Consider the following 55,098-nt stretch of genomic DNA (forward strand, 5'->3'; position numbering starts at 1 on the left):
CATCCCAGTCGTCCAGTGACAGCCAGGCATCGAGCAACTGGGTCCAGATGTTCAGCCGCTTGGTCAGGAAGTTGAACAGCGCGGTCGGAACCGCGGCGGCTTTTTTGGCCATGTCCCTCAGCTGCTCGACCTTGATCGACACGCCCATGTTCGGATTGGCCTTGATCCAGTTGGCCTCGTCGCGCCAGTCGTCGTCGGCATCCAGCGTGTAGATCACTCCGCCGAACGAGTCGTCGGTCTCGGTGCCTTCGAGCACCCGGATCAGGTAGCCGCGCTGCTCGAGGCAGATCGAGCCTTCGATGTTCTCGCCGGCGGTGGTGATCGCGTACAGCAGCGGGCTGCGCCGGGCGCCGGTGGCGGTCTCGATCACGTCCCACAATGCCCGTGACGGGTGGGCGTGCAGCTCGTCGATGATCGCGCCGTGCACGTTCAGGCCGTCCTGCGTCTTGGCATCGGCGCCGAGCGGCACGAACAGGTTGGCGGTGCCGGCGATGAACATCCGGTTGTTGTGCACCGAGATCAGCTGCCGCAGCCCGGGGGACTGCTGCACCATCATCTCGGCTTCCTTGTGGGTGATCTTGGCCTGGTCGAGCTTGGTCGCCGCGGTGAAGACCTGCGCGCCCTTCTCCTTGTCCATCGCGAACAGGTAGAGGCCGATCGCCGACAGCTTGGTGCTCTTGCCGTTCTTGCGCGCGACTTCCTCGTACCAGGTGCGGAAGCGGCGCGAACCGTCGATGCGGCGCCAGCCGAAGGTCACGGCCAGCCAGAACTGCTGCCACGGTTGCAGCACGATCGGTTGCCCGCCCCATTCGCCCGAGCTTTGCCGGCAGTGTTTGAAGAAGTCGATGACATGCCGGGCGTGGTCAATGCGGAACACCAGACCGCGTTCGCCGCCGTCGCGCAAATCCCTGAAGTGGCGTTCGATCGCCAGCCGGGTGTAGCGGCCGGCGACGATCCGGCCTTCGAGCACGTCGAGGCCGTACTGGTCCCATGGCTGCAGCGCGTAACCGGCCGGGATCAGTCTGCCCGCTGGTCCGCGAACATCAGGATCTCGGCCAGTTCCGCACTCAGTACCCGGCCCTTGCTGATGGCTTTGTGTTTGGCACATGCGTAGACGGTCAGTCCGTTGCGTTTGAGCAGTTCGCGGATCTGGCGCGCGATCTTGGCCCGGTTGTAGCTGGCGCTCACTTCGTAGGTCCGGCCGGTCTTGTAGCTGACCGCGAAGTGCTTGCCCTTGTGGTCGGCCAGCCATTGGCGGGCCTCGTACCAGTCGGCCATCGCCGCGCACAGCAGGCCGATCGCCAGACCGGCCGAGCTGAAGTCGAAGCCGCTCTGCTCGAGCAGCGGCTGCAGGTCCTGCCAGAGACGCTTCTCGGCGGACGTCATCGTCCAGGGCGGCAGCCGTGGGAGGCGCTCACCTTCGTGGGCCTGCTCGAGCAGGTCGAACGGGCTGAACAGCTCGCCCTGCGAGGCCAGCCGGTCGATCACCCGGATGCGCGCCGCCGTGGTGACGGTCAGTCCGGCCTGGTCGAGATCCTTGAGCACCTCGTTGCGGGCACGACGCTCGGCCATCGACTCGTCCGACTCCATCGAGCCGCCGTTGGAATCAACGTCATAGCGACCGCCTTCCTTGCGGATCGCGTCGACGTGGGAACGCCAGGCGTCGACCTTCTCGGCCAGCAGCGCCAAGCCGATCAGTGCCGACGCGTAGTCGAGCTGGGCTTCGGCCAATGACGACAGCAAGTACGACCAGATCCGCTTCGGTCGTGCGGATTTGAGGAAACGGGGTGGTCGGGGCAGCGCGACCAGCGCGCTCGCCGGGGTGGTTTGCTCGCTCATGCAGCGCCTATCAAGGATCGGGAGAGCGGAAGCGGCCAAACGCTGGAATGAATGCAGCAGCGGGCCGGTTCATACCCCCCCCTATGGATTTCGGGGGTTTGTGCGGAAACGGGGGACTACTCGGTCTAGGGCGAAGCACCCCAGCCTTTTGATAGCCCCCCCCTTGATCGAGGGGCGATGCAGACCGACTCAGGCCAGCCGCCGATTGCCGAGGCCGCCGTCTTCGCGCGCGGTCTTGGCGTCGTGGCAGGACTTGCACAACGGCTGCCAGTTGTTCGTATCCCAGAACAGCGTCTGGTCGCCGCGATGCGGCACGACATGATCGACCACGTTGGCCGGCACCAACCGGTGGCGCGCAGCGCATGCCACACAGAACGGATGCGATCGCAGATACGTCGCCCGCGCCTTCTGCCAGCGCGAACCATAGCCGCGCTGCGCCGACGTGCCGCGCAACTGGTCATAGCGCCGCGCAACCTTGGGCTGGTGCTGCTCGCAGTAGCCGCGCTCGACCAGTGTCCGGCAGCCGACCTGCCGGCACGGGCGCATCGGCGAAAAGGAAACCATCAAGCACTCCAACCGTTGTATTGACCACGGCGGAGCGTGAGCTGCTTCAGCCGCGCCAAGCCGCCTCGATCGCCGCGATGTCGATCTTGCACATGTTCATCATGGCTTCGAACGCGCGCTTGGCTGCCGCGCGATCCGGGTCGGCGATCGCCGTCATCAGGATGCGTGGCGTGATCTGCCACGACACGCCCCACTTGTCCTTGCACCAGCCGCAGGCACTTTCCTGACCGCCGTTGCCGACGATGGCATTCCACAGGCGATCTGTTTCAGCCTGGTCCTCGGTCGAGACCTGAAACGAGAAGGCCTCGTCATGCGTGAAGCCGGGCCCACCGTTCAGACCAAGACACGGCAGCCCCATCACCGTGAACTCGACCGTCAGCACGTCGCCCTCCTTGCCGGCCGGGTAGTCGCCGGGCGCGCGAAGGATGGCGCCGACTGCGCTATCCGGGAACGTCCTGGCATAAAACTCCGCTGCATCCAGCGCAGCGCCGTCGTACCACAGACAAATCGTGTTCTTGCTGGCCATACCGGTTCTCCTGACTGTTCCAACAGAGCGGCAGGTCACCCCTGCCCGTCGTCATCAGTATGAGGTGGATGCTTGCCTGCAAGATGCAGGTGCACGACCGGCGGTGCTGCCCGATGCTCGTGCCTCAGTCGAACCCGGCCAACAGATCGAGCGCAGCCAGCCGACTCTCGGCATCGCACTCGGCGAACACCTCGGCGCCGGCCGGCACGACGTTGTCGATCACTGTCCGGCCATCTGCCAGAAACAGCAGGTAATAGGTTTGCATGGGGTACTTCCGGAAACGACAAAGCCCGCACGATGGCGGGCTCGGGTTGGTCGGCGTGTCGACCCGGAAAAGCAAAAACCCCGCGCATTGCTGCGGCGGGGTCTGGTGATTCGTTTCTGCTAGGCGTGCGAAACCACCCTTTCCCGGGTAGACACGTGCCTTAGCGAAGGCGAATTGTTGAGCGAAAGATAGCGGATGGACTTGGTTGGCGTCGACAACAAATAATTCCATTTCATTCGGAACACTTCCTCGGCACGCGTGACGTACGCCCGGTAGTCCACGCATGGCAAACGCAGCTGTTCGCACACCCTCTTGGGATTGGCCTTGAACACGTAGTGTTTGCGCAGCAAGAGCCGCGTGCTTTCCGGCAGCGTGGCAATCACCGCCTCGGCCCGCATGACTTCGTCCTCGTTCACGCTGCTTGGCCGCGATGTCGCGCCCGCCTGAATGCGTTCTTCCGGCGTCATGTACCGACACGCGGCAAAGCCGTTGCCCGGCAACGGGCAGGACCAGCGGCCCCAGTCATCCAGCAGCCTGATCGCACCTTGAATATCCAACATCGTTCACTGCCTCCGTTAAATGCCCCGGAGACCACCTAGCCCGATCGTTGCCGGGCTTTGTTTTGTCCTGCTCAGGCCGCTTTTGCAGCCAGCATTTCCTTCAGCTGCGCCACCGAGGCGGCAGCCACCGTGGCATTGCCGCGCTTGTATTCGGGTGGCGGTACGTTCGCCGGCACCGCCGGGCAATTACTTGCCAGTCGCTTCGATAGCAGCCGCACCCAGTCGCCCTTGCTGCGGCCCCAGCGTGCCGCGGCGATCCGGTTCAGGCCAAAGTCGCGTGCTGCCCAATAGATCGCCGGCTGGCTCCACACGGCACCGCCGAGGATCACCAGCGGTGCCTGTAGCCGGGCTTCATCGAACGCCGCCGCGAAGTCGATCGCCGGCAACACCATGTCAGCCAGCTCGGCCAGCGACGGCGGCACCGAGTCGGCCCGGACCGAGACCAGCAGCTTGTCGAGCACCGGTTTGACCATCCGGTACTGGATGCCACGGGCGTAAAGCAGATCCGCCGCCGACTGGTGCCACACCTTCTGCGCATGCTCGTCCGGATGCTGAGCCCGCCACTTGGCGCCATAGATTACCGCCAGGCGTTCCCACAGCACCCGCACCGGGATGAGGCCGTCGGCGCCGGCCGGGCGCAACCACGGATTGCGGGCCATCAGCGCCCTCCTGCGTCGACGTGCGCGACACGCTGCGCCTGCCGGCCGACGCCGGCGGCCTGCAGCACGGCCTCGCGGAACAGCTGCGGCTGGGCGAAGTCCTTCTCGAACAGCCCGAACGCTTCACCCTTGGCCTGAATGCCGGACCAGGACTCGAACCACGGCTTGCCGGACGGGCTGGATGGGGTCGTCAGCGGCACGACGTTCGACGACCTCGCCGTCTGCAGCACCTTGGCCAGATAGGCCAACGGCAGTGCTTCCGGTGCCGGTTTGTATTTGCGCGCAGTCGCCACTGCAGACCGGAGTTCGTCGACCGAGACCGCCGCACTGGCCCAGTTGCGCAGCTGGGCATGACGGGGGGACACCGGAATGCCAAGTTCGCGCAGCATCGTCGCCAGTGCGGTCAGGGTTTCGTTCCCCTCCTCGACCGGCATCATCTCGTCGGCAACCGGCTTATCCCCAGCCATGGTCGATTCCACAGATGATGATGATTCGGAGAGTAAAAACCCGACCTCTGATGTGTGCCGTTCATGGCGGTTTGAGGGGTGCCCTTCACCTCTTGCAAAAGCAGCACTGGCGCGGCTTGCAGCCAGCCCTTCATCCCTACCCTTCATCTGCCCTTCGGATTTCGGACGCACGTCGGCCAGGGTCGCCAACGGGAGTGAAAAAACGAGATGTTTCGGGTCGTGTTTGCGCACCACCAAGCCCAGCCGTTCGAAGCGCTCGAGCGCGCAACGAAGTCGCTTCTCGGTCGGCTTGACCGCCTTGGCCCGGCTGCAAGCCTCCGGATGGCTCTCGACTGCTTCCGAGAGGCTCTGGTACGAAATGCCGCGGGCCCGACCGACGATGCCGGTCTGGTAGTCCATGTGCCAGCGCAGGCCCAGCACGTACAGCTTGAAGTCGAACGGATCGAGGTATTCGAGTGCGGTGCGCTCAGCGTCGGAGATCAGTACGCTCATGCGGCCCACCTCGTTCGCGGCAGTAGCACCACATCGAACACCCGCAGATCGCCACGACTCTCGATCACCCCGGCAGTGAGCAGCTCGGCCAGCATCGCTCTTAGCTCCTCATACTGCAGAGGCCTGTTCATCACCGGTACCGGCCCCACCAGTGACGCCAGTTGCGTCAGCACCGACTGGCGCGGTCCGGTGACGTTCGCATCGCGCAGATCCACCAGCCGCAACAAACCCGACACATACACCCGCTTCGCCAGATCCGAGCAGCGCTTCAGCGCCCGAGCCTCGACATGCGTTACCGCAATCATGTCCGCTCTCCCTCAGCCCACCTGCAGCAACATGCCGGCACCCACGGTCAGCAGACGACGCAGGTGCTGCTCGATCCGCTTGCGCTCGGCCGGGCTCAACTGCTCGCCCCACTCGCTGTCGGGCGCTTCGGCCCGGGCAATCTCGCCGCCGGTGTCGCCGCACTCCTTCGCCAGCAGGCAGAACTCGCGCGACAGCTCGCGCAGCGAACGATGACCTTCCGGCAGCGGCACCGTCACGTAACCGCACAGCGACGCCAGCGCATCGGCGATCACCGGACTCTGCATGCGGTCGGTGATTTCGGCGGCCTCGGTCAACGTCAGCTGGTTGGCGTCGTTATTGGGGTTGAGCTTGTTGGTCAGGATGGTCGCGTTCTTGTGCATCACCGCAGCCAGCCCCACGATCCCGTTGTGGTGGCTTTTGGCCAGCACCTGCCCGGCAACGACAACGTGGCGATAAGCCTGTTTCATAAGGCGCTCTCCTTGGAAAATGGTGTGAAGGCGCGCTGCGATGCCGACAATGGCAGTGCAGCAGGAAGAAAAAAGCCGGCAACACCGGCGAAAGCCACGGCGGGGCACGCCGAAGCGGTGGAACTTAAATCGGAACATTTCAAGACGAGGCCACAGCTCAGAAAGCAGTCGGTTACAAGCGGTTCGTCCTCAAACCCACGCTCGAAAATATACCTCACAGGTATATTTTTCCGCAACACAAATGTACCCAGCAGGTCATTTACGTGAGGCGTCAACGTTATGAAAATGGCTAGATGGATATCTACGCAATTCGCCTAGCCAATTTGCGCCTGCTCGCGCAAGAGGTGGGCGGGCGCCCACAGCTCGCAAAGCTGATGAACATCAGCTATGCACTGCTGAGTAACTACATTGGCAAAACACCGGTTAAAAACATCGGTGACAAGATCGCACGGGATGCAGAAACCGCCGCACAGAAACCTCACGGGTGGATGGACGCTCGCCATGACAGGCTTAATGTCGCCGATGGTGCGCACAGCACGGACCAAAGCAAACAAGCCCAAACGCTGCGCTTACCTAGCATCACGGAAGATCTATGGGTTCAAGTCCCTCCCAAAGCACTCCTCCTGATGGAGAAAATTGCGGTTGCAAGTGCTAGCGGGGCTCTCAGTGACCAGTCCTTGTCTCTCCTCGTCTCCACAGCCGACCATCTCGCGAACGAGAAGTAACTGCGCAGCAAGCACACTCCACAAGCCCAAAAAGCCGCCTTTTCAGGCGGCTTTTTCAATGCTCTAAAAAGATACCCCGCAGGTATTGATTTTATATATACCTTGTGGGTATATTTATTTCACGCCACCTAGCGCAGCAGGCCTCGGGGAGGCGTGCAAAGGACATGGCCCGCTGCGCACCAATCCGGTGAGAACACCGGAAAGGTATGCAACATGCAATCCATCCGAACTTACGGCCACGCCATTCAACAACTCCCTACACCCCGCAACGCCACTATCTACGCTTTGATGGTTGGCAACGGATTGGTAGTCGCACTGATGAATCCGATCTTCGCCGCTGGCTATCGAATTTACAGCAGCGTCGACACCCGCTTCTATGTCCTGAAGCACGTCGAGACATCGAGAGGGAGTGATGGCGACCCCATGAGGGCCGCAGCATGATTTTCGCCCTTCAAATCCTCGTCACAGCGGCCTGCCTCGCCCTAGCCTTGGCTATCAGCGCTGCATGCAGCAACCTGCCCCATCCACTCGACAAGATCACCGCAGCCATCACGATCTTCAGCCTGCTCGGCATCTGGACATTCGTCATGGATCTGATCAATACCGTCGAACCGGAGAATGCGCCATGAACGTCCAAGCAGACGCCGCACGGCTGGCCAACACGCCATGGCGCGCACGCCCCGGTAACCAACACATTCATCCTGAGCGTCGTGAGGAGTTGGCCGTATTGAATGCCAAGCGAGCTGAACTCGAAATCGTCCGCCACCGACGTAACGCCGAACAGATGCAGCGCGAAATGGCTACGGACTGCCAAGAGCCGTGGCAAGAATAGTGGCAATTTTCTGGTGTTGGCCGAACTGAAAAGAACGGCCTCCTTGCTCGCATGGCGAGCGCCACAACAAGCTGCATCACATCTACAGCCAAATTGATTTCATTGGAAAACGAGATGGACACACAACTTGCAGACTCGCAAAGCATGTTCTTGAGCCAATCTGAAATTCGCGAACTGACCAATTGCACTCAGCGCCGGACGCAGATAACCGCCTTGAATACCCTCGGCATAGAGCACCGTATCCGACCGGATGGAAGTGTGCTGATTTTGCGCAAGCACATCGAACGCTTGTTAGGCGGCACCATCGCAACCGAGCGCCGCGGCAAGGTGTACGAGATCGACCGGAGCACGATGTAGTGCCGCGGCAACGAAAACCTGAAAACAAAGGGTTGCCGGCTCGCTGGCAGCGCCATCACGGCGCGTATTACTACTTTGTGCCACCCGGGCTGGAGTCGTACTGGGATGGCAAACGGAAGTTCCGGCTTGGCACGAACCTGCCCGAGGCATATCGCGCTTGGGCAGATCGCCTTGGTACGCTCGACAAAGCGGGCAACATCGGTGAGCTGCTCGACCGATATGCACTCGAGGTCATTCCGGCCAAGGCGCCGACCACGCAATCGCAAAACCAGATCGCAGTGGCACGTTTGCGCAAAACGTTCGCCGCATGGCCGCTCACGGCTGTCGAGCCCCACCATATTTACACCTACGTCGACGCACGCACCAAGACAGTCAAGAGTGCGGACGGCCAACCCCTGAAAGTCAAAGCCAGGACCGCCGCGATGCGAGAGATTGAAGTCCTGTCGCACGCCTTCACCAAGGCCGTTGAATGGGGCTACCTGAAGCGTCACCCCTTTGCCCGCGAGGTGCGCCTCCCCGGCGAGAAACCCCGGGATCGTTATGTCGAGGACTGGGAAATCGAAGCCTGTCTGTCGATCGACAGCAAGCGGAAAAAAGGCAGCGTTCTGGCTGCACAAGCATATGTTCGCCTGAAGCTGCTGACCGGCATGGCGCGCGGTGACTTGCTACGTTTACCAGTGCCGGACTTCACTTCAGAGGGGATCGAGATCCAGCGGCACAAAACGGCCAAGAGCACCGCCAAGCGCACCATTTATCTTTGGACGGACGCCTTGCGCACCGCCGTACATGACGCCATCGCAGCGCGACCGAACTCCAGATCATCATGGTTGTTCTGCAATCGCCGCGGGGAGTGCTACATCAATGAAGAAACCGGTCGCGCAGGCGGATGGGCATCACTTTGGCGCGGCTTCATGGATCGCGTCATGGCCGAAACGGAAGTAAAGGTCCGATTCAACGAGCATGACATTCGGGCCAAGGTCGCCAGCGATGCAGAAACCGTCGAGCACGCTAGCGCCCTGCTTTCACACGCCAACATCAGCACGACTAAACGCATTTACCGCAGAAAAGCAGAGCGCGTTATACCCTTGGATCCCAAAGACTATAAGTAGACTCCGAGGGGATGATTTTCGGTCGAAGCACTCATTGGACGCACCGCAGCTCAAGCCCGCCTTACGCAGGACCATAACCAAAAATTCCGCGTACCTCACCCTACCAAACTGTAACGCTTGAGTTAACGGGCCGGCTTTATCTCATATAACGGGCAATGGGGAAATTCAACAATAAGCCGGTTGCCCCCCTCTAGGCAGGGCACCGCGATTTAATTTATTTGTAAAGTCGCAATGACCCAATAGATTTGCAGTCCTGAGTCTGTCGATGAGGGTACGCAATGGATTCGCACTTATCAGATGTTGTTATCTGCCCTTGGCATCCATAGTACCCCCAGTCTCCGTTACTGACGAAGCCGGGTGCAGTACCTTTGGGGCACTGATAAACTTGTATTGAGCTGGCTTCTGCCGTGCGACTAGACAGCACGGAAATTGCCTCTGAATTTGTCTTCATCTGACGCTGAAGATCGCTCGACCATTGGTATGGATAGACTGCATCAGCATCTACAGGGAGCATAAAAGCTCCTTTAGTCGTTCCGATACTAATATCAACCTTGGGATACACCGTTTCACGCTTCTGAGATTGAGGCTTTCTGATGCATGTTATAGGCCAGTAACTGTCTGTTAGTGCCTTTGTTGTATTTGCATCTGCATTAACACGCTTTTTACTCGTATCGCTATCCGGAACCGAACACGACAGTAAATTTGTATCGTATGTGATTCCTTGGACGCTCGCGGGTGATGCATTGGTTCTAGCAACTTCAATAACGATAAGTGTTTGCGCAATTCTGGGGCGAAAGAGCACGCCCTGCCCCGCAAGAGATTTGCAAGCGAGCCATGAATTTGTTGTTTCGTTCACCACACTTGAAACAGAACGATAGTACGACTCGCTCTTTTTGTAATCCGAATCGAATGTTTTGCAAAAATGCTTCGTTCTTTCTTCTGCACTACCAAAACCCAAATTGAATTTAACTGGAACCGATTTAATTACCGCCTCTAGGCCAGCATTAAAATTCACCCCACTTCTTGCCTGATCATTTTCGCAATACTGATCATATATTTTGAGCGCAACTCCAATATCAGCTGTTTCTACCGAATAATTCCTGGCACTGTAGGTTAATACGTCTCGACAGCCATCATCTATTTCTGCCCACGCGCCACTTGACAACACCACCAAAGATGCCGCCATGTATTTTCTAATATCCATTATTCCACTCTCCTTTGTAGAAGAAATTAGAACGGCTATACCGTAAAGCCAAACGTGGCGTATCCGCTACGGCGTATTAAAAAGCGACATTTTTTTGGATAACACCGCCGGCAGCCGGTATCTCGAGTGCTTTTTTGGTGCAATACCTGTTCTGCATCTTCCAGCAGATGCGCACTTTTCAGGGAGGTTGGACATATATTTGGACGTGTCGGATAACACTCGAAACGCACCACGAACCCGCTTGATTGCGCAATCGAGGGATTGCCTGTGCTACCGCACTACAGCCCGTCAACCGATAAAACTTACATTCACCGTATGAAATAACTTTATCACGCTAGAATACTTATGCAAGCAAAAAAGAAAATAGACGACAGAAGTTGGTCTGTTCTCTTCTTCATCTGGCCGTGAAGCGTGATGCGCCGACATCAACGCAAAACCAGGCGCTGTCGGCTTAGCTGCTCTTGTACATAACGGATCTGGAAGTGTATCTGCCTTGGCTGGACGGGTTGATCGAATCGACCAGCACACATAACAACGGCACGGGGTGTGGCCGAGGTCGGTCACTTGCTGGTCCAGAGGCAGGGCATGACAGCGTTGGCACTAAGCCTGCTCTCACGGAAAAACCAATACTGGAAACGGAGCACGGGCAACGACAGTTTTCCAGACCACACCTTCGATCGCATGGATCAACCCGCCGGTGTGTTGCTTGCCGATCACCAAGAGGTCGTAGCCACCCTGCTGAACTTGGGCCAACAGCTGCTCCGTTTCATCCCCCCAAGTGACCGCAAGTTCAAGCGGTACACCCAGCACTTCCGCCTGTCGCTTCAGAGGCTCGAACTGCGGTGCGATCTGCGCTTTGACCTTGGTGATGAAGTCGTCTTCGGACTTGCTCATGACGTTATCGAGCTGCGCCCGGATGACCAGCAAGGTCACCGATGCACCTGCCGCCTTCGCTAGTTCCAGCACCCTCCCAGCGGCCTGGTCCGAGAGATGCACGGCGTCGAAATCAACCAGAATACTGGTGAACATATCTGCTCTCCTTGAGGCTTCGGGCATACGCAACGCCCGGTGCTGCTTGCTCACGTGCTGGCCATGCTCGTCCACCACCTGCTCGTCGCTTGTTCGACACCGCGTTTGCGAATCAGTGCCTGCGTGTTGGGTCATGTACCGCAGCAGTGGTTGTGATTCGTCGCGACGTCGCTCATGAAGTGCTACTGCCGGCTTCGTTCATCGATCGGCACCGTGCTCGTACGAACCGGGTTATTGAAGAAAATTCACCCCATATAAATCAATAACTTAGAAAAATCTCTTTTCCTCTGAATCACCCACCATCAAACCAGCAGCGCTTTGATTACCAAGCATTTTTCTGACGGAAATGCCGAGGTTAATAGCCTATCGGGAGTTCGCCCCCCCTCTTTCAGCCAGAACACGAAAAAGCCCCTGATCGTTCAGGGGCTTTTTGTTGTTTGGCGCATCGAACGAAACTGCTGCAGAACGTGAAGTCGGCAAGTCATCCGGACGCCACCCGCGTTCGAACGCTGCTTGGCGCGCTCACTCGTTCAGCCAGCAGTTGCCGGATACAGCCCGCCCATGCGCCACTGTTGTTCCAGCACGCCGGGGCCGAATTCCTTGCCGCCGCCGAGCTGCTCGGCCAGCCCCTGGAAGTACGCCGCTTCTTCGAGAAGCAGAATATATTTCGACACGGCAAGGATGTCCGTTCCCCAGAACGTCGCGCCGCCGTTGGCTTCGAGGATGGCCGGCGTGTGCGGATTTTCGGCGATCCGGTCGAGGATGAAGCTGGCTTCGCTCGGCCGTCGGTCGATGTAGACCGGGATCTCGCGCGCCAGCGTCACGCGCTGGGCCGGCGCATAGCGGATCGGCAGCACGCGGTGGGCGCTGGCCCAGCCGCCCAAATACGGCGTATGCACGTGGATCACTGTGCCGATTTCGGGCCGCTGCGCGAACACCGCGCTGTAGCGCGCGCCGCCGGCACCCTGCCGGCCTTCGCCCGACAGCGGCGTACCGTCGAAACGGATTACCGCCGGCTCGGCCGCGTCGTCGTCCCACGGGCCCGACGCCGACTGCACCACGAGTGCGTTCTGACCGGGTACGCGGGTGATCGCCTGGAAGGTATTGGTGGCCGACAGCGTGCGCGTTTCGCGCAGCACCCGGCTGGCCTGCGTGAAGTCGCGTTGCGCCTGCGCGATGAAGTCCGCCAGTTCGATCTGCGGATTGCTGTGTTTGTCCGACATCATGTGCTCCTTGTTGATTCGTCAGCGCCCGTTCGGGCGGAAATGGGAAACGGCTGCGGCACTCAGGTCGACACCGCGTCGCGCCAGCGCAGCAGCCAGTGCGCCAGCCATTCGAACAAGCGGCTCAGCGTGTAGCCGAGCACGCCGATCACGGCCACACACACCAGCACCACATCCATGCGCGCACCGGTTTCGGCGGTGAACATCAGCGTGCCAAGGCCCAGCCCGGCGGCGAACAGCAGCTCGGTACCGACGGCCGCCATCCAGGCCACCGCCAGCGATTGCGATACCCCGGTCAGCACGTTCGGGCTCGCCGCCGGCAGCGACACCTGCACGAAGCCCTGCCACGGCGACAGCTTCGAGATCGCCGCCAGCTCGCGATAACGCCGGTCGACGCCACGCAGTCCTTCATACGTACCCAGCAGGGTCGGGAAAAAGGCCGCCATGGCGATGACGAAGAGCTTTGCCGGCTCGCCGTTACCGAGCCAAAGCCCCAGCAACGGCGCCCAGCCCAGCAACGGCACCTGCCGCACGGCGTTCAGGACCGGCGTCAGCGCACGGTCGAGCGGCCGCAGCGATGCGGTCGCCACGGCCAGCGCAAATCCCGAGCCGGCACCGATTGCGAGCCCCAGCGACATCCGCGACACGCTGGCCGCCAGCGCATGGCCAAGCTCTCCGCTGGAAAGCAGTTCGTCGATGCCGGCCAGCATCTGCCCAGCCGGCACGAAGACCATGGCGTAGGCCGGTCCCTGTCCGGACAGCCATTGCCACAGCACGAGCAGCAGCAGCGGCAGCACCAGCGGCTTGCCCTTGCGTAAACGTTCTGCGAAAAGACTCATCATCGTCTCCTCAGCGCCGCCAGCGCGTGGTCAGGGTTTCGAGCTGGCGCACGCTGCGGTCGAGCGCGAAGCCGATCACGCCGGTCAGGACGACGCCGAGCATGACGATGTCGATACGGAAGATCTGCCGCGCCATTTCCATCATCTGGCCGATGCCGTTCTCGGCGGCAATCTGTTCGGCAACGACGAGCAGCATCCACGAGCGGTCCAGCCCGATGCGCAGGCCGGTCAGGATCGACGGCAGCGTCGCCGGCAGCAGCAGGTGGCGAACCACAGCCGGCCGCGACAGCTTGTACAGCCGCGCGACCTCGAAATAGCCGCGCGGAATGTTCCGTACCGCATCGTGCGCGGCGATCGCCACCGGGAAGAACACGCCCTTGACGACGATGAGGATCTTGAACGTCTCGCCAACCCCGAAGGCAAGGATGAAAGGCGGAATCAGCGCAATCGTCGGAATGTGCCGGAACAGGTGAAACAGCCCGCCAGCGTAATCCTCGACATTGCGCGACACGGCCAGCGCCGCGCCGAATGCCAGCCCGCCCAGCGCGCCAATTCCGAAGCCGATCGCCAGCCGCGACAGGCTCACGCCCAGATGCCCTTGCAGCTCGCCGTCCTGCCACAACGCGATGCCCGCGTCGGCGACCGTCAGCGGCGACGGCAGCAGTTGCGGCGAAATCCAGCCGCTGGCCGACAGCGACGACCAGACCAGCAACAGCAGTGCCGGCACGGTCAGCGACGACCACGGCAGGAGCGAACGCCATGCCGGCCAGCGCACCGGCCACGGCAGGCTGACCGCTTGCGCGGCTACGAATCCGTTCGGTTTGTTCATCTCAGGCCCCCGACGCATTCAGCCGGACCCGCGCCGCATGGCGGCCGGCATGCAGGCGGCACGCCACCGCCGTCAGCAGCACCAGCGGAATCCAGGCAAGGAACACCTGCTGCATCGGCAACCAGCGGTTCAGTACGCTGCCGGCCATTGCACCGGCAAACGCCCCGGCCATCGACGCCAGATTGAACAGGCCCGAAATGCGGCTTTTGTCCATCCGGTGGCGGCTGAGCTGGCCCATGTTCAGCAGGTGGATCATCGCCGCACCCAGACTCATCAGCACCGCGCCGACCGCCAGCGGCACGAAGCCGCCCCCCAGCCCCAGCAAGGCCAGCCCGGCACTCGCCGAAACGATACTGGCCGGATACACCCGCCGTGCACCCAGCGTCCCGACCACGCGGCCCAGCCCCAGCAACCAGAGCACCGATGTCGCGCCCTGCACCATCACCAGCTGCAGTGCCTCGGCCTTGCTCATGTGCAGCGACTGGAGCGCCACGACGACGATGAAGGTGCCGTAAAGCGCATTGGTCGCCCCGGCCAGCACCTCGATCAGGCAGCTGTTACCGATCTCCGGGCTGCGGAGCATGTCGCGCAAACCGGCGATCATCCCTGCCGGTGCCTCCACCGACGGCCGTGCTTCCGGCAGGAAGGTATGGCCGTACACCGCCATGACGGCAAAGCTCGCGGCGACGACGGCGAAAATGCCGACATGACCGAGCCGCGCGCCGAGCAGATCGGCCGCCAGCGGCCCGCACAGGCCGATGCCTACGACCAGTGCCGCCCGGTACCAGCCGGCCCGGTTGCTGCCGGCGTACTTCAGGTGTTCGAGAAAGGCGCTGTTCATCGACACGATCCGGAACGGAATGCACAGGCCGATCAGCAGCTGCGTCAGCGCAATCGCGTACCAGACGCTGGTGAACGGAATCAGCAGGTTCAGCAGCAACGGCCCGAGGCTGGCGATGAAGTACACGCGCCGCGCGCCGAAGCGGGCAATCAGGAAGCCCGCCGGTACGGTCACCAGCACCATGCCCAGCGATTCCATCGCCGAGATCAGGCCGACCTGTGCTGCATCGGCGCCCAGATGCAGCGCATAGAACGTCGTCACCAGTTTGGCCGTGCCGATGGTCGCGCCGCTGAGCATCGCCAGCAGCACGAAGTGCAGCAGGAAGCCGCGCGGCGAAGTACCGGCATCGCGGGCGGCGTTCATTGGCGGGCCACCTTCGTATCGGACCAGAACTGCGTCAGCCCGAGCGACTTGAGCGCGGCGTTGACGAAGCGCGGCTCGAACGTCGCCGGCATGTCGACATCGCTGCCGGTCAGCTTCGCGCCCTTGGCGTAGCGCGCCACGTCGCGGTAGTGCGCAGCCAGTGCATCGGTGAACAGCGGCGACGCGCGCTGCTTCCAGGCGGCCGCGTCGCCATCGTAGTCACGCCGGAGCACGCTTTCGGGCAGGCCCGATGCCGCCTGCAGCCGGAGATAGGCATCGCGGTTCTGTTCCTGCGACGCCCAGTGCGCCGCCTTGACGTACGCATCGACGACAAGCTGGGTGATGGCAGGGTTGGCGGCAACGAAATCGCTGGCGCCCCACAGTTCGGCGCGCATCTGCCAGCTTTCCGGCGACTGCTTCGAATTCCAGATGATCTTGCCGACGCCCTTGTCGACCAGCAGCCACGCATCCGACAGCGTGAAGAACGCATCGACGCTACCCGAACTCAACGCCGCCGCGCCGGCCTGCGGGTTCAGGTTCACCAGCTTGAAGTCGTTCTGCCCGAGCCGGTTGGCCTGCGCCAGTTGCAGGAACGGGAACTCCCACGGCCGGCCACGGTGCAGCGCGATGCGCTTGCCCTTGAGGTCGGTGATCGACCTGGCGGACGAGTTGGCCGGCACGACCAGATACGTCGTCGACGTGCCGCCCGGCACCAGCAGCTTGGTCCTGATGCCCGAGGCGTTGGCGATCACCGAGGGCAAGTCACCGTAACCGGCGAAATCGATCCGGCGGTTGGCAAAGGCCTCGTTGATCTGCGGCCCGACTGCGGCGGTCGACACCGGCACCCACGTCAGCTTGACGCCACGCTTGGCCAGCGCCTTTTCCAGATCACCCTGCTGCGCGATCAGCCCGGACACGCCCGAGTAGCTGGTCTTTCCGCCGGTGGCGTAGGAAATCGTCGAAATGCGGACCTCGCGCACCGCATCGGCGGCGGACGCCAAGGCCGGCAGCAGGGCGAGCAGTGCCGACAGTGCGGCGGTCAACAGCGGTTTGCGTTTCATGTCTTGTCCGTCAGTTGGGTTCGGGCGGTCCGGTTCAGCACACGCTGCAGCGGCGCCGGATCGATCCACTGGTCGATGTCGAGGTCGCCCGGCAGGAAGCCGTGCGCCAGCAGGAAATCCTTGAACTGCCCCAGCGCAGCAATGGCCTCGGCCTGCAGGCCGGTACCGAAGCGCTGGTGCACTTCGTCGCCGTAAGCCAGCCGCAGCCACGGCTCGGTCGAGCCCGTTTCGCGCCCGAGTTCGTAATGCACCTGCTTGCGGTTCACCCTTGCCCAGCCGTCGACGTCGACCACGCGGGCCAGGAATCGGTCGACCAGATCCGGCCGCTCGGCCAGCAGCGCCGCGCTGACGGTGATCGGCCGTGGCGAGCCGTTGTTGATGCGGATGGCCGGGTCGGGATGGAAGCCGATGTCGGTGATCACCCGCGCACCGAGCAGCTGTGCGGTTTCAAGGCCGAGCGAGCCCTTGGCGTAGATCGCATCGACGTCGCCGCGCACCAGCGCCCTGCCCTCGGCCGCATACAGCGACCGGCTGGTGACGCTGCCCGGGTTGGCAAAGTGCGCGCGCAACGGCTCGGCGTCGGTCGGCGTGGTGCTCACCGGCACATCGACCAGTTCGACGTCGGCCAGCGTCAGCCCGGCAAGCGACAGCGCGCTGGCAAAGCCGCGCAGCGCCGCGGCACGGAAAATGTCGATGCGCTCGCCGGCGCGCAGCGGCAGGCCGATGCGCTTGCCCTTGAGGTCGGCGATGTCACGGATGCCGGCCTGCGACAGCGCCAGCAGCACCTGCGATTCGTCGATCCAGCTCAGCCCGATCACGCGGGTGTCGGCGCCGGCGGCGCGTGCCCAGATCGCCGGAATGCTGCCCCCCTGACGGAAGGCATTGGCCAGCGAGTGATCGACATGCGCATGCCGGACGGCATCGGCGCCGGCCTGCTGCATCGACCGGACGCGGACCGGCTCACCGGCGAAGGCGTCGTCGAGCCAGCCCAGATGGGCGGCGATACCGAGCGGCGTCGGCACCGGGCAGCGGGTGAACCAGAGCGCATCGGGAGAGGAAATCGTGGAGGTCGTCATGATGTGTCCGTCAGGAGATCAGCTGCCCGGCTGGGTCAGCACCGACAGCCGGGTAATGCCGGCTCGCTCGATGCTGGCCATGGCCTTGGCGACGTGGCGGTAGGCCACGCCCTCGTCGGCCTGCAGGTTCAGGCTGAGGTCGGCGCCACCGCGCTTGAGCGCAGCCAGCTCGGTTTCGAGTGATTCGGCCTTCACTTCGCGCTTGTCGATGAACACGCGCTGCTGTGCATCGATGCTGACGGTGACGGCCTTGTCCGGCGCCGGTGCGGCGGTGGCCGCGGTCTTGGGCAGGTTGATGTGGACCGCGTTGTTCAGCAGCGGCGCGGTGACGATGAAGGCGACGAGCAGCACCAGCATCACGTCGACCAGCGGCGTGATGTTCATTTCGCTGAGGACTTCGTCGCCCTGGCTGGAGGTCGAGATGGCCATCAGGCTGCGACCTCCTTGAACGCCACGCCACGCACCACCGTCGGTGCGTTCGCTGCCGGGCGGATGCGGAAGCCGTTCTGCTGCGCGAGGTTGACGAAGTCGGTCGCGAAATCGTCGAAATCGGCGCCGGCAAGCTTGAGACGGCGCAGGAAGAAGTTGTAGGCCAGCACCGCCGGCACGGCGACGGCGATACCGACACCGGTGGCGATCAGCGCCTCGCCAATCGGGCCGGCAACGACGTCGATGCTGGCCGACGCGGCGTGGCTGATCGCGCTCAGCGCATGAATGATGCCGAACACGGTGCCGAACAGGCCCACGAACGGCGCGGTGGAGCCGATCGACGCCAGTACCGCAAGTCCGCTTTCCAGCGAACGGCGTTCCTTGTGGATCTGCTGGCGCAGATGCCGTTCGAGCAGCTCCTGCCGGTCCCAGCTGTGTTCGAGATCGTGCACGGTGCCGTCGCTGCCGCGCAGCGCGGCAAAGCCGCTTGCCGCCAGCCGGGCCTGCGGGCCGGTTGCGTCGTCGAGTGCGGCAGCCTGCTCAAGGCAGGCGGCGGCCCAGAAGGCCTTGCCGTAACGGCGGTCCTGCTGCGCGATACGCCAGTGCTGCCAGCCCTTGATCAGGATCAGCGACCAGGTCAGCACCGAAAACACGCCCAGCGCCCACAGGGTGCCGTCGACGATCAGGGTGGTCAGGAATTCGGACATGATTTACCTCTAGTTGGCGAGTTTGAATTCGATGGGAACGATGGCCCAGCTGTCGACCGATGCGCTGCCGCGCTTGCCTGGCACGAAGGCCCAGCGTTTCACGGCCTTGATCGCGGCCTCGTCGAGCATCTTCCGGCCGCTCGACTGCTTGATCTCGATGCGGTCGGCGTTACCGTTGGCAAGCACGAAGACCCGCAGCAGCACCTTCCCTTCCCAGCCCTGGCTCATCGCCATCGGCGGGTAATCGGGTGCCGGGTTGTGCAGATAAGCGGTCGAGCCGTTGGCCTCGGTAACGGTCTCGGCGGCTGCAGCGGGCGCGGCAGCCGGTGCCGGCTCGCGGCTGACGGCAACCGTATCGGCTGCAGGCGCAGCGGCCGTCGTGTTCGGCACGGCAACCGGGCGGGCTTGCGGCGTGACCACCGCGGCTTTTGCCACCTGGGGTTGCGGCCGGGCCTGCGGCATGGGCGGACGCGGCACCGGCGGTTTGGCCGGCTGCGGGAGCGGCTTGACGGCCTGCGGCAGCGGTTTGGCCAGCTCGATCCGGATCGGCGGCACCTTGGCCGGCACGATGGCCGGCTGCGGTGCTTTCTGTCCGGACAGCAGCGCAGCGCCGCCCCAGTGCACGGCGGCGACCAGCAGCGCCAGCGCCAGCCAGATCCTGTACGGCGCAGCCGGTTCGTCGGGCAGCACGACCGTTGCCGGGGCCACCCGGTGAACCGCCGGTGCCGGCCGCAGTACGGCATTCCGCTGCGCTGCGCGACGCGAGGCACGGCCCCAGCCGGTCGCCAGTTCGGCGCTTGTCATGGCGTTCTCCCGATCATGCGGAAATCCGCCGCGCGTGTTCGGCCAGCGCGGCCAGCGGCGCCGGGTCGATCCAGGCATCGATGTCGACGTCGGCCGCGAGGAAGCCGTGCCGTAGCAGGAAATCCTTGAAGGTTTTCAGCCCGGCGATCGACGTCGCGGCCAGATCGGTCTGCAGCTGCGTGTGTACGCTGCGGCCGTAGGCATAGCGCACCCACTCGTCCGACGCGTCGGTTTCGCGGCCGATGTAGGCGACCGCGTCGTCCGGGTGCGCAGCAGCCCAGTGACCTGCGGCGACCACCTGGTCGAGGAAGCGTGCGACCAGATCCGGCCGGGCATCGATCAGCGCCTGGTCGACCGTCAGCGTGCGCGGTGTGCCGTTGCCGTTGCGCACCAGCGGGTCGGGGTGCCGGCCGAGGTCGGTGACGACGTGCGCGCCGAGCATGTGCACGGTCTGCAGGCCGAGCACGCCCTTGACGAAGACCGCGTCGACGTCGCCGCGCAGCAGCGCCTGTACCTCGTTCAGATAACCATGGCGGCGGCTGCCGCCAAAGGGGCTCGGATACACAGGCTGGTCGCCCGCTTCATTCGGTGGCGGATCGCGCAGGTCGACCAGTTCGACTTCATGCAGGCCGATCGCTTCGAGCGCCAGCGCACTCTCGTAACCCTTGAGCGCGGCGGCACGCGTGAAGTCGATGCTGATGTCGTGTTTCGGCAGCCCCAGCCGGCGGCCGCGCAGCCCGGCGATGTCCGTGATCCCGCTGCCCGGCAGCGTGACGATGCCCTGAAACTCGTCGGTCCACGACAGGCCGATCACCCGCGTGGTCGCACCGCGCGCACGGGCCCAGATCGCCGGAATGTTGCCGCCCTGGCGGAACGAGTGCGCCAGCGTGTGATCGAAATGCGATTCGCGCAGCGCGGGGTCGCCGGTTTCCTGCAGCGAGCGCACGGTGATGCCGTCAGGCCTGAAGGCCTGTTGCAGCCAGCCCTGCTGGAAGGCGATGCCCAGCGGTGTCGGCACCGGGCAGCGGGTGTACCAGAGTGTGTCGATGCTCATCGTCGCCCCCTAGGCCACTGCAGCCAGCGGTGTCGGCGCCACGCTGCGGCGGGCCGCCTGCGCGACCAGCGGCAGCACTTCCTCGCCGACGCGGTAAGCTTCTTCGAGGTGCGGATTGCTGGCGAGGATGAAGGAACTGACGCCGATGTCGACGTACTCGGCCAGCCGCTCTGCCACCTGCTCGTGGCTGCCGACCAGCACGCAACCGGGGCCACCGCGGATCTGCGACATGCCGGCCCAGATGTTGCGGCCGACAATCAGGTCGTCGAACTGCTGGCTGCCGCCGTGCAGCGCCTGCTGGCGCGCAGCGCCGACCGATTCGGACTTGCCGCGCTGGCCGCCGAAGCCGAAACCGCGTGTCGTATCGCTCACCGTGGCGTGCATCTGCCGCAGCTCGGCCCATGCCTGTTCCTCGGTTTCGCGCGCCAGCACGTCGATGCGCATGCCGAAGCGGATTTCGCGTTCGATGCCGAGCGCGTCGAGCGTGCGGCGGGTCTTGTCGATCACTTCCTGCTGCTTCGCCAGCGGCTCGCCCCAGGTCAGGTGGATGTCGCCGTGCTTGCCGGCCACGCGCATCGCCGCGTCGCTGGCGCCGGCCAGATAGATTTGCGGCACCGGCTGGGCGTCCAGCGGATGCAGCAGGCCGCCGCCTTCGACGCGATAGTGCTTGCCGTCGTAATCGAACGGCGCGCCGGCACTCACGCCGCGGACGACGTCGAGGAACTCCTCGGTGCGCGCATAGCGCTCGTCATGCGCGCTGAAATCGCCGTAACCGCGCTGGGCAACCGGATCGCCGCCGCTGATGACGTTCCACTCGACCCGGCCGCGCGAAATGCGCTGCAGGCTGGCCGACATCTGCGCCGCGTACGCGGGCTGGATGAAGTGCGGTTGCAGCGCGATCAGCAGACGCAAACGGCGGGTTTCACGCGCCAGTGCGGCGGCGACGACCCACGGCTCCTCGGTCATGCGGAAGATCGGGATCAGCGCGCCGTGGAAACCGTTGATCTCGGCAGCACGCGCCACCTGCGCCAGATAGTCGATGTAGCCGAAATCGTCGTTGTCGACTTTCGGCGCAACGCGCGAACCGGTCTGGCGGTTCCATTCGCCGCGGGTGTGCAGATCGTGGGCGCGGCGGCCGTCGCCGTGCTGCGGCAGGCGCCAGAGGAAATCGAGGGACATCATGAATCCTTGTGATGAGTGATCGCCCATGGGGCTTTGAACCAATAATTAGCAGCAACCGTGCCAGCGCATGAAAATCGCCACACACCGATGTTTTAAAAGGAAATTTTCAAATACGGACCGGATCAGCACCCCCAGCCAAGCGGGGTGCTGCTGCACACGCGACAACCAGCTGGTGACGGGGTGGTGATGCAGCACCACCTCACTCACCACCAGACCCGAGGGTGTCGAGCATCAGCCCGGCAAGCACGCGTACACCGACCCGCAGCGCCGCGTCGTCGACGACGAAATCCGGTGAATGGTTCGGCGCGGCGCGGTCGGCCGCGATGCCCGGCGGGGTGACCCCAAGCCCGACGAACAGCGCCGGCACGGCGCGGGAGAAATAGGCGAAGTCGTCGGCGGCATAGCTGCCCGCCCCCAACGTCACCCGGCCATCCGGTGCCAGCGTGCGCAGCACCGGCAGGTAGCGATCGACCAGCGCCGGGTCGTTGTGGCCGGACGGATAGCCTTCGGTGATCCGCGTTTCGGCCCGCCCGCCGGCACTGGCCGCAATGCTGCCGGCCGTCTGCTGCAACCGCGCCAGCACCGCCTCGCGCTGCGCCGGCGAGACCGTTCGCACGGTGCCTTCCAGCGTCACGGCGTCGGGAATGATGTTGTGCCGCACGCCGCCGTCGATCCGGCCGACGCTGATCACCGGCGCGGCCTGCGCCTGCAGGTCCGACTGCCGGCTCGGAATCGTCTGCCACGCCAGCACGACCTGTGCCGCCAGCGTCACCGGGTCGATCCCCGCCCACGGAAACGCCGCATGCGTCTGCCGGCCGATGATGCGGGTGACGAAGGTGTCCGAACCGGCGGTGACGCGGTCGCGGCTCAGCGACACGCTACCCGACGGCCCGGGGCCGACGTGCAGGCCAAAGAACACGTCCGGTTTCGGATCGGCCAGCACGCCCTGCTTGATCATCAGTGCCGCGCCGCCTTCCTCGCCGTCCGGCGGGCCTTCCTCGGCCGGCTGGAACACCAGCTTGACCGTCCCGTGCAGTTGCGTGCGCCGTTGCGCCAGCAAGGTCGCGACGCCGAGCGCCATCGCCACATGCGCGTCGTGGCCGCAGGCGTGCATCACGCCGACGTCGCGGCCGTTCCACGTGCTGCGCGCGGTCGAGGCAAACGGCAGGCCTGCCGGCTCGGTCACCGGCAGCGCATCGAGCTCGGCGCGCAGGGCCACGGTCGGCCCGGGGTGATCGCCACGCAGTACCGCAATCACACCCGTGCCGGCGACGCCAGTCCGCACCTCGTAGCCGAGCGGCCGCAGCGCATCGGCCACCAGCGCGGCGGTGCGGAACTCGCGGTTGCCCAGCTCCGGATGCCGGTGGATGTCGTGCCGCCAGGCGACGACTTGCGGATCGATCCGTTCGATATCGGCATCGAGCGCCGACCACGGGCCGGCATGCGCGGCACCGGCAAGCGCCAATGCCAACAGGAGGATTTTCATGGGGAGTTCCGTGCAGCGGCCGGTTGCCGGCCGCGGAGATCGGTCCGCGCCCGCCGGGCCATGACGGCCCGGCGACGACGCGGTTCAGAGCTTGCCGGTGAAGGTCAGGCCGAAGGTGCGTTCGTCACCCCACAGCGACTGGTAGGCGCCGTAGGACGGCACGAGGCCGAGCTTCTTGTACTGCTTGTCGGACAGGTTGTTGCCCCACAGCGTGACGCTGTACTTGTCGCCGAGCGCAAAGTAGGCCAAGCGCGCGTTGATCAGCGTATAGCCGTCCTGCCACAGGTTCGGATCGGTCTGGCGCGTGGCGCTGAAGTACTCCTTGGCGCGGTAGATCAGGTCGCCGCCCAGCGAGATGGCGCCATCACCCAGCGGCACGCGGTAGTCGCCACCGAAGCCGGCCGTGGCCTTCGGCGCACGGGCAAACGAGTTGCCGACCGCCCAGGGCACGTTGTCGAACTCGGTGTACTTGGTGCGCAGGAAGCCGAGGTTGGTGTACAGGCTCAGCGCACGGGTCGGCTGGCCCTTGAACTCGAGTTCGAGCCCGTCGGCCCGGCCCTTGCCGGCGTTCGACAGGGTAGCGACGCTGTCGCCGGTACCCAGTGCCGACGGCGCCAGCGCGAACACCTGGATGTCCTTGTAGTCGTAATGGAACGCCGTGGCGTTGAAGATCAGCCGCTTGTCGAACCATGCGCTCTTGAAACCGATCGAGTACTCGGTCAGGTATTCCGGGTCGACCGTGTTGAACGACGCATCACTGTCGGCGCCGGTGTTGTAGCCGCCGGAACGGAAGCCGCGGGCGATGCGTGCAAACACCAGCGCGTCGTCACTGAGGCGGTACTCGGGCGAGAAGTCCCACGTCGGCGCCGACCAGGTGTTGTCCTGCTGCTGCGACAGCGTCACCGGCAGGCCGTTGCTGCCCTGCTGCCACCAGTTGCCCGAATCGCCAAGCGCGATGCCGGGTTTGGCGGTCACGCCGTGCAGGTCGATCTGCTTGCGCTCGCGCGTCCAGCGCAGGCCGGCGGTCACGTTGAAGCGGTCGGTCACGTTGTACGTCGCGCTGCCGAAAATCGCCTGGCTGTCGGTGTCCTGATTGAACCAGGTCCGCTGGTAGGCCGTGCCCGCGGCACCTTTCGGGCCATTGGCCAGCGTACCGCTCTGCGCATCCGAGCCGAGGTTTTCGCCGAACAGGTGCAGGCCGGCGATCCACGTCAGCGCCTGTTTCGGCGACGAGGTCAGCCGGAACTCCTGCGACCACTGGCCGGAGCCCAGATTGCTGTGACCGCGCGCGACCTCGTTCGGCGACGCGTCGTTGTCGCCGAAGAACTCGCGGTCGACGCGCTCGTAACCGGTGATCGACGTCAGCGTGATCCCCTGCGGCAGCGCCCAGTGTCCGGTCAGCGCCGCACCGCGGGTTTCGATCTCGTCGCCCGACTGCGCGTTCAGCGACACATGGTCGACATCGGACGACGCCTTGAAGCCGTACAGATCCTTGCCGTTGAAGATCCCGGTACTGCGCCACGGGTTGCCCGCACCGGTGTATTTGCGTGCATGCACGTTCAGCAACAGATCCGAGTCGTCCGACGTCAGCGCCAGCAGCTGCGCCCGCACCGCGTTGTCCTTGAAGCTGCCGAACTGCTCGCCGGTGTAGTCGTTGGTGATCGAACTGTCGCCCTGCTCGTGATAGACCGAGACGCGCGCCGCCAGACGCTCGTCGACCAGCGGGGTGCCGACGGCACCTTCGAACACATTGCTGCGGTTGTTGCCGAAACCGAGCTTGGCGTAGCCGTCGGTGTCGAAACCCGGTTTTTTCGACAGCACGTTGATCGCCCCGCCGATGGTGTTCTTGCCCCACAGCGTGCCTTGCGGACCGCGCAGCACCTCGACCCGGTCGAGGTCGAACAGCGGCACGCCCTGACCGAAGACGTTGTTCAGATAGACATCGTCCAGATAGAAACCGATCGGGCTCAGCGAGGTCGGCGACGGATCGTTGCTGCCCACGCCTCGCAGGAACCAGCGTGGCCGCTCGCGCCCTTCGGTCGACTGGCCATTGAAGTTGGGCACGTAGCGGGTGATGTCGTTGACGGTGCGCAGCTCGTCGTTGCGGATTTCGGCACCGCCGAGCGCGGTCACCGCGACCGGCACGTCCTGGATGCCCTGCTCGCGCCGCAGCGCGGTGACGACGACCGACGACAGCTCGACGCCATCGGGGTTTTTGGCGCTGTTCGCGGTGTCCTGGGCGTGGACCGGTGCGGAAAACGCGCCGGAAAAGCCGAGTGCCATCAGCACGGCCAGTTTGCGTTGACGGGGATGTTGCATCTTGTAGTGGCTCCCTGAAGCATGAATCGGATGCTGCGACTCCCTCGTTCGGGGAGCGCGTGAGTGACAAACCGGGTCATGCATCGCAATTCGCGTGCCAGCAACAAAACACGTTCAAATTCAATTGATTAGAAGATTTACCCGATCTCAGGGAGGGGCCGGCTGTTGCAAGCCGCACCACCCATGGTGGCCAGCTGGTGCCCCACCACCACACCGCAATGCTCCGACCTCCGCAGTCACCGGCAAACGCACTGGTGATCCACCACCACCGGAGCAGCAATCGCTGTGCAGAATCCAGCAACCGGTCGTCGCCGGATCACGCGCCAGCGCCAAACTGTCGCATGGCTTGCTTATTGCTTGAGCCCATCTCCGCCTGCTGCACTGCACGGGCGGCATTTTCCAACCGCAAGCGAGTACCGAATGGCATCCATTTCCGAGCCGCAATCCCCCGTCCTGCCACTGAGCTACGCCCGCTCGCCGGTCCCCACACCGCTCGGCATTGCCGTGCATCTGGGCTGGCTGAATGGCGAGCTGTCCGCCGACGGCATCGCGATCCGCTCACTGCAGTCGACCGATCCGTCGGCCGGCAGCAGCAGCTTCCGCACGCTGAGCCAGTCGTTCCGCCAGGGCGGCAGCGTGCCGGCGATCTGGGCCCGCGCACGCGGAGCGGCAACGCGGGTCATCGGGCTGACGTGGGTCGACGAATCCCAACTGCTGATCACCCTGCCGGACAGCGGCATCACGCAGCTCGATGCGCTCAAGGGGCGGCGCATCGGCCTGCCGCTGCGGGCCGACGACGGCATCGACCTGTTCCGCGCCACTGCCTTGCGCGGCACGCTCAATGCGTTGTCGCTGGTCGGGCTCGACGCAGGCGACATCGAACTGGTCGACATCGCGGCGGCGCCGATCGAACCGCGCCCGCAGGCGCCGGCCGCCAACGACTACGCCGCCGAATGTGCGGCGCTGCTGCGCGGCGAGGTCGACGCGATCTACGTCAAGGGCGCACACGGGCTCAAGGCCGTCGACGACATCCGTGCCCGGGTCATCGCCGACATCGGCTTCCATCCCGATCCGCGCATCCGCAACAACAACGGCACGCCGCGCCCGCTGACGGTCAACGCCGACGTACTGCAACAGCACCCGGACATCGTGAGCGGTTTTCTGGGACTGGTGGCCGACGCCGGCGACTGGGCCCGCACGCATCCGGGCCGGACGCTGGATTTCGTCAGCGCCGAAACCGGCATCGAGGTTCCCTGGGTCAGTCGCGCCTATGGCGACCGGCTGCACCTGCATCTGGGGCTTGGCCTCGACGACGCCGGCATTGCGGCGCTGGGCGACTTCAAGTCCTTCCTGCTGGAGTGGGGTTTTCTCGAGCGGGATTTCGATCTGGCCGACTGGATCGACCCGGCACCGCTCGACGCCGTACTGGCCGGCCGGCAGCGCCGGCTGGCCTGACACCGGGCCGCCGCTTCAGGCAGCGGTTTCGCGGCGCACGTCGAATTGCGCCAGGCGCGCGCGGACGATGTTGCGGCTGAGGTTGAGCAGCCGCGACGTCTGCACCGTGTTGCCCTCGCAGAATGCGTAGGCGACGCGGTATACCGTCTCTTCAATATGCAGCCACAGGTCGGGGTGGCCCTGCTCGCACAACGCCAGCAACGCTGCTTCCAGCGTCGCCACGCCGGCCGCTTGCGGTTGGGGCGCCGCTGCCGGCGCGGGTAGTGCCAGCGAGGTGAAATGCAGATCGCCGGTATCGATCCGCTCGCCGCTGCTGACCAGCAGCGCATAATGGATCACGTTCTCCAGCTCGCGGATGTTCCCCGGCCACGGGTGCGCCAGCAGGCGCGCCTGCGCCGCATCCGTCAGCACCGGCACGCCGATGCGCAGCTTGCCGGCGTACAGCGCGAGGAAATGCCGCGTCAGCACCGGAATGTCCTCGCTGCGCTCGCGCAACGGCGCAATCGCCAGCGGCGCAACGTTGAGCCGGTAATACAGGTCCTCGCGGAAACGGCCGGCACGTACCGCCGCCTGCAGATCGACGTTGGTCGCCGCGACCAGCCGCACGTTGATGCGCCGCGGCTGGCGCGAGCCGACACGCACGACCTCGCGCTCCTGCAGCACCCGCAACAGCTTCACCTGCATCGACAGCGGCAGATCGCCGACCTCGTCGAGGAACAGCGAACCACCGTCGGCCGCCTCGAACCAGCCGGCACGCTCGCCGGCCGCGCCGGTAAACGCGCCCTTCTCGTGGCCGAAGAGTTCGCTTTCGATCAGGTTTTCCGACAGCGCGCCGCAATTGACCGCCACGAACGGGCCGTCCTTGCGCTCGCTGAGCGTATGCACCAGCCGTGCAATCAGCTCCTTGCCGGTCCCGCTCTCGCCGGTGATCAGCACCGTTGCATCGCTCGGCGCAACCAGCCGGACCCGCTCGCGCAGGATCCGCGATTGCGGCGCCTCGAAGGTCAACGCCTTGGCGCGGATCGAAATGGCATGTTCGGGACTGTTCGGTAACGTCAGCACGGCAGTGGCACGAAGGAAGAATCGGCCCAGTATCCGCGCCGGTGCAATGCTGCGACAAAGAATGCTTGCGCATATCCATATGGCACGAAGCTTACAAATCCGGATCAGGATAACCATCGCCGGCGCACCATGTCAGCAAGCGGCGCGCTCGTGCCCCGTGTACCGCGGCGTCCGGCCCGATATCACACGCTGATACGAGTGCACATCGCTTACAGCAGGCCACGTCATCCCGATGACGACCGTACACAGATGCGCTGTTGAGAAATCAGCAATCTGCTGATTTCGCTGTTGATTTATCAACATCACCGGGCCCAACCCCACACGCACGGAACCAACACAAATTACATACAGAACAATGACTTGCACATCAAACCATCCGTTCAATCCGCCATGGCACGCCGCTTGCTAATCATGACCTGTCATAACAAGTTGGCCATGCCATGCCAGACTCCCAACGTGCCGCTCAGCCGCTCTACGGCCGCATCCGAGACGAGCTTCGCACCACGATCCACGCCGGTGCGTATCTGCCGCACGAGCGACTGCCGTCCGAAAGCGACCTGATGTCCCGCTACGGCGTCAGCCGCATTACCGTGCGGCAGGCGCTGGGCGAGCTGGAAAAGGAAGGCGTGCTGTTCAAGGTTCCCGGCAAGGGCGCCTTCGTCTCCAAGCCCAAACCCTTCCAGCAACTGGCCCGCCTGCAGGGCTTTGCCGAGGCGATGCGCGAGCATGGCCACGAGATCAGCAACCGGCTGCTCGACATCCGCACCCTGCCCGCCGACGCTACCGTGGCCGAACGGCTGCAGCTGGCGCCCGGTGCGCCGGTCACCGAGTTGCGCCGCGTACGGTTGCTGAACCGCGAGCCGGTATCGCTCGACATCACTTACGTGGCACCCCACATCGGCGAACGGCTGGCCCGCGAGGACCTCGCCTCGCGCGACGTGTTCGTCATCCTCGAAAACGACTACGGCATCGCCCTCGGCCATGCCGATCTGGCCATCGACGCGCAACTGGCCGACCCGGCCACCGCCCGGCTGCTGGCGCTGGAGCCTGGCGCGCCGCTGCTGCGCATCGAACGGCTGACGCACGACCGCCGCGGCCATCCGGTCGATTTCGAATACCTGTACTGCCGCTCCGACAACTTCCAGTTCCGCCTGCGGATCGCGCGGTAAACGCTTACTCACGAGACCACATCAATGAATACAATCGAACGCGAGGTCGACGTCCTCGTCATCGGCGGCGGCACCGCCGGGCCGATGGCCGCGGTCAAGGCCAAGCAGGCCGATCCGAGCCTCAAGGTACTGTTGCTGGAGAAAGCCCACGTCAAGCGCAGCGGCGCGATCTCGATGGGCATGGACGGCCTGAACAACGCCGTCGTCCCCGGCTTTGCCACGCCCGAGCAGTATGTGCGCGAGATCACCGCCGCCAACGACGGCATCGTCAACCAGAAGACCATCCTCGCCTACGCAGAGAACAGCTACGCGATGATCGAGGAGCTGGACCGCTGGGGCGTGAAGTTCGAAAAGGACGAGACCGGCGACTACGCGATGCGCAAGGTCCACCACATGGGCACCTACGTACTGCCGATGCCCGAAGGCCACGACATCAAGAAGGTGCTGTACCGGCAGCTGAAGAAAACCCGGGTCGAGATCACCAACCGCCTCGTCGCCACGCGGCTGATCGTCGGCGACGACGGCCGCATCGCCGGCACCTTCGCCTTCGACTGCCGCACCGGCGACTTCCACGTGGTGCGCGCCAAATCGGTGGTACTGGCGTGCGGTGCGGCCGGGCGGCTGGGCCTGCCGGCATCTGGTTATCTGTTCGGCACCTACGAGAACCCGACCAACGCCGGTGACGGCTATAGCATGGCCTACCACGCTGGCGCCGAGCTGTCGGGGATCGAGTGCTTCCAGATCAACCCGCTGATCAAGGACTACAACGGCCCGGCCTGCGCCTATGTCACCGGCCCGTTCGGCGGCTACACCACCAACAGCCGGGGCGAGCGCTTCATCGAGTGCGACTACTGGTCCGGCCAGATGATGGAGGAGTTCCACAACGAACTTTCCGGCGGCAACGGCCCGGTGTTCCTCAAGCTCGACCACCTGGCCGAGGAAACGATCAGCCAGATCGAGACCATCCTGCACACCAACGAGCGCCCGAGCCGCGGCCGCTTCCACGCCGGGCGCGGCACCGATTACCGCGAGCGCATGGTCGAGATGCACATTTCCGAAATCGGCCTGTGCAGCGGCCATTCGGCATCCGGCGTGTGGGTCGACGAGCACGCGGCGACGACGGTGCCGGGGCTGTTTTCGGCCGGCGACATGGCGTGCGTGCCGCACAACTACATGCTCGGCGCCTTCGTTTATGGCCGATTCGCCGGCGAATCGGCAGCGCGCCATGCGCAGGAACACGGTCACGCCCGCGTAGCCGCCAGCCAGATCGACGCCGAGCGCCAGCGGGTGTGGGCGCCGCTGCTACGCGAATCCGGCCTGCCGCCGGCGCAGGTCGAATACAAGCTGCGCCGCATGGTGAACGACTACCTGCAGCCGCCCAAGGTCACCCGCAAGATGCTGCTGGGGCTGGAGCGCTTCGAGGCGATCCGCGACGACCTCGAACTGCTGCACGCACGCAATCCGCACGAGCTGATGCGGACGATGGAAGTCCACGCGATCCGCGACTGCGCCGAGATGGCCGCCCGCGCCTCGCTCTACCGCACAGAGAGCCGCTGGGGCCTGTATCACGCCCGCGTCGATTACCCCGAGCGCAACGACGCCGACTGGCGCGTGCACGTCCAGCTGCACAAGAACGCCGCCGGCGAGATGGCGTGCTTCAAGCGCGCGCTCGAACCCTATGTAATCGCCATGGATCACGACGAACAGGCGGCTTACCAGCAGCTGCGCATCCACAAGGAGGCCGTACCGGCATGAGTTTCCCGATCTTTTCCATCACCGAGCAGCGCACCAGCGTGCCGGTCCGCATCGACGACGACCTGTGCATTGCCGACAAGGGCTGCACCGTCTGCGTTGACGTCTGCCCGCTCGACGTTCTGGCCATCGACCTCAGCAAGGGCAAGGCCTATATGGCGTTCGACGAGTGCTGGTACTGCATGCCGTGCGAGAAGGATTGCCCGACCGGCGCAGTCCACGTCGACATCCCGTATTTGCTGCGCTAGCAGCCACCGATTCGCCACACACATAAAACCACTGGAGAAATCATGAAACTGACCCACCGCCTCGGCGCACTGGCGCTTGCGCTGTTCACCGCCGGCCTCGCCCACGCCGAGATCATCCGCATCGCCATCGGCACGCAGGACACCACGATCAACTGCGCCACCGGCGGCGTACTGATCCGCGAACTGAAGCTGCTGGAGAAATACCTGCCGCGCGACGGCAAGTACAAGGACGCGCAGTACGACATCCAGTGGAAGAACTTCACCTCGGGCGCACCGCTGACCAACGAGATGGTCGCCGACAAGCTCGACATCGGCTCGATGGCCGACTTCCCCGGCTCGCTCAACGGCGCCGCCTTCGACAAGGCCGGCAAGAAGAGCCTGTTCATCACCGTGCTGTCGGGCAGCACGCAGGGCAGCGGCAACGGCATCGTCGTACCGAAGGATTCGGCCATCCAGTCGATCACCGAGCTGCGCGGCAAGACCATCTCGGTGCCGTTCGCCTCCACCGCCCACGGCATGCTGCTGCGCGCGCTGAAGGCCAACGGCATCGACCCGGAAAAGGACGTCACCATCACCACGCAGGCGCCGGAAGTCGCCGGCCCGGCGCTGCAGGCGAACAAGATCGACGCCCACGCCGACTTCGTGCCGTTCGCCGAGCTGTTCCCGTACCGCGGCTTCGCCCGCAAGATCTTCGACGGCTCGCAGGCCAACGCGCCGACCTTCCACGGCTCGCTGGTCAACGCCGATTACGCGAAGAAATACCCGGAGATCGTCACCGCCTTCCTGCGTGCCGCGATCGAGGCCGACCGGCTGTATGCCGCCGAACCGGAGAAATACAGCGACCTGATCGAGAAGACCACCGGTATCGAGGCCGAGGTCGCCTATCTGTTCCACGGTCCGCTCGGTCTGCAGACGCGCGATTTCAGCTGGAAACCCGAGTACCGTCAGGCGGTGAAGACGTCGATCGAAACGCTGCGCTTCCTGAAGCGCACCGACGCCGATCTCGACGTCGCGACCTTCGTCGACGACCGCTACATCCGCGCCGCGTTCAAGCAGGCCGGTCTCGACTACGACGCGCAGCTGAAGCACTACGACAAGCTGCCGCTGAAGGCCAAGGACGCGCTGACCGGCAAGCCGATCACCGACTTCCGCCGTCTCGGTCAGGTATGGATCGAGGGCGAACCCAAGGTGCGCCACTACGCCACGCTGGAATCGGCCGTCGCCGACGCCAAGCGCATCGAAGCCGGCGGCAAGCGCATCCGCGTGATCTACGCGCAGGACTACGGCAGCGGCATCAAGCTGCTGGCGCGGCAGGCGTGGTTCGCGCAGGACGGCAAGGGCCAGCTCGCCGCCTTCCTGCTCAAGGATTCGGCCGCAGCGTGGGCCAAGGCCAATCGCGCCAAGGTCGTCGACTACGCTGGCATCCAGCCCGCTGCCAAACTGGCCAGCAACTGAGGCCGGACGATGAGCCTGCGCCTTCCCAACCCGGCGGCCTGGGTACTGCCGGGTATATCGCTCCTTGCCAGCGTGCTGCTCTGGCATGTGCTTGCCACCAGCAAGCTGCATCTGGGTCTGGTCACCTTCGCCAACGCACCGTCGCCGCGCGAGGTGTGGGATGCGGGTCTGGACCTGCTGCAGTCGCCGAAGCTGCTGTTCCACCTCGGCCACAGCCTCTGGCGCGTGTTCGCCGGCTTTGCCGCCGCGGCGGTGGCCGGCATCGCGCTCGGTCTGGCCATCGGCCGCTTCGGCTGGGCGCGCGGCACACTGCTGCCGCCGCTGGAGGTGCTGCGGCCGATTCCGGCGGTCGCGTGGATTCCGCTGTCGGTGTTGCTGTTTCCGTCATCGGAGGTGTCGATGATCTTCATCACCTTCGTCGGCGCGCTGTTCCCGATCCTGCTCGCCACCATCCACGGCGTCGAAGGCATCGACGCGCGCCTCGTCGCGTCGGCACGCAGTCTGGGCGCGCGCCGCTGGCGCGTGTTCACCGAGGTGATCCTGCCCGGCGCCGCACCGGCCATTGTCACCGGTCTCGCCATCGGCATGGGCACCTGCTGGTTCTGCCTCGTTACCGCCGAGATGATCTCGGGGCAGTTCGGCATCGGCTACTACACCTGGGAGAGCTACACCTTGCAGAACTACGCCAACATCGTCGTCGGCATGCTGCTGATCGGCGTACTGGGCATGGGCAGCAGCGCGCTGATCCGCACGTTCGGCCGGCTGGCCATGCCGTGGCGGGGAGCATCGCGATGAACGCCCCGCTCCCGCCCACCACCGCAGCCGGCCGCATCGCGCTCGACCAGGTGTCGATCCGCGTCGGTCAGGGTACGGATGCCTTCACCGCCGTCGACCGTGTCGACCTCGACATCGCGCCGGGCGAGTTCGTCTGCCTGCTCGGCCCCTCCGGTTGCGGCAAGTCGACGCTGCTCGGCGCGCTGGCCGGGCACCTGACGCCCAGCGCCGGCACCCTGCACATCGACGATGGCGCCGTCACCGGCCCGTCGTCCGAACGCGGTCTGGTGTTCCAGCACCACACGCTGTTTCCGTGGCGCCGGGTGATCGACAACGTTGCCTTCGGCCTGAAGATGCGCGGAATCAAGCGGGCCGAACGCCACGTCACCGCGCGCGAGCTGCTGGCGCTGGTCGGACTGGCCGGCTTCGAGCAGCGCTATCCGTCGCAACTGTCGGGCGGCATGCAGCAGCGCGTCGAGATCGCCCGGGTGCTGATCGGCCAGCCGCGCGTGCTGCTGATGGACGAACCGTTCGGCGCGCTCGATGCGCTGACGCGGCTGAAAATGCAGCAACTGCTGCTCGACGTGTGGACGCGATTCCGCACCACGGTGGTCTTCGTCACCCACGACATCGACGAGGCGCTGTTCCTCGCGGACCGCATCCTCGTGATGAGCCCGCGCCCGGGCCGCATCGTCGAGGACCTGCGACTGCCGTTCGCACGGCCGCGCGGTGCGGACCTGTCGACCAGCGCCGATTTTGTCGCACTCAAACGCCATTGCCTTGCGCTGCTGCACCACGACGCACCGGTACCACCGCTGCCCCGGCTGACGCCGCTGGGCGCACCGGATATCCGAACGCTGCAATTTGCCATCTGACCGGAACACCATGACCGATACCTATTCTTCCCTGTCGGGCGACCTCGCCGCACTGGCGCCGCGCCTCGCCGCCGCCGATGCCACCATCCGCCGCGTGGCGCTGATCGAACTCGCCGACGATGGCGACCCCGAGCATGTGCCCCTGCTCGTCGCAGCGCTCGCCGATGCCGACGCCGGTGTGCGCAGCGAAGCGGCACGCCTGCTGGCCGGCTGGGACGATGCGAACGTTGCCGCAGCGCTGGCTGCGCGGCTGCTCGACCATGATGTCGATGTACGCACCGCCGCCGCGCAGACGCTGTCCGAACTGAAATCACAGGAAGCCGGTGTGCCGCTGCTGCCGTGGGCAGGGCATGAGGATGCCTTTGCCCGCAGCGCAGCGCTGCGCGCCCTGCGCGAACTGCGCCTGCCGGCCGCGCGCGATCCGGCGCTGGCCGCACTGACGCATGCCGATGCCGGTGTGCGCCGCGAGGCGGTCGGTGTGCTCGGCTGGCTGAAGGCGATCGATGCGCTGCCTGCCCTCGCCGGTCTGGCGCGGCACGATACCGATGCCGAAGTCCGTCGCGTCGCCACCGGTGCACTCGGTTTTGCCGCGGACGCCAGCGTCGCACCGGCCCTGCTCGCCGCACTGGGCGACGACCACTGGCCGGTGCGCGAGGAGGCCGCCACCACGCTGGGCAAACTGCGTCTCGCTACGGCCACCGGGGCACTGATCGCAACACTGGAACAGGACATCTGGCAGGTGCGGATCAAGGCGGCGCGTGCGCTGGGCCTGATCGGCGACGCGGCGGCACTGCCGGCGCTGATCGCCAGCCTGGCGCATCAGGCCGGCAACCTGCGCAAGGAAGCAGCGATCACGCTCGGCGAAATCGGCGACGCGGGTGCGCGGGCGGCACTCGACGTCGCCACCGCCGATCCCGACCCCGAAGTACGCAAGGCGGCAAGGCTGGCACTCGGCCGTCTGGAGGCTGCATGACGCCCGGCGAAGTACTCCTCTCCCCGAAAGCCCTGACACTGCAATGGCAGGACAGCGGAACGGTGCTCGACGCCGGCGTACTGCGCGCCAACTGCCGCTGCGCCGATTGCCGCGCTGCCGCCCTGCGCGGCCGGCCTGCAGCCCTTGTTGCCGGCATCGAACTGACCGGTCTGGTGCCGCTCGGCCACTATGCCGTGCAACTGCAGTTCAGCGACGGCCACGAGCGCGGCATCTACCCGTGGCCTTACCTGCGCCAGCTTGCCGGTCTGCAGGACGTTACCAGCGTTCAATCCCCGCCATGACTTCGCGCGTGCCGGCCACCGCAAAGCCGCGCGCGAACGACCAGCACCCTCAGTCGGCCAGCAGCCCGCTGGCGCGCTGCACCCGGCGCAGGATGGCCGGCTTCAGCACCTGCCAGTCCGGCCCGGCGCTCGCCAGCGTGAACCAGAGCCGGGCGCGGGTGATGCCGGTGTAGACCAGCTCGCGCGTCAGCACCGGATTGAGCCGGTCGGGCAGCAGCAAGGCCGCATGGCTGAACTCCGACCCCTGCGATTTGTGTACCGTCATCGCGAACACAGTTTCCACTGCCTGCAGCCGGCTTGGCAGCACCCACTTGATCCGGCCGTCACCCGCCGGGAAGGCCACACGCAGCTTCGTGCCGTCCTCGCCGGCGGCAGACAGGGTCATGCCGATGTCGCCGTTCATCAGGCCAAGGCCGTAATCGTTGCGCGTCACCAGCACCGGCCGACCGGCATACCAGCCCTGATGCGCCGGCAACAGGCCCTCGGCGTGCAACAGCTCGGCGATGCGCTGGTTCAAGCCCTCCACGCCCCACGGTCCGCGCCGCAAGGCACATAGCAACTGGAACCGGCCATGGGCGGCCAGCACTGCCCTCGCCCAGTCGTCGAACACCGTCTGATCCGCAGTCGCCGCCGGATGCTGCGCAGCCATGACCTGCAGATAGTGGCGGTAACCCGATGGCGCCGCCTTGCTTTCGTCCGTGCTAAACCGCGCTGCGGCACCATCGATGACGAGATCGCGCAAGGCGGCATCGTCCGGCGTCAGTTCGATCCGTGCCAGATCGCCGTAACCGTGCGCCCAGACCGCTTGCACCGCGTCGGCATCGCCCGCGTTGACCGCCTCGGCCAGTTGGCCGATCCCGCTGGCAGCCGAAAAACGGTGGCTGTGCCGCAACATGACAACTGCCTGATCCAGCGCAGTGCCACCGGCGTCGATCAGCGCCGCATCGATGTGCTCGCCGCTCGCCGCGGCCAGCCAGTCACGCGTCGCCGGCCAGTAATGGCCTTCGCGCGCACGCTGGCACAGCTCGCCAAGCACCGCGCCGGCTTCGACCGACGCCAGCTGGTCCTTGTCACCGAGCAGGATCAGCCTTGCCGAGGCCGGCAAGGCCGCGAGCACGGCAGCCATCATTTCCAGATCGATCATCGATGCTTCGTCGATAACCAGCAGATCCAGCGCCAGCGGATGGGTCGCGTCGTGACGGAAGTGGCGGCTGTCCGGCTTGCTACCGAGCAGCCGGTGCAGCGTCGTTACTTCCACCGGGATCGCCGTGCGAATGGCCTCGCCGTCGGACAAGCCGTCCAGTGGCAGCTGCCGGACCGCACCGGCGATCGACTCGCCAAGCCGCGCCGCCGCCTTGCCGGTGGGCGCAGCCAGACGGATGCGCAGCGGCCGGGCGTCGTCACCCTGCAAGGCCAAACTCTGCAACAGGGCCAGCAACCGGACCACCGTTGTCGTCTTGCCGGTGCCGGGACCGCCGGTGATGATGCTGAAGCCGTTGCCGGCGGCCAGCGCGCACGCCAGCTTCTGCCAGTCGGCGCCCGCATGCTGCGCCGGCGGGAACAGCGCATCCAGCGCCTGCTTCAGCGCGGCCAACGGCAGGCCGGCCCGCTGCTCGGCGGTGCGCGTCAGCCGTTCCTCGATCGCTGCGCGCACGTCGACTTCGTACTGCCAGTAGCGGCGCAGATAGAGCCGCGCGCCGGCGAGCACCAGCGGCGACGCGCCCGATCCGTGACCGGTCAGCACCGGATGCTGCAAGGCCGCCTGCCACGCGGCCAGATCGATCCCGGCGAGCACGGCCGAAGGCAGCAGCAGCCCGGCTTCGTCATCGCCGTCCGGTGGCAGGGACAGCACGAAACTGCTGTCGGCCAGCGTTGCCTGCAGATCGAGGCAGACGTGACCACGACCCAGCTGATGACTCGCCAGCGCGGCAGCGAGCAGGAGCAGCGATGACGCGTCCGGCGCTTCGTCGGCCAGAAAGGCGGCAAAGGCGCGGTCCAGTTCGCGCAGCCAGCCACGCTCGGCCCAGCGCGCCAACAGCGCCAGCATTTCGGACTGCGGCATCATGCGCCGGTCTCCTCGGTTGTGGCGCTGAACAACTGCTCCAGCGCATCGATCAGCGCGCGGGGCGGTCGGGTAAAGTGAAGCCCCTGCGTCTCGGCCCGGTGACCGCGCAGGAACAGGTAGAGCACGCCGCCAACGTGCGCGTCATAGTCGTAATCGGGAATGCGCGACTTGAGCAGCCGGTGCAGCGCGAACACATACAGCGCGTACTGCAGGTCGTAGCGGTGCGCCAGTACCGCCTCGACCATCGCCGCCTCGGTGTAGCCGGATTCGTCGGCGCCAAGCCAGTTCGATTTGTAGTCGGCCACGTAATAGCGCCCCTCGTGCTCGAACACGAGGTCGATGAAGCCCTTGAGCATGCCGTTCAGCTGTCTGGGCAGCAGCGTCGGCCGCGAGGCACCGGCCAGCGTGTGCTGCCGCAGCAGCGCGTCGAGCTTGCGGGTATCCGCCTGATGCAGTGCAAACCAGAACTCCATTTCCAGCTGGTAACGGCCGAGCGCCGCCAGCCGCACCGGCGCGGCACCGGGCAAGGAAAACGGCGTATCGAGCAGTTGCGACAGCCAGTCCGACAACGGCGCAATCCAGCGCTGCCAGCCGCGCAGGTTGCAGCGCCGCGCGATCAGGTCCCCGGCTTCGGCGGGATGGGCAAACACGCGCCCGAAGCCGGTGTTGGCCGCCCATTCGAGCACGCCGTGCAGGAAACTCCCCGGCCCCGGGCCGCGCGGAAAGGCATGCAGGCCGCCATCAAGCGGCATGGTCGGCTGCACAACCGCCCTGTCGTGACTTTCGGCGAAAATGTCTTCGGCAGCGGTCTCGGCCGGCGCCACGGTGACGACACCTGCATCGTCGTCGAGCGCACCGGCCAGCAGCCCCGAATAACTGGTGATCCACCACGGCTCGCGCGGCGCCATCTGCAAACGCCGCTCGGGGCCGAGGCCGGCATTGGCCGAGTCGGGCCGGTAGGCCTCGTGCTGCTCCGGCGGCAAGGGCAGCACGGCGATGTCGACGCTGCTGCCACGCAGCGCATCGAGCGCCGGCTTCAGGTCCGCCGCCGACACCGCTTCACCGCCGCAAAGCAGATAACCGGGCGCGCTCTGCGCCAGCCCCTTCAACGGCGCCATACCGATCCAGGTCGCGTAGCGCGCCCGGGTCAGCGCCACATAGAGCTTGCGCAGGTCTTCGCCCAGCCGTTCGCGATCGGCGCGAGCCGCCGCGCCGGCGTCGCCACGCAGTGCCACATGCAAATTGCCGTCATCGTCGTGCCATTTGAGTGGCAAGTCGTCCATCTTGGTCGCGCGGAATGCGCAGGCAAAAGGCAGGAAGACCAGCGGGTACTCCAGCCCCTTGGACTTGTGCACGGTCACGACCTTGACCAGCGCCGCGTCGCTTTCCAGCCGCAGCTTGCGCGCATCGTTGCCGCCGCCGGCGTCCTGCCGCTGTTCGGCCAGATGCCGGATCAGCGCATGCTCGCCGTCGAGCTGCGTGCTGGCCTGTTGCAGCATCTCGGCCAGGTGCAGCAGATCGGTCAGCGCGCGTTCGTCGTCCTTGCCGAGCAAACGCAGGGGCACGTCGAAATCGTTCAGCAGCCGGCGCAGCATCGGCAAGACGCCCTGCTTGCGCCAGCATGCCCGGTAGGCGCGGAACTGCATCACCCGGTTTTCCCACGCCTGTTCGTCGTGGTTCAGCCGGTCCAGCACGTCCCAGGCGAGACCGAGCGACGCGGTGCCCAGTGCACCACGCAGCAGCCGGTCGTCGTCGGGCTCGGCGCAGGCAGCCAGCCAGCGCTGCAGCTCGGCGGCCTGCGGACTCTGGAACACCGATTCCTTGTCCGACAGGTAGACGCTGCGCACGCCGCCGCCGGCCAATGCCTTGCGCACTGCCGTGGCCTCGCGACCGGTATTGACCAGCACCGCAATGTCACCGGGCCGCAGCGGCCTGCGCGGCTCGCCCGGTGCGTCGAATCCGGCCTTGCACTGCTGCCCCAGCCGCAGCAGCGCCACGATCCGGTCGGCGCACGCGGTGGCGAAGCGCTGGACGTATTCGGTTTTGGACATCTCGTCGGCATCGTCGACATACCAGCAGTTCAAGGCCGCGACCGCCTCGTTATTGACGACAAGGCCATCGGCGCGACCATTGGCGCCCACGGCCAGAAACGGGACCGGATTGTCGTCGCCATCGCGAAACAGGAACGCCCCCGCGCCAGCCTGCCGCGTTTCGGCCCGCCCGAACACGTGATTGACCGCGCCGACCATGGCCGCCGTCGAACGGTAGTTGGTCGCCAGCGTGTAGTGCCGACCGCCGGTATCGCGCCGGGCGCGCAGATAGGTGTGGATGTCGGCGCCGCGGAATGCGTAGATCGCCTGCTTCGGATCGCCGATCAGGATCAGCGCGCGGTCGCTGCCCGGATCGGCAACGCGGTAAACGGCGTCGAAAATCCGGTACTGCAGCGGATCGGTATCCTGGAATTCGTCGATCATCGCGACCGGAAACTGCGTACGGATCAGCTCGGCCAGCCGCGCACCGTTCGGGCCGTGCAGCGCGGCATCGAGCCGGGTCAGCAGGTCGTCGAAGCCCATCTGCGCCCGCCGCGCCTGCTCCAGCGCAAAGCGCTGCGATACCCAGCGCGCAGCGTGACGCAACAGATCGGCGCGCGCGTCGGGCAACTGATCAAGCCGTTCGCGCAGGTCGACCATGGCATCGAGCGCTTGGTGAGCCGGCGGGCTGCCGTCCTTCCAGACTTCGGCCAGCCCTTCGAACGTCAGCCGGGTCCAGCCGGTCTTGAGTTCGGGGATGACCGATGCATCACCGGCCCAGTCCCGCAATGTTTTCAGCCAAGGCTCGTAATAGCGGCGCTGCAGCTTGCGGCCGTCTACCGCCTTGGCGGCCACCGCACCGTCGAGCAGCGTCTCGAGCTCGTCGGCCCATGCCGGCCACGGCGACTTGATTTCGCTCAGCAAGCGGGCGGCTTCGTCGCGTGCGCTGCCGATCGCCTGGACCGGCACCCGCCCTTCACCGAGCACCCCGGTGTACTCGAGCAGCTTGCGCAGATCGCGTTGCAGCCCGTCGGGATCGGCCCACCACTGCCGCACGATGGCCACATCGCCGGCCGCCAGCGGGAAATAGAATGTGCGCCAGTAATCGCGCACCACGTCGGCCAGCAGTTCGCTCTGGTCGGTTTCCAGTCGCTGCGTGAACAGGCTGTCGCTGTCGAAGGCGTGCTCGGAGAGCATCCGGTTACACCAGCCGTGGATCGTCGACACCGCAGCTTCGTCCATCCATTCGGCCGCCAGCTGCAATTTGCGCGCGCATGCCGGCCAGTGTTCGACCAGATACGCAGCGCGCAGGTCGTGCAGGAAATCCTGACCGGGTTCGACCGAATCGATCCGGTCCGGATCGGCCAGAAACGCCGTCGCTGCCTCGGCAAGCCGCGCACGGATCCGGTCTCGCAGCTCCTTGGTGGCCGCGTCGGTAAAGGTGACGACCAGAATTTCCGGCGGCGTCAGTGGCCGGGTGAAGGCAGCATCGTCGCCATGCCCCAGCACCAGCCGCACGTACAGTGCGGCAATGGTGAAGGTCTTGCCGGTACCGGCACTGGCCTCGATCAGCCGGCTGCCGGAAAGCGGAAAGTCGAGCGCGTTCAGGGTCGGGGGAATCCGGTTCATGCGTCTTCCTTGCGGCCTTTGCCGCCGTCCAGCGCATCGTGCAGCGGGCGCAGCAGCGCGTCAGCCAGGCTGGCGAACCCGCCGCCATCCGAGAGCGCGTCAAAGTCGGGCCAGGCCCGCGCCAGATACGGGTTTTCGGCGCGCTCGGCAAAGCGTTTGTTGTCGGGATCGTGTAGCTCGTAGCAATCCCGTGCGGCACGAATGGCATCGGGGAACGGCCCCGCGCCGGCCCGGCCGCCCTTGGCCAGCCACGCCAGCGCGGTTTTCAGTGCCAGCGGCAACGGCCGGTTCAGTCCGTCGCACCATGCGGCACGCAAGGCATTCCAGTGCGCGCGCGCCACTTCCGGATCCAGTGCCGGCAAAGTCACCGTACCGTTCTTGCCGACGATGATGCTGGTCAGCGGTGCGCCACCAAGGTGGCCGGCCAGATGCGCAACCCAGTACGGCACCAGCTTGTCACGCCGGTAGGCGCGGTCCTTGAGCAGGCTGTTGCTTTCGAGCAGCACGCGTGCCCGCTCGCCGGCGTCGTTGCCGCGCAGGCCGGACAACCAGTCGGCGACGCGCGGCTCGGCGGTGGCGTCGTCGATTTCCTCGTCCGGCAAAGCATGCGGCCAGTCGGCCAGTGCAGCGGCATGACGGGCGAACAGGTCGTCCATCGGCTCGGCAAGATCATTGCGCAAGACGGCGGCGAACTGGCCCGGCGGCAGCTCGCCACGGCGTTCGATCCGTTCAAGCTGCGCCAGCAATGCCGGCTCGCGCGCTTCGCCACGGTCGAGCGCGGCCAGCTGCGCGCGGATCAGTTCGTCCTGCAACCGCCAGTTTTCAAGTGCATCGATCGCGAACGGCTCGTGATCTTCGCTGGCCGGATCGGCGATCTCGAAGTAAACGCCGAGGCGCTGGCGAAAAAAGCTGCGGACCGGATCGCGCAAAAAATCGGCAAGCTGGCGCAGGCTCAGCGTGCCGTCCCAGGCCAAAGGCGGCAGCGGCACCTGCTCGGACGCTTCCTGCCCCCTGGCCGTCGGCTCGGGCAGGTCGAACTGCAGCGACATCTGCGCCGCCGGAGCAGGTACAGGCGTGACCTCGGCCGCACCGGCCAGCCCTTCGCGCCACTCGCGCGCATAGCTGAAGAGCCGCGGATCGGTGCCGAAATAGTCGCGATTGAACGGCTGCAGCCGGTGTTCGATCGTCAGCGCATGCAGCAGCGCGCCATCGTCGGCGGCACCGTCGAGCTGCCAGCCCGCAGCGAGATGATCGCGCAGTTGTGCAACGAGCACCGATGGCGGCCGCTCGCTGTTGTCGAAGATGCTGCGGCCCACCCAGCTGACGTGCAGCCGGTCGCGCGCCGACAGCAGCGCTTCGAGGAACAGGTAGCGGTCATCCTCGCGGCGCGAGCGGTCGCCGGGACGGTAGTCGTGGCCCATCAGGTCGAAATCCATCGGCACGCGCGTGCGCGGGTAGTCGCCATCGTTCATGCCCAGCAGGCAGACCATGCGGAACGGAATCGCCCGCATCGGCATCAGCGTGGCGAACGTCACCGCACCGGCAAAGAAAGGCTGGCTCAGGCTGCTCTGGTCGAGCTGCACCAGCCAGTATTCGCGCACCACCGACAACGGTAGCGCCTCGGTCAGCCGGGCCGCGGCGCAGGCGTCCTGCCATTGTTGCAGCAAGTCGTCGAGGCGCATCAGCGTGAAGCCGTCGTCACCGTCATCGGCGTCGAAAAAGTCGCCAAGCAGCGCGCGCAGCCGTTCGCACCAGCCGTCGGGATCGGCCGTTTCGCGCAGCGCGCGCCAGTGTGCGTCGAGGCGTTCGAGCAAACACGCCAGCGGCCCGAGCAGCGCGGCGTCGAGCCCGCCGATCTCGTCCATCGGCTCGATGCCGCCCCACGCATCGCCGCTGCCGACGGCGTAACCGAGCAGCATGCGCCGCAGGCCGAAGAACCAGCTGTTCTGCTCGAAGGCCTGTGGCAGCTCGAGGCTGCTGCGCTGTTCGGCATGCAGGCCCCAGCGCACCCGCGCCGCGGCGACCCAGCGGTGCAACAACGGCAACTGGTCTTCGGCAATGCCGAAACGTTGCCGCAATGCCGGCACTTCGAGCAGATCGAGCAGATCGCTGACGGCCAGCCTTGACTGCGGCAGGTCGAGCAGCTTTTCGACCGCGCCAAGCAGCGGGTCGTGATGGCGCTGCCCCTGGTCGGCCAGCGTGAACGGGATGAAGCGCGGGTCGTGCGGATCGAGCAGGCCGAACACAGCCTGGATGTGCGGCGCATAGGCATTGATGTCCGGCACCATGACGATGATGTCGCGCGCGAGCAAGGCCGGATCGGTGGCCAGCGCGTCGAGCAGCTGGTCGTGCAGCACCTCGACCTCGCGCTGCGGGCTGTGCGTGACGTGGAAGCGGACCGAAACATCGGTCGCAGCCACCACCGGCCAGCGCGCCTTCGTTTCGGACAGCGGCCGCAGATCGAGGATGTCGTCCTGCAACTGGTTCAGCAGCGTTGCCCCGCCGTTGCCATCGAACAGATCGATGCGCTGCTGGATGTCGACAAAGCGCGACTCGTAGTGTTCGCGCTGGTCATGCGCGTCGAGCAGGCCGATGAAATCGCGCCCCTGCTTGCCCCATGCCGCGAGCAGCGGGTGGGCATGAAGGTGCAGCAGCGTGTCGTCGAGCTGCACCGGCGCACCAGCCTTGCGCGCCTGCCGTGCCCGCTCGGCGCGCAGCAGGTCCTTGTCGGCGATGATGTCGCCCCAGAAATGCTCGCACGGGTTGTGCACGCACATCAGCACCTGGGTCCAGCGCGACAGCGCCGACAGCACTTCGAGCGACTGCTGCGGCAGCGACGAGATGCCGAATACCAGCAGCCGCTGCGGCAGGCCGTGCGGCCGCTGCGCCAGCGTTTGTGCGGTTTCGAGAAAGCGCCGGTGCACTTCGGCGCGGCTGGTGCCGACCCTGTCGTCGCCCGGATCGGCGCCCACATCGGCCAGCAGGGCCCGCCACAGCCGGGGCTGCCAGCGTACGCTGTCGGGCAGCGGCTCCCGGCCGCGCCGGCTGGTGCTGATCACGTCGTCGCCGCCGGCCCAGTCGGCCAGCCAGTCGGCCCGGTAAACCTGATACTGGTCGAACAGGTCGGCCAGCCGCTCGGCCAGCTGGTGGCGCTTGCGCAGGTCGTCGTCACCGTCGAGAAAGCGCGCCAGCGGCGCGAATACCGGCTCGGCCAGCAGCGCCGGCAGCAGCCGCATCAGACGCCAGACCAGCAGCGGCTTGTCGAACGGCGACTGCAACGGCACCGCGGCCTCGCCCAGCACCGCACGGTAGGCCTGCCACAGGAAGCGCGACGGCAACTGTGCGTCGATCGCGGCGGCAATGCCGCAACCACCGTCGGCGACGTCGCGGGCGAGCGCCAGCTTCAGCCACTGGGCGATGCCGTTGCTCTGCACCAGGATCACTTCCTGATCGAGCGGCGCCAGCGGATGGCGCGTCATCCAGCTCACCAGCACGTCGCGCAGCGCTTCCGGGCGATTGCCATGGATCACCATCAGGCCGGGGGACAGGTCACGCTCGCTCATTGCTTCATCCATTCAAACACCGGGCAGGCCACGCGCCGCATCCGGCCCGTATTGTCGCCCAAAGCCGCACACCCTGCTCGCCGGACCGATCCGCCCTGCGATCAGGCACGCCATTGTCATTGGTCAATATGATTGACCATATAACGCGTTAGTCTTGATGGTCGTCACACCGAAAGGAAACCGGATGAAATCGTCCCTGCTGCTGGTTCTGGGCGTGACCGGGATCGCCTGGATGCTCAGTATCGACCCGACCTGGTTTGCCCAGCCCCACACGGTCTGGAGCATCCGCAAGGAGGCCATCGTGCTCAGCGGCATGCTGTCGTACGCGCTGATGGCCTGGCTGATGCTGCTGGCCAATCGCCCCGCACGACTCGAACGCTGGCTGGGCGGGCTCGACAAGCTGTACTGGATGCACAAATGGGCCGGCATCTACGCCGCCGTGCTGTTTTTCCTGCACTGGATGATCAAGCTGGTGCCCAAGTGGCTGGCCGGCTGGGGCTGGATCGCTGCCAAACCGCGCGGCGGCAGCGGAAGCGCTGCCCTGCTTGGCCCCCAACTGACCGGGCTGGCCAAGGACGCCGGCGAATGGACGATCTACCTGATGCTGGCGCTGGTTGCGATTGCGCTGCTCAGGCTGATTCCCTATCACTGGTTCCGCAAGGTGCACCGGCTGTTCGCGCTGGCCTTCCTGGCCGTGACTTTCCATGCCGTCGTGCTGTTGCCGGTCGCGCAGTGGCAGACGCCGCTCGGCGTGCTGCTGCTGTTGTCCGCCACCGTCGGCAGCATCACCGCCATACGCTCGCTGGCCGGCCATATCGGCCGCAGCCGCCAGCACACCGGCTCGCTGACCGGCGTCGAGCGCCAGGATGGCGGCATCGTCGAACTGCACTGCACGCTCGACGACGCCGGCATGCCGCACCGCCCGGGCCAGTTCGCCTACCTGCGCATCGGTGACGACGGCGAGCCGCACCCGTTTTCGATCGTCTCTGCCGGCGATACGCCGCGCGAGGTCCGCTTCGCCATCAAGGACCTCGGCGACGACACCCGGCGCATGCAGATCCTGCAGCCCGGGCTGCCGGTCCGCATCGAAGGGCCGTACGGCCGTTTCGATTTCGCCGACCGCGGCAGCGGTCAGGTCTGGGTCGCCACCGGCATCGGCATCACGCCCTTCCTGTCGCGGCTCGACTGGCTGGCCCGGCACGGCGGCAGCAAACAGCCGGTCAGCCTGTTCTACTGCGGCGGCACGCCGGCCGGCAACCCGTTTTCCGCGCGGCTGGCCCGGCTGTGCCAGAAGGCCGGCGTCACATTGCACTGGGTGCTGCGCGACAGCGACGGTCCGCTGACGCTGGCGAAAATCCTCTCCGACAACCGCCACGCCAGCCAGTCGACGCTGTGGTACTGCGGTGCGCAAGCGCTCGGCGATGCGCTCGAAAAAAGCTGGCGCAACCTCGGCCTGCCGGGCTGGCGCTTTCACCGCGAGCGCTTTGCAATGCGCTGATCCGCTGCGAACGAGAGCGATTCATTGATCTGCACCAAGGTCGGCGCCGCCGTCCGGCCGTCTAATGAAGACATGGAAGGGATGGTCGTCGTGCAAGTCCGGCCGTCCCCGAGTGCAACTTCATCGATCCGGGGTACCCCGGCCAAGGAGACCGCCATGTATGACCGCATCCTCGTTCCGGTAGACGGCAGCGATACCAGCAACCACGGCCTGCGCGAAGCGCTGCGCCTGGCCAAGCGGCTCGGCGCGGAGCTGCGCCTGCTGCACGTTGTCGACCCGCAACTCGTGTACATCGACTTCGGCGGCATGGTGAACGTCAACGAATATGTCGAATCGATCCGCAACGCCGGCCGCGACGTCCTCGCCGAAGCGCTGAAGATCGCCGAAGCCGAAGGCGTGCCGACCGACGCCGAACTGCGCGAAAAGCACGGCGGCACCGTCGCCGATCTGGTGCTGGCCGAAGCGAAGAAATGGAAAGCCGGCATGATCGTCATGGGCACCCACGGCCGTCGCGGCATCCGCCATCTGGTCATGGGCAGCGACGCAATGGGTGTCGTGCGCGAAGCGACGGTGCCGGTCGTGGTGGTGCGCGACCCGGCCGCCAGCTAACGACTGCATGGGCGGGCCAACCGGCCCGCCTCGCCCGACGCTTTGCCCGGGCTGTCCCGATGCGGCCCGCAAGACGGGTTCGGCAAGACCGGCAAACGGCGCATGTCGCACGCCGCCTATGATGGGTCTTTCCGTCCGGAACCCGGCCCATGCCCCCCATCCAAGCCATCCAGTCCCGACTCGCCCGCCCCGTCACCTGGCTGTTCTACGGCGACAGCATCACCCACGGCATCGTCCACACCTTCGGCGCGCGCTCGTTCAGTGAACACTTCACCGAACGCGTCCGCTTCGAGCTGGACCGGCCGGACGACGTGGTCATCAATACCGCATTTTCCGGCTACACCACCCGCCAGCTGCTGCAGCATTTCCCTGCCCGCGTCGCCCGCTTCAAGCCCGACATCGTGCTGCTGATGGCCGCGCTGAACGACTGCAACCACGACCCGGCCGACGGCCAGCTGGTGCCGCTCGACGAGTTTCGCGCCAACCTGCTGACGATGATCGAAGCGGTCCGCGACTGGGGCGGCGAAGTCGTGCTGCAGACGTCGACGCCGGTGCTCGGCGGGCTGATGCCCGCGCGCAGTCTGCACCTGCCGGCGTACAACGACTGCGTGCGCGCGCTGGCGACCGAGACCGGTGCGACGCTGGTCGATCATGCCGGGGTCTGGGAACGCCACGACAACGGCTGGCTGCATGCCGACGTCTACCACCCGAACGCGCATGGCCATTTGTTGATTGCACGGACCCTGCTCGACGCGCTCGGCCTCGGCCTGCCGACCGCGACGACCGAGCGTTTCTTCATTCCCGGCTGAAGTTCACCAGCGCATTTCCGCACTGAGGAAATCCAGAAAGCACGCGATCCGCGATGCCAGCTGGGTGTTGCGGTAGTAGACCGCGTGGATGGGCTGGCAGACGTCGAGCGCCTCGTCGGCCAGCAGCTCGACCAGTTCGCCGCGTTGTCGCGCGGCGGTGGCCATGAAGTCCGACAGGCAGACGATGCCGACACCGGCCAGTGCCAGATGCAGCAGCGTCTCGCCGCTCGACGCCGCTACTTCCGGACGGATGTGCAGATCGTTGCCGGCGTCGTCGCGCAACGGCCAGCGGTTTAACAGGTCGATCCGACTGAAGCCGAGCAGGCTGTGCCCGGCCAGCTCGGCCACGCTGTGTGGCGTGCCGTGCGCGGCCAGATAAGCCGGGCTCGCCAGCACCCGGATTCGACTGCGACCGAGCGGTCGCGCGTGCAGGGTCGAATCACGCAAGGTGCCGATACGGATCGCCACGTCGGTGCGGTCCTCGATCAGGTCGATGAACTGGTCGTTGGTGTTGAGTTCGAGCTGGATCTGCGGGTAGCGGCGGCGGAACTCGCCCACCAGCGGCACGATCACGTGCAGCATGAACGACGACGCGGCATTGACGCGCAGCAGACCCGCCGGCTGCTGCCGCCGCTGCGCCATCTGCTCCTCGGCGGCGTCGACCGCGGCGAGGATGCCGCAGGCATGCGTCAGGAAGGCCTGGCCCTCCTCGGTCAGCTCGATCCGCCGGGTCGTCCGGTGCAGCAAGGTGGTGTCGAGCTTGGTCTCCAGCCGCGCCAGCGCCCGGCTGACACCTGATACCGTCTGGCCAAGCTGGACCGCCGCGGCGCTGATCGAGCCCGAGTCGACCACGCGGACAAAGGCCTGCAATTCGTCGAGTGTCGTCTTCATTGTTGATTACCAGTCAAATATCTTATCCACACACCCATCTTAATCTGCAAATGTAAAACCGGGACACTTCGGGCATCGCTTCACGGCATCCCCTCACAGTATCCAATTGCGGAGTAGCACCATGCCCCTTGCCCTGTTCGCGCTGACGATCAGCGCTTTCGCCATCGGCACGACGGAGTTCGTCATCGTCGGACTGATTCCCACCATCGCAGGCGACCTGCACGTCAGCCTGCCGTCGGCCGGCCTGCTGGTCAGCCTGTACGCACTCGGCGTCGCCATCGGCGCCCCCATCCTGACCGCGCTGACCGGCAAGCTGCCGCGCAAGACGCTGCTGCTGGCGCTCATGGCGCTGTTCACCGTCGGCAACCTGCTGGCGTGGCAAGCCCCCGGCTACGAATCGCTGATCGTCGCGCGCATCCTCACCGGACTGGCGCACGGCGTGTTCTTCTCGATCGGCTCGACCATCGCCACCAGTCTGGTGCCGAAGGAAAAAGCCGCCAGCGCCATCGCAATCATGTTCACCGGCCTGACCGTTGCCCTCGTCACCGGCGTGCCGCTGGGCACCTTCATCGGCCAGCATTTCGGCTGGCGCGAAACCTTCCTCGCCGTGTCGCTGCTCGGCGTGGTCGCCATTGCCGGCATCGCCACGCTGCTGCCGAACACCATCCGCAACACGCCGCCTGCACCGGTGCTGCAACAGCTGCAGGTGCTCGGCCAGCCGCGCCTGCTGATCGCCTATGCGATGACGGCGGTCGGCTACGGCGGTTCGTTCACCGCCTTCACCTTCCTCGCACCGATCCTGCAGAACGTCGCCGGCTTCAGCGGCAACGCCGTCAGTCTGGTGATGCTGGTCTACGGCGTCGCGGTCGCTTTCGGCAACCTCTGGGGCGGCAAGCTGGCCGACCGTCACGGCCCGATCGCCTCGCTCAAGCTGATCTTCCTGCTGCTGGCCGTCGTGCTGCTGGTACTGACCTTCACCGCCACCAGCAAGTGGCTGATCGTCGCCACCATCCTCGCCTGGGGCGTGGTCGCCTTCGGCAACGTGCCTGCCCTGCAGGTCTACGTCGTCAAGCAGGCCGAGCACTACACCCCGCATGCCGTCGACGTCGCCTCGGGCCTGAACATCGCCGCCTTCAACGTCGGCATCGCGATCGGCGCCTCGGTCGGCGGGCTGATCGTCCAGCACCTCGGCCTGATGCATACCCCGTGGATCGGCGCACTGATCGTCCTCGGCGCCTTCGGCCTGACCGTCCTGAGCGGCCGTCTCGACCGTCGCGCCACGCTCGTCCCGACCCTGCAGCCGGCCACCGCCGACTGCTGATCAAACCCCACACCATCGAACCCATACCGGAGAACACAGATGAACAACATGCCCAAGATCGGTCTCGGCACCTTCCGCCTTCAGGGCCAGACCGTCATCGACTCGGTCCGTACCGGTCTCGAACTCGGCTATCGCCATATCGATACCGCACAGATCTACGGCAACGAGGCCGACGTCGGCTTGGCGATGTTCGAGAGCGGCATCGCCCGCGACCAGCTCTTCGTCACCACCAAGATCTGGACCGAATCGCTCGGCCGCGACGCGCTGATTCCCAGCCTGAAGGACAGCCTCGCCAAATTGCGCATGGATCAGGTCGACCTGACGCTGATCCACTGGCCGTCACCCGCCGATGCGATTCCGGTCGCCGAATACATGACGGCACTGCTGGAAGCAAAACAACAAGGGCTGACCCGTGCAATCGGCGTGTCGAACTTCACCATCGCCCACCTGCAGCAGGCCATAGCCGCGGTCGGCGCCGACAACATCGCCACCTTGCAGATCGAAATCCATCCTTTCCTGCAGAACCGCAAGGTCGTCGAGTTCGCCCGCAGCCACGGCATCCACCTGACCGCCTACATGCCGCTCGCCTACGGCAAGGTGATGCACGACCCGGTGATTGCCGGCATCGCCGAACGCCACGGCACCAGTGCGGCGCAGGTCGCGCTGGCATGGTCGCTGCAGCTGGGCTACACGGTGATTCCGTCGTCGACCAAGCGCACCAATCTGGCCGCCAACCTCGAAGCCGGCGCACTGCGTCTGAGCGACGACGACATGGCCCAAATCGCCACGCTCGATCGCAGCGAGCGGCTCGCCAATCCGGATTTCGCCCCGCACTGGGACTGATACGCTTCGCTGTTCATTGCCAAAGAAGAGCCCCGGAACAACCCGGGGCTTTTCATTGGCGGCAACCCGCGCGACCAGGGCAACCGCGACCAGTCCCTCTTCGATTACTTGCCCGGCGGGTGCCGCTCCCACACTACATTGACGATTTTCCAGTTCGCGCCGAAACGGCCCATCTGCAGGTAGTCGACCCAGTCGGTCGCCACCACCTTGACGGCGGCCATGTCGCCGCTCACGTCCAGCACGGTCACCTCGGCACGGCGCCGCGCCGGATCGGTCGTCGCACCGATGCCCTTGCCCGTGTAAAAAATCAGCCCGTCGGCACCCATTTCGTCCAGGGCACCCTCGTTGCCGGCGGGGCCGAGCGCGCGCTTGACCAGTTGCGGATGCAGCGACTGCTTCATTCTGGCCGCATTGCCGTCATACCAGCCGTCGATGTAGTCAAGCGCCACCGCCTTGAGCGCAGCGCAGGTCTCGGGTTCGCACGGCACCGCGTTGGCCCCGAGGCTGGCCGCCCCCATGACCAGCGCCAGACCTGCTGCATTCAGCCGCTTCATTGGCGTGCTCCGTACATCACGTTGATGATTTTCCAGCTTCCCTGCACACGCCCCAGTTGCAGGTATTCGACCCACTGGCTTCCGGTCACCTTGGCGACCGCCGCATTGCCATAGACATCAAGCACGTTCACCGCCAGCAGTGGTTTTTCGCCCGCGACGGGCTTGCCGTCACCGGCGGCGGTCGCCGCAACCAGTGCACCTGCATTGATGTCGACGAGTGCCGCGTCCGGTGCCGCCGGCAAGCTGCGCCTGACCGCCTTTGGATGCAGCAATGCGGTCATTTTCTTGCCATCGCCGGCAGACCAGCTCGCCAGATAATCGTTTGCCACCTGCCGGATCGCGGCCTCGTCATCGCTCCGACCTGCCTGCACTGGCCCAGCCAGACTCAAGCCCGCCAGCGCCAGTGCCATCAGTACCGTTTTCATCGTTTCCCCTTTTGTATCGCACAGTGCATCGGACAACTGCATCGGCTCGCAAGGGCGAACCGGGTACGATGCACTCTAATAAGCCAATGGCATACGAACCATGCCACCAGCGCGATACAGGTCATGCGCGTAACGCATGACCGGAAAGCCGAGCTCCCCGCTCACGACGATCCAAGACCGAACAACGCCCCGGGACAATCGCATGCCGGCACCGGCACTCCATCAAGTCGACTTCAATCTCCTGCTGACCTTCGACCAGCTTCTGCGTCACGGCAGCGTTACGGCTGCGGCCGACGCCTGCGGCGTCACCCAATCGGCAATGAGCCGTTCGCTGGCGCGCTTGCGCACGATTTTCGACGACCCGCTCTTCGTCCGGCACGGCAACCGGATGATGCCGACCGCCCGCGCCGAGCATTTGCGCGAGCCGCTGCAATGCATTCTGGCGCAGATGTCGGCACTGATTGCGCCGGTGAGTTTCGATCCGGCACGGGCCTCGGGCACGTTCCGGCTGGCCATCACCAGCAATGTCATCTGTTCGCTGCTGCCGGATGTGCTCATCCACCTGCGTCAGCAGGCACCAGGACTGATGCTGGAAATCTCCGGCTGGAACGATGACACGCTGGACACGGTCGCCCGCGACGGTGTCGACCTGGCGTTTGGCGTCGCCCGCAGCGCACCGGCCGGGATATACCAGCGACGGGTGTTTTGCGACGATTTCCTCTGCGCGGTCCGCGATGGCCACCCGCTACTCGAACGGGGCGGCATGAACATCGAGAACTATTGCGCCTGGCCCCACACCGAGCTTTCGCTCGGCAGCGACATGCGCAGCGTCGTGGACGACGCACTGGCCGCACAGGGCCGGCAGCGCAGTCTTGGCCTTCTGACGCCGCACTTCTGGGCCTCGCTGGAGGTCGTGTCGCGCAGCACGCTGATCATGACGGCGCCGTCGCATCTGCTGCACCATTACCGGCAGGGCACTTCGTTCACGATCCTGCCGCCCCCGGATATCGGCCTGCCGGAGCTCGACTACACGCTGTTCTGGCATGCCCGACATCACCACGACCCCCGCCATGCATGGATACGCCGGACGCTGTGCGACATGCTGCGTCAGCGCGTGGATACCAAGGCCGTCAACGAGGCAGAGCGCGAAATCTTTGCGGTCGCAACACCCTGAGGGCCCGGGACATTCAGCCCGCGCGCATCGCGTCCAGCGCCAGCCCGGCCACGGCCAGTGCGATATGCGGCTCGGTGCCGTCCTCCAGATGCCATGCTGCGGACAGCCCGGACCACGCGGCAACCCACGCGAGCAGGCGCCCGCGCTCCAGAGTGGCGGCTTCGGCAATCACCGCAACCTGCCGCTTCAGGCGCCCCGGTGAGGTCGCCAGATCATGATCGGGATTGCAAAGGATGTTGGCGAAATCGAAACCGCGCTCGCCGATCAGGCCTTTCGGGTCGATGGCCAGCCAGCCGCGTTCGCCGGCATCCAGTACGTTGCCGTGATGAAGGTCGCCGTGAAGTACGGTGATGTCCTGCGGCGATGCGAGCAACTCCGCGGCAACCGCAGCGGCGTCCCGGAGCACGCCGGCTCGCGTCCCGGCAGCCCGGAGTAGTGATGAAAACCACGCCGACAACGGCAGCAGTGCCGGCCGGGCATGCGATTGCGGAGCGTGCAAGCGAGCCGCAACGTCGCCAATGATGCGGCTTGCCGCATCGTCACCGCCAAGCCGGGCCATGTCCGCCAGCGATCGCCGGCCATCCGCCTGTTCGAGCAGGATGGCGTCCCCGTCATGGGCCAGAACGCGTACGGCACCGTGCGCACGCCACCAGACCATCAACTGACCGCCCCGGCGCTCTTCCTCGATCCGCGCGACTTTCAGGATCGCGGGCTCACCATTGAAACGGACGGCCTGCAGCCAGCTGGACCCGGTACGCCACGGTGCACCCCGGGCAGTCAGCTGCCACCGGGCGAGGCAAGCCTGCACGCCGGCCAGCCCCTCGGCATCTACCACTTCAGTCATCTGTCCTCTCCCCGGCCCGCCGGCGCCCGACCGGACCTCAGGCGGTTTCGCGGTGTTTCGGCAATTGCCGGGACAGTACCTGAAAACTGGCGGAGTGATCCTTCAACTCGCAGCGGTTGCCGTCCGGATCGCTGAAGCAACCGACCACGCCCCAGTCCAGCCGCAACACCTCGACGTCGACACCCTTGCGCCTCAGCACGCCGGCGGCGGCATCGACGTCTTCGACATTGAAACGCAGGATGGTCGGGTTCTCGTCGATCGGTTTCGGCTTCTGCCGGCCGGTGCCGCCGGATTCGATCATCAGGTAGGCGCCACCGAGGTCGAGCGTGACCAGCCCCGGCTTGGCGAAGGCCTCCGGCAGCGCCAGCAGATCGCGATAGAACGCCACGCACGCGTCGAAGCGCTCGGTGAACAGGATGATGCCCGGCAACTCAAACCGCATGGGCAGCCACCGCCGGTACATCGTGAAAGACACCCATATCGGCGTGAATGCCCAGCTGCTGCATGAACGCGGCCGCATCGAACCCCGTTTCGGCGTAATGCTGTTCGACCACCCGCTTGGCAGCCGTCAGCGCCGCCGCATCGGCCCATTCGATCACCGTCACCACTTGGTGCGGATTCCCGGCCCGGGTCAGCACGCGCTGCAAGCGGTGGCCCGGCTGCAGCGCCAGCAGCCGGTTGGTCTGCTCGACACGCGCCAGAAACACGGCCAGTGCAGCCTCGGGAACGGTGAAACGGTCGACGCGATAGACCGCATTTTCGGCTTGATTCGACATGCTGGGACTCCGTTGTGCACAGCCGGGCCGGCTGCAATAATCACAGCGTAAAATCTCAAGTTAAGTTGAGGTCAAGAGAAAATGACGAATGCACCAACCCATCCGTCCGGCCTGCCGTCGACGCTGTCGGTCGGCGAGGTCGCGCGCCGCAGCGGCGTCGCCGTGTCGGCACTGCATTTTTACGAGAGCAAGGGACTGATCAGCAGCCAGCGCACGCAGGGCGGGCAGCGGCGCTACAGCCGCGACGTGCTGCGCCGCGTTGCGGTGATCCGGGTCGCGCAACGCGTCGGCATCCCGCTGGCCCGGATCGCCGATGCACTGGTCACGCTGCCGGCCACCGCCGCGCCGAACCGGAATGACTGGGCCCGGCTTTCCGCGATGTGGCGCA

57 protein-coding genes (2 of these 57 cut by a window edge) are annotated in these 55,098 nt (G+C 65.5%); 22 read left to right on the forward strand and 35 right to left on the reverse strand.

Annotated elements, in window-relative coordinates; translation table 11 throughout:
* The 10 genes from JMJ54_RS01845 to JMJ54_RS01890 form a co-directional block, all read right to left on the reverse strand.
* Nucleotides 1–970, reverse strand: the 5' portion of a protein-coding gene (locus JMJ54_RS01845) for a terminase large subunit (protein WP_203536243.1). The gene continues 653 nt to the left of window position 1, outside the view; the window shows 970 of its 1,623 coding nt (coding positions 1–970); its start codon is at nt 968–970; the stop codon falls past the left edge of the window.
* Between the two features lie 47 nt (nt 971–1,017).
* Complete coding sequence (locus JMJ54_RS01850; RefSeq protein WP_203536244.1) at nt 1,018–1,839, reverse strand: hypothetical protein; 822 nt, start codon at nt 1,837–1,839, stop codon at nt 1,018–1,020.
* Nucleotides 1,840–2,028: 189 nt separating this feature from the next.
* On the reverse strand, nt 2,029–2,403 hold the full coding sequence (locus tag JMJ54_RS01855; RefSeq protein WP_203536245.1) for an HNH endonuclease: 375 nt from the start codon (nt 2,401–2,403) through the stop codon (nt 2,029–2,031).
* Between the two features lie 46 nt (nt 2,404–2,449).
* A complete protein-coding gene (locus JMJ54_RS01860; protein WP_203536246.1) occupies nt 2,450–2,929 on the reverse strand; it encodes a VOC family protein in 480 nt (159 codons plus the stop codon).
* Between the two features lie 124 nt (nt 2,930–3,053).
* The gene (locus JMJ54_RS01865; RefSeq protein ID WP_203536247.1) at nt 3,054–3,194 is read right to left on the reverse strand and encodes a hypothetical protein; all 141 of its coding nucleotides are present in this window, start codon (nt 3,192–3,194) and stop codon (nt 3,054–3,056) included.
* Nucleotides 3,195–3,313: 119 nt separating this feature from the next.
* Nucleotides 3,314–3,754: a hypothetical protein gene (locus JMJ54_RS01870; RefSeq protein ID WP_203536248.1), complete on the reverse strand. Its 441-nt coding sequence runs from the start codon at nt 3,752–3,754 to the stop codon at nt 3,314–3,316.
* A 71-nt stretch (nt 3,755–3,825) separates the two neighbouring features.
* The gene (locus tag JMJ54_RS01875) at nt 3,826–4,413 is read right to left on the reverse strand and encodes a hypothetical protein (RefSeq protein WP_203536249.1); all 588 of its coding nucleotides are present in this window, start codon (nt 4,411–4,413) and stop codon (nt 3,826–3,828) included.
* Nucleotides 4,413–5,372 (reverse strand): hypothetical protein, encoded by a 960-nt coding sequence (locus tag JMJ54_RS01880; RefSeq protein ID WP_203536250.1) that lies wholly within the window; start codon nt 5,370–5,372, stop codon nt 4,413–4,415. The genes JMJ54_RS01875 and JMJ54_RS01880 overlap by 1 nt, the downstream gene beginning before the upstream one ends.
* On the reverse strand, nt 5,369–5,677 hold the full coding sequence (locus tag JMJ54_RS01885; protein ID WP_203536251.1) for a hypothetical protein: 309 nt from the start codon (nt 5,675–5,677) through the stop codon (nt 5,369–5,371). Before JMJ54_RS01885 ends, JMJ54_RS01880 begins: the two co-directional genes overlap by 4 nt.
* A 12-nt stretch (nt 5,678–5,689) precedes the next feature.
* A complete protein-coding gene (locus JMJ54_RS01890; protein ID WP_203536252.1) occupies nt 5,690–6,145 on the reverse strand; it encodes a phage regulatory CII family protein in 456 nt (151 codons plus the stop codon).
* A gap of 293 nt (nt 6,146–6,438) precedes the next feature.
* Between JMJ54_RS01890 and JMJ54_RS01895 the strand changes: the two genes are divergently transcribed.
* The 6 genes from JMJ54_RS01895 to JMJ54_RS01920 all read left to right on the forward strand — a co-directional run bounded on the left by JMJ54_RS01895 (nt 6,439) and on the right by JMJ54_RS01920 (nt 9,168).
* Nucleotides 6,439–6,870 (forward strand): hypothetical protein, encoded by a 432-nt coding sequence (locus JMJ54_RS01895; protein WP_203536253.1) that lies wholly within the window; start codon nt 6,439–6,441, stop codon nt 6,868–6,870.
* Between the two features lie 213 nt (nt 6,871–7,083).
* A complete protein-coding gene (locus tag JMJ54_RS01900) occupies nt 7,084–7,311 on the forward strand; it encodes a hypothetical protein (RefSeq protein ID WP_203536254.1) in 228 nt (75 codons plus the stop codon).
* Nucleotides 7,308–7,499, forward strand: coding sequence for a hypothetical protein (locus JMJ54_RS01905; RefSeq protein WP_203536255.1), 192 nt, complete (start codon nt 7,308–7,310; stop codon nt 7,497–7,499). The genes JMJ54_RS01900 and JMJ54_RS01905 overlap by 4 nt, the downstream gene beginning before the upstream one ends.
* The gene (locus JMJ54_RS01910; RefSeq protein WP_203536256.1) at nt 7,496–7,702 is read left to right on the forward strand and encodes a hypothetical protein; all 207 of its coding nucleotides are present in this window, start codon (nt 7,496–7,498) and stop codon (nt 7,700–7,702) included. Before JMJ54_RS01905 ends, JMJ54_RS01910 begins: the two co-directional genes overlap by 4 nt.
* A 114-nt stretch (nt 7,703–7,816) precedes the next feature.
* Nucleotides 7,817–8,059: a DUF4224 domain-containing protein gene (locus tag JMJ54_RS01915; RefSeq protein WP_203536257.1), complete on the forward strand. Its 243-nt coding sequence runs from the start codon at nt 7,817–7,819 to the stop codon at nt 8,057–8,059.
* Nucleotides 8,059–9,168 (forward strand): tyrosine-type recombinase/integrase, encoded by a 1,110-nt coding sequence (locus JMJ54_RS01920; RefSeq protein WP_203536258.1) that lies wholly within the window; start codon nt 8,059–8,061, stop codon nt 9,166–9,168. Before JMJ54_RS01915 ends, JMJ54_RS01920 begins: the two co-directional genes overlap by 1 nt.
* A gap of 214 nt (nt 9,169–9,382) precedes the next feature.
* Here the strand turns inward: JMJ54_RS01920 and JMJ54_RS01925 are convergent, their stop codons facing one another.
* The 15 genes from JMJ54_RS01925 to JMJ54_RS01995 all read right to left on the reverse strand — a co-directional run bounded on the left by JMJ54_RS01925 (nt 9,383) and on the right by JMJ54_RS01995 (nt 25,614).
* Nucleotides 9,383–10,372, reverse strand: a complete 990-nt coding sequence (locus JMJ54_RS01925; protein WP_203536259.1) for a hypothetical protein — start codon at nt 10,370–10,372, stop codon at nt 9,383–9,385.
* Between the two features lie 612 nt (nt 10,373–10,984).
* Nucleotides 10,985–11,401 carry a universal stress protein gene (locus JMJ54_RS01930; protein ID WP_203536260.1) on the reverse strand — a complete coding sequence of 139 codons (417 nt, stop codon included), beginning with the start codon at nt 11,399–11,401 and terminating at the stop codon, nt 10,985–10,987.
* 530 nt (nt 11,402–11,931) lie between these two features.
* Nucleotides 11,932–12,624, reverse strand: coding sequence for a class II aldolase/adducin family protein (locus tag JMJ54_RS01935; RefSeq protein ID WP_203536261.1), 693 nt, complete (start codon nt 12,622–12,624; stop codon nt 11,932–11,934).
* Nucleotides 12,625–12,686: 62 nt separating this feature from the next.
* Nucleotides 12,687–13,463 (reverse strand): ABC transporter permease, encoded by a 777-nt coding sequence (locus JMJ54_RS01940; protein ID WP_203536262.1) that lies wholly within the window; start codon nt 13,461–13,463, stop codon nt 12,687–12,689.
* A 10-nt stretch (nt 13,464–13,473) separates the two neighbouring features.
* Nucleotides 13,474–14,292, reverse strand: coding sequence for an ABC transporter permease (locus JMJ54_RS01945; protein ID WP_203536263.1), 819 nt, complete (start codon nt 14,290–14,292; stop codon nt 13,474–13,476).
* Nucleotide 14,293: 1 nt separating this feature from the next.
* Entirely contained in the window at nt 14,294–15,496 is a 1,203-nt protein-coding gene (locus tag JMJ54_RS01950) for an MFS transporter (protein ID WP_203536264.1), read from the reverse strand.
* On the reverse strand, nt 15,493–16,557 hold the full coding sequence (locus JMJ54_RS01955) for a PhnD/SsuA/transferrin family substrate-binding protein (protein WP_203536265.1): 1,065 nt from the start codon (nt 16,555–16,557) through the stop codon (nt 15,493–15,495). The genes JMJ54_RS01950 and JMJ54_RS01955 overlap by 4 nt, the downstream gene beginning before the upstream one ends.
* A complete protein-coding gene (locus tag JMJ54_RS01960; RefSeq protein WP_203536266.1) occupies nt 16,554–17,633 on the reverse strand; it encodes an aliphatic sulfonate ABC transporter substrate-binding protein in 1,080 nt (359 codons plus the stop codon). Before JMJ54_RS01960 ends, JMJ54_RS01955 begins: the two co-directional genes overlap by 4 nt.
* Nucleotides 17,634–17,651: 18 nt before the next feature.
* Nucleotides 17,652–18,062, reverse strand: a complete 411-nt coding sequence (locus JMJ54_RS01965) for an ExbD/TolR family protein (protein ID WP_203536267.1) — start codon at nt 18,060–18,062, stop codon at nt 17,652–17,654.
* Nucleotides 18,062–18,769 carry a MotA/TolQ/ExbB proton channel family protein gene (locus JMJ54_RS01970; protein ID WP_203536268.1) on the reverse strand — a complete coding sequence of 236 codons (708 nt, stop codon included), beginning with the start codon at nt 18,767–18,769 and terminating at the stop codon, nt 18,062–18,064. Before JMJ54_RS01970 ends, JMJ54_RS01965 begins: the two co-directional genes overlap by 1 nt.
* A gap of 9 nt (nt 18,770–18,778) precedes the next feature.
* Nucleotides 18,779–19,573 (reverse strand): energy transducer TonB, encoded by a 795-nt coding sequence (locus JMJ54_RS01975; protein WP_203536269.1) that lies wholly within the window; start codon nt 19,571–19,573, stop codon nt 18,779–18,781.
* Between the two features lie 13 nt (nt 19,574–19,586).
* A complete protein-coding gene (locus JMJ54_RS01980; protein WP_203536270.1) occupies nt 19,587–20,627 on the reverse strand; it encodes an ABC transporter substrate-binding protein in 1,041 nt (346 codons plus the stop codon).
* Between the two features lie 9 nt (nt 20,628–20,636).
* On the reverse strand, nt 20,637–21,806 hold the full coding sequence (locus JMJ54_RS01985; RefSeq protein ID WP_203536271.1) for an LLM class flavin-dependent oxidoreductase: 1,170 nt from the start codon (nt 21,804–21,806) through the stop codon (nt 20,637–20,639).
* 202 nt (nt 21,807–22,008) lie between these two features.
* Nucleotides 22,009–23,295, reverse strand: coding sequence for an amidohydrolase (locus JMJ54_RS01990; RefSeq protein ID WP_203536272.1), 1,287 nt, complete (start codon nt 23,293–23,295; stop codon nt 22,009–22,011).
* Between the two features lie 84 nt (nt 23,296–23,379).
* Complete coding sequence (locus tag JMJ54_RS01995) at nt 23,380–25,614, reverse strand: TonB-dependent receptor (RefSeq protein WP_203536273.1); 2,235 nt, start codon at nt 25,612–25,614, stop codon at nt 23,380–23,382.
* Between the two features lie 420 nt (nt 25,615–26,034).
* Between JMJ54_RS01995 and JMJ54_RS02000 the strand changes: the two genes are divergently transcribed.
* The gene (locus tag JMJ54_RS02000) at nt 26,035–27,069 is read left to right on the forward strand and encodes an ABC transporter substrate-binding protein (RefSeq protein ID WP_203536274.1); all 1,035 of its coding nucleotides are present in this window, start codon (nt 26,035–26,037) and stop codon (nt 27,067–27,069) included.
* 15 nt (nt 27,070–27,084) lie between these two features.
* Here the strand turns inward: JMJ54_RS02000 and JMJ54_RS19340 are convergent, their stop codons facing one another.
* Nucleotides 27,085–28,131 carry a sigma-54 interaction domain-containing protein gene (locus JMJ54_RS19340; protein WP_308437956.1) on the reverse strand — a complete coding sequence of 349 codons (1,047 nt, stop codon included), beginning with the start codon at nt 28,129–28,131 and terminating at the stop codon, nt 27,085–27,087.
* Nucleotides 28,132–28,571: 440 nt separating this feature from the next.
* Here JMJ54_RS19340 and JMJ54_RS02010 point away from each other — a divergent pair, with 440 nt between their 5' ends.
* The 8 genes from JMJ54_RS02010 to JMJ54_RS02045 are packed head-to-tail and all read left to right on the forward strand — an operon-like array spanning nt 28,572 to nt 35,679.
* Nucleotides 28,572–29,300, forward strand: coding sequence for a GntR family transcriptional regulator (locus JMJ54_RS02010; protein ID WP_203536276.1), 729 nt, complete (start codon nt 28,572–28,574; stop codon nt 29,298–29,300).
* Nucleotides 29,301–29,324: 24 nt separating this feature from the next.
* Entirely contained in the window at nt 29,325–31,055 is a 1,731-nt protein-coding gene (locus tag JMJ54_RS02015) for a fumarate reductase/succinate dehydrogenase flavoprotein subunit (RefSeq protein WP_203536277.1), read from the forward strand.
* A complete protein-coding gene (locus tag JMJ54_RS02020; RefSeq protein WP_203536278.1) occupies nt 31,052–31,300 on the forward strand; it encodes a 4Fe-4S dicluster domain-containing protein in 249 nt (82 codons plus the stop codon). The genes JMJ54_RS02015 and JMJ54_RS02020 overlap by 4 nt, the downstream gene beginning before the upstream one ends.
* Before the next feature lie 42 nt (nt 31,301–31,342).
* Entirely contained in the window at nt 31,343–32,755 is a 1,413-nt protein-coding gene (locus JMJ54_RS02025) for an ABC transporter substrate-binding protein (protein WP_203536279.1), read from the forward strand.
* 9 nt (nt 32,756–32,764) lie between these two features.
* Nucleotides 32,765–33,550 carry an ABC transporter permease gene (locus tag JMJ54_RS02030; protein ID WP_203536280.1) on the forward strand — a complete coding sequence of 262 codons (786 nt, stop codon included), beginning with the start codon at nt 32,765–32,767 and terminating at the stop codon, nt 33,548–33,550.
* Complete coding sequence (locus JMJ54_RS02035; protein WP_203536281.1) at nt 33,547–34,404, forward strand: ABC transporter ATP-binding protein; 858 nt, start codon at nt 33,547–33,549, stop codon at nt 34,402–34,404. Before JMJ54_RS02030 ends, JMJ54_RS02035 begins: the two co-directional genes overlap by 4 nt.
* Nucleotides 34,405–34,414: 10 nt before the next feature.
* Nucleotides 34,415–35,377, forward strand: a complete 963-nt coding sequence (locus tag JMJ54_RS02040) for a HEAT repeat domain-containing protein (protein WP_203536282.1) — start codon at nt 34,415–34,417, stop codon at nt 35,375–35,377.
* Nucleotides 35,374–35,679 (forward strand): gamma-butyrobetaine hydroxylase-like domain-containing protein, encoded by a 306-nt coding sequence (locus tag JMJ54_RS02045; RefSeq protein ID WP_203536283.1) that lies wholly within the window; start codon nt 35,374–35,376, stop codon nt 35,677–35,679. Before JMJ54_RS02040 ends, JMJ54_RS02045 begins: the two co-directional genes overlap by 4 nt.
* A 49-nt stretch (nt 35,680–35,728) precedes the next feature.
* On the opposite strand, the gene recD is transcribed toward JMJ54_RS02045, so the two are convergent.
* Genes recD through recC form a run of 3 tightly spaced genes read right to left on the reverse strand, consistent with a single transcriptional unit; the run spans nt 35,729 to nt 44,966 of the window.
* Nucleotides 35,729–37,744: an exodeoxyribonuclease V subunit alpha gene (recD, locus tag JMJ54_RS02050; protein WP_203536284.1), complete on the reverse strand. Its 2,016-nt coding sequence runs from the start codon at nt 37,742–37,744 to the stop codon at nt 35,729–35,731.
* Nucleotides 37,741–41,403 carry an exodeoxyribonuclease V subunit beta gene (gene recB / locus JMJ54_RS02055; protein ID WP_203536285.1) on the reverse strand — a complete coding sequence of 1,221 codons (3,663 nt, stop codon included), beginning with the start codon at nt 41,401–41,403 and terminating at the stop codon, nt 37,741–37,743. The genes recD and recB overlap by 4 nt, the downstream gene beginning before the upstream one ends.
* Nucleotides 41,400–44,966, reverse strand: a complete 3,567-nt coding sequence (gene recC, locus JMJ54_RS02060; protein ID WP_203536286.1) for an exodeoxyribonuclease V subunit gamma — start codon at nt 44,964–44,966, stop codon at nt 41,400–41,402. Before recC ends, recB begins: the two co-directional genes overlap by 4 nt.
* Before the next feature lie 184 nt (nt 44,967–45,150).
* Between recC and JMJ54_RS02065 the strand changes: the two genes are divergently transcribed.
* From JMJ54_RS02065 to JMJ54_RS02075, 3 genes are all read left to right on the forward strand, one after another.
* On the forward strand, nt 45,151–46,464 hold the full coding sequence (locus tag JMJ54_RS02065; RefSeq protein WP_203536287.1) for a ferredoxin reductase family protein: 1,314 nt from the start codon (nt 45,151–45,153) through the stop codon (nt 46,462–46,464).
* Nucleotides 46,465–46,620: 156 nt separating this feature from the next.
* Nucleotides 46,621–47,073, forward strand: a complete 453-nt coding sequence (locus JMJ54_RS02070; RefSeq protein ID WP_203536288.1) for a universal stress protein — start codon at nt 46,621–46,623, stop codon at nt 47,071–47,073.
* A gap of 149 nt (nt 47,074–47,222) precedes the next feature.
* Nucleotides 47,223–47,882, forward strand: a complete 660-nt coding sequence (locus JMJ54_RS02075) for an SGNH/GDSL hydrolase family protein (RefSeq protein WP_203536289.1) — start codon at nt 47,223–47,225, stop codon at nt 47,880–47,882.
* A 3-nt stretch (nt 47,883–47,885) separates the two neighbouring features.
* Here JMJ54_RS02075 and JMJ54_RS02080 read toward each other — a convergent pair whose 3' ends face one another.
* Entirely contained in the window at nt 47,886–48,773 is an 888-nt protein-coding gene (locus tag JMJ54_RS02080; RefSeq protein WP_203536290.1) for a LysR family transcriptional regulator, read from the reverse strand.
* A 121-nt stretch (nt 48,774–48,894) separates the two neighbouring features.
* On the opposite strand from JMJ54_RS02080, the gene JMJ54_RS02085 reads away from it, so the two are divergent.
* Both JMJ54_RS02085 and dkgB read left to right on the forward strand, forming a co-directional pair.
* Nucleotides 48,895–50,094, forward strand: a complete 1,200-nt coding sequence (locus tag JMJ54_RS02085; RefSeq protein ID WP_203536291.1) for an MFS transporter — start codon at nt 48,895–48,897, stop codon at nt 50,092–50,094.
* Between the two features lie 39 nt (nt 50,095–50,133).
* Nucleotides 50,134–50,937, forward strand: a complete 804-nt coding sequence (gene dkgB, locus JMJ54_RS02090; protein ID WP_203536292.1) for a 2,5-didehydrogluconate reductase DkgB — start codon at nt 50,134–50,136, stop codon at nt 50,935–50,937.
* A gap of 104 nt (nt 50,938–51,041) precedes the next feature.
* On the opposite strand, the gene JMJ54_RS02095 is transcribed toward dkgB, so the two are convergent.
* Both JMJ54_RS02095 and JMJ54_RS02100 read right to left on the reverse strand, forming a co-directional pair.
* Nucleotides 51,042–51,491, reverse strand: coding sequence for a nuclear transport factor 2 family protein (locus tag JMJ54_RS02095; RefSeq protein ID WP_203536293.1), 450 nt, complete (start codon nt 51,489–51,491; stop codon nt 51,042–51,044).
* The gene (locus tag JMJ54_RS02100; RefSeq protein WP_203536294.1) at nt 51,488–51,901 is read right to left on the reverse strand and encodes a nuclear transport factor 2 family protein; all 414 of its coding nucleotides are present in this window, start codon (nt 51,899–51,901) and stop codon (nt 51,488–51,490) included. The genes JMJ54_RS02095 and JMJ54_RS02100 overlap by 4 nt, the downstream gene beginning before the upstream one ends.
* A 217-nt stretch (nt 51,902–52,118) precedes the next feature.
* Between JMJ54_RS02100 and JMJ54_RS02105 the strand changes: the two genes are divergently transcribed.
* Complete coding sequence (locus JMJ54_RS02105; protein ID WP_203536295.1) at nt 52,119–53,090, forward strand: LysR family transcriptional regulator; 972 nt, start codon at nt 52,119–52,121, stop codon at nt 53,088–53,090.
* Nucleotides 53,091–53,103: 13 nt separating this feature from the next.
* Here the strand turns inward: JMJ54_RS02105 and JMJ54_RS02110 are convergent, their stop codons facing one another.
* The 3 genes from JMJ54_RS02110 to JMJ54_RS02120 are packed head-to-tail and all read right to left on the reverse strand — an operon-like array spanning nt 53,104 to nt 54,710.
* A complete protein-coding gene (locus JMJ54_RS02110; RefSeq protein WP_203536296.1) occupies nt 53,104–53,934 on the reverse strand; it encodes an aminoglycoside phosphotransferase family protein in 831 nt (276 codons plus the stop codon).
* Nucleotides 53,935–53,971: 37 nt separating this feature from the next.
* Nucleotides 53,972–54,376, reverse strand: coding sequence for a VOC family protein (locus JMJ54_RS02115; RefSeq protein WP_203536297.1), 405 nt, complete (start codon nt 54,374–54,376; stop codon nt 53,972–53,974).
* Nucleotides 54,366–54,710 (reverse strand): antibiotic biosynthesis monooxygenase, encoded by a 345-nt coding sequence (locus tag JMJ54_RS02120; RefSeq protein ID WP_189460636.1) that lies wholly within the window; start codon nt 54,708–54,710, stop codon nt 54,366–54,368. The genes JMJ54_RS02115 and JMJ54_RS02120 overlap by 11 nt, the downstream gene beginning before the upstream one ends.
* An 81-nt stretch (nt 54,711–54,791) precedes the next feature.
* Between JMJ54_RS02120 and soxR the strand changes: the two genes are divergently transcribed.
* Nucleotides 54,792–55,098, forward strand: the 5' portion of a protein-coding gene (gene soxR / locus JMJ54_RS02125) for a redox-sensitive transcriptional activator SoxR (RefSeq protein WP_203536298.1). 188 nt of this gene lie beyond the right edge of the window; only the first 307 of its 495 coding nucleotides appear in the window; its start codon is at nt 54,792–54,794; its stop codon lies off the right edge, out of view.

Source organism: Jeongeupia naejangsanensis (genome assembly GCF_016865585.1).
Classification (GTDB): domain Bacteria; phylum Pseudomonadota; class Gammaproteobacteria; order Burkholderiales; family Chitinibacteraceae; genus Jeongeupia; species Jeongeupia naejangsanensis.

Excerpts from the sequence above, each read along its gene's own strand:
- JMJ54_RS01850 (WP_203536244.1), bottom strand. The coding sequence starts at position 1,839 with ATGAGCGAGCAAACCACCCCGGCGAGCGCGCTGGTCGCGCTGCCCCGA.
- JMJ54_RS01855 (WP_203536245.1), bottom strand. The coding sequence starts at position 2,403 with ATGGTTTCCTTTTCGCCGATGCGCCCGTGCCGGCAGGTCGGCTGCCGG.
- JMJ54_RS01860 (WP_203536246.1), bottom strand. The coding sequence starts at position 2,929 with ATGGCCAGCAAGAACACGATTTGTCTGTGGTACGACGGCGCTGCGCTG.
- JMJ54_RS01865 (WP_203536247.1), bottom strand. The coding sequence starts at position 3,194 with ATGCAAACCTATTACCTGCTGTTTCTGGCAGATGGCCGGACAGTGATC.
- JMJ54_RS01870 (WP_203536248.1), bottom strand. The coding sequence starts at position 3,754 with ATGTTGGATATTCAAGGTGCGATCAGGCTGCTGGATGACTGGGGCCGC.
- JMJ54_RS01875 (WP_203536249.1), bottom strand. The coding sequence starts at position 4,413 with ATGGCCCGCAATCCGTGGTTGCGCCCGGCCGGCGCCGACGGCCTCATC.
- JMJ54_RS01880 (WP_203536250.1), bottom strand. The coding sequence starts at position 5,372 with ATGAGCGTACTGATCTCCGACGCTGAGCGCACCGCACTCGAATACCTC.
- JMJ54_RS01885 (WP_203536251.1), bottom strand. The coding sequence starts at position 5,677 with ATGATTGCGGTAACGCATGTCGAGGCTCGGGCGCTGAAGCGCTGCTCG.
- JMJ54_RS01890 (WP_203536252.1), bottom strand. The coding sequence starts at position 6,145 with ATGAAACAGGCTTATCGCCACGTTGTCGTTGCCGGGCAGGTGCTGGCC.
- JMJ54_RS01895 (WP_203536253.1), top strand. The coding sequence starts at position 6,439 with ATGGATATCTACGCAATTCGCCTAGCCAATTTGCGCCTGCTCGCGCAA.
- JMJ54_RS01900 (WP_203536254.1), top strand. The coding sequence starts at position 7,084 with ATGCAATCCATCCGAACTTACGGCCACGCCATTCAACAACTCCCTACA.
- JMJ54_RS01905 (WP_203536255.1), top strand. The coding sequence starts at position 7,308 with ATGATTTTCGCCCTTCAAATCCTCGTCACAGCGGCCTGCCTCGCCCTA.
- JMJ54_RS01910 (WP_203536256.1), top strand. The coding sequence starts at position 7,496 with ATGAACGTCCAAGCAGACGCCGCACGGCTGGCCAACACGCCATGGCGC.
- JMJ54_RS01915 (WP_203536257.1), top strand. The coding sequence starts at position 7,817 with ATGGACACACAACTTGCAGACTCGCAAAGCATGTTCTTGAGCCAATCT.
- JMJ54_RS01925 (WP_203536259.1), bottom strand. The coding sequence starts at position 10,372 with ATGGATATTAGAAAATACATGGCGGCATCTTTGGTGGTGTTGTCAAGT.
- JMJ54_RS01930 (WP_203536260.1), bottom strand. The coding sequence starts at position 11,401 with ATGTTCACCAGTATTCTGGTTGATTTCGACGCCGTGCATCTCTCGGAC.
- JMJ54_RS01935 (WP_203536261.1), bottom strand. The coding sequence starts at position 12,624 with ATGTCGGACAAACACAGCAATCCGCAGATCGAACTGGCGGACTTCATC.
- JMJ54_RS01940 (WP_203536262.1), bottom strand. The coding sequence starts at position 13,463 with ATGAGTCTTTTCGCAGAACGTTTACGCAAGGGCAAGCCGCTGGTGCTG.
- JMJ54_RS01945 (WP_203536263.1), bottom strand. The coding sequence starts at position 14,292 with ATGAACAAACCGAACGGATTCGTAGCCGCGCAAGCGGTCAGCCTGCCG.
- JMJ54_RS01950 (WP_203536264.1), bottom strand. The coding sequence starts at position 15,496 with ATGAACGCCGCCCGCGATGCCGGTACTTCGCCGCGCGGCTTCCTGCTG.
- JMJ54_RS01955 (WP_203536265.1), bottom strand. The coding sequence starts at position 16,557 with ATGAAACGCAAACCGCTGTTGACCGCCGCACTGTCGGCACTGCTCGCC.
- JMJ54_RS01960 (WP_203536266.1), bottom strand. The coding sequence starts at position 17,633 with ATGACGACCTCCACGATTTCCTCTCCCGATGCGCTCTGGTTCACCCGC.
- JMJ54_RS01965 (WP_203536267.1), bottom strand. The coding sequence starts at position 18,062 with ATGGCCATCTCGACCTCCAGCCAGGGCGACGAAGTCCTCAGCGAAATG.
- JMJ54_RS01970 (WP_203536268.1), bottom strand. The coding sequence starts at position 18,769 with ATGTCCGAATTCCTGACCACCCTGATCGTCGACGGCACCCTGTGGGCG.
- JMJ54_RS01975 (WP_203536269.1), bottom strand. The coding sequence starts at position 19,573 with ATGACAAGCGCCGAACTGGCGACCGGCTGGGGCCGTGCCTCGCGTCGC.
- JMJ54_RS01980 (WP_203536270.1), bottom strand. The coding sequence starts at position 20,627 with ATGAGCATCGACACACTCTGGTACACCCGCTGCCCGGTGCCGACACCG.
- JMJ54_RS01985 (WP_203536271.1), bottom strand. The coding sequence starts at position 21,806 with ATGTCCCTCGATTTCCTCTGGCGCCTGCCGCAGCACGGCGACGGCCGC.
- JMJ54_RS01990 (WP_203536272.1), bottom strand. The coding sequence starts at position 23,295 with ATGAAAATCCTCCTGTTGGCATTGGCGCTTGCCGGTGCCGCGCATGCC.
- JMJ54_RS01995 (WP_203536273.1), bottom strand. The coding sequence starts at position 25,614 with ATGCAACATCCCCGTCAACGCAAACTGGCCGTGCTGATGGCACTCGGC.
- JMJ54_RS02000 (WP_203536274.1), top strand. The coding sequence starts at position 26,035 with ATGGCATCCATTTCCGAGCCGCAATCCCCCGTCCTGCCACTGAGCTAC.
- JMJ54_RS02010 (WP_203536276.1), top strand. The coding sequence starts at position 28,572 with ATGCCAGACTCCCAACGTGCCGCTCAGCCGCTCTACGGCCGCATCCGA.
- JMJ54_RS02015 (WP_203536277.1), top strand. The coding sequence starts at position 29,325 with ATGAATACAATCGAACGCGAGGTCGACGTCCTCGTCATCGGCGGCGGC.
- JMJ54_RS02020 (WP_203536278.1), top strand. The coding sequence starts at position 31,052 with ATGAGTTTCCCGATCTTTTCCATCACCGAGCAGCGCACCAGCGTGCCG.
- JMJ54_RS02025 (WP_203536279.1), top strand. The coding sequence starts at position 31,343 with ATGAAACTGACCCACCGCCTCGGCGCACTGGCGCTTGCGCTGTTCACC.
- JMJ54_RS02030 (WP_203536280.1), top strand. The coding sequence starts at position 32,765 with ATGAGCCTGCGCCTTCCCAACCCGGCGGCCTGGGTACTGCCGGGTATA.
- JMJ54_RS02035 (WP_203536281.1), top strand. The coding sequence starts at position 33,547 with ATGAACGCCCCGCTCCCGCCCACCACCGCAGCCGGCCGCATCGCGCTC.
- JMJ54_RS02040 (WP_203536282.1), top strand. The coding sequence starts at position 34,415 with ATGACCGATACCTATTCTTCCCTGTCGGGCGACCTCGCCGCACTGGCG.
- JMJ54_RS02045 (WP_203536283.1), top strand. The coding sequence starts at position 35,374 with ATGACGCCCGGCGAAGTACTCCTCTCCCCGAAAGCCCTGACACTGCAA.
- recD (WP_203536284.1), bottom strand. The coding sequence starts at position 37,744 with ATGATGCCGCAGTCCGAAATGCTGGCGCTGTTGGCGCGCTGGGCCGAG.
- recB (WP_203536285.1), bottom strand. The coding sequence starts at position 41,403 with ATGAACCGGATTCCCCCGACCCTGAACGCGCTCGACTTTCCGCTTTCC.
- recC (WP_203536286.1), bottom strand. The coding sequence starts at position 44,966 with ATGAGCGAGCGTGACCTGTCCCCCGGCCTGATGGTGATCCATGGCAAT.
- JMJ54_RS02065 (WP_203536287.1), top strand. The coding sequence starts at position 45,151 with ATGAAATCGTCCCTGCTGCTGGTTCTGGGCGTGACCGGGATCGCCTGG.
- JMJ54_RS02070 (WP_203536288.1), top strand. The coding sequence starts at position 46,621 with ATGTATGACCGCATCCTCGTTCCGGTAGACGGCAGCGATACCAGCAAC.
- JMJ54_RS02075 (WP_203536289.1), top strand. The coding sequence starts at position 47,223 with ATGCCCCCCATCCAAGCCATCCAGTCCCGACTCGCCCGCCCCGTCACC.
- JMJ54_RS02080 (WP_203536290.1), bottom strand. The coding sequence starts at position 48,773 with ATGAAGACGACACTCGACGAATTGCAGGCCTTTGTCCGCGTGGTCGAC.
- JMJ54_RS02085 (WP_203536291.1), top strand. The coding sequence starts at position 48,895 with ATGCCCCTTGCCCTGTTCGCGCTGACGATCAGCGCTTTCGCCATCGGC.
- dkgB (WP_203536292.1), top strand. The coding sequence starts at position 50,134 with ATGAACAACATGCCCAAGATCGGTCTCGGCACCTTCCGCCTTCAGGGC.
- JMJ54_RS02095 (WP_203536293.1), bottom strand. The coding sequence starts at position 51,491 with ATGAAGCGGCTGAATGCAGCAGGTCTGGCGCTGGTCATGGGGGCGGCC.
- JMJ54_RS02100 (WP_203536294.1), bottom strand. The coding sequence starts at position 51,901 with ATGGCACTGGCGCTGGCGGGCTTGAGTCTGGCTGGGCCAGTGCAGGCA.
- JMJ54_RS02105 (WP_203536295.1), top strand. The coding sequence starts at position 52,119 with ATGCCGGCACCGGCACTCCATCAAGTCGACTTCAATCTCCTGCTGACC.
- JMJ54_RS02110 (WP_203536296.1), bottom strand. The coding sequence starts at position 53,934 with ATGACTGAAGTGGTAGATGCCGAGGGGCTGGCCGGCGTGCAGGCTTGC.
- JMJ54_RS02115 (WP_203536297.1), bottom strand. The coding sequence starts at position 54,376 with ATGCGGTTTGAGTTGCCGGGCATCATCCTGTTCACCGAGCGCTTCGAC.
- JMJ54_RS02120 (WP_189460636.1), bottom strand. The coding sequence starts at position 54,710 with ATGTCGAATCAAGCCGAAAATGCGGTCTATCGCGTCGACCGTTTCACC.